The organism is Cohaesibacter sp. ES.047, assembly GCF_900215505.1.
GTDB lineage: Bacteria > Pseudomonadota > Alphaproteobacteria > Rhizobiales > Cohaesibacteraceae > Cohaesibacter.
The window spans coordinates 4309690-4367360 of sequence record NZ_LT907844.1 but is presented as its reverse complement, the minus strand read 5'-3'; the positions used below and the strand labels follow the sequence as shown (position 1 = coordinate 4367360).

Below are 57671 nucleotides of genomic sequence, written 5' to 3'. Positions count from 1 at the left end.
TGATTGCGCGATCTTGCCTCGCAGCAAGCGGGGTTGAAAACCTAAAAAACAAAGGGCGCCGGGGATGACGAACCAGCGCCCTTCGTGTATGCAGGGTCAGCTTTTTTTGACTGGCCGGATGCGGGCCGGACGCTTTAAGACAAGGATCAGACACAGCATGGCAGAGCTCAAATACAAGCGCATTTTGCTGAAAGTTTCGGGCGAAGCCCTGATGGGGGAGCAGTCCTTCGGGATTGATCAGAGCGTTATCGAGCGAGTTGCCACTGATATAGAGAATGCGCGCGCCCTTGGTGCCGAAATCTGTGTCGTGATTGGTGGCGGGAACATTTTTCGCGGTGTGTCCGTCGCAGCTCAGGGTGGGGATCGCGTTGTTGGCGACCATATGGGCATGCTCGCCACGGTTATGAACTGCCTTGCCATGTCGAGCGCGCTCAACGCCAAAGGCATCCCGGCTGTGCCGATGTCCGCTATCGCCATGCCCGAGGTCTGTGAGAGCTTCACCCAGCGCGGTGCCAAGGCTCATCTGGCGGATGGCAAGGTCGTGCTGTTTGCAGCCGGGACAGGTTGCCCCTTCTTTACTACCGATTCTGGTGCAGCGCTGCGCGCCGCGGAAATGCAATGCGATGCACTGCTGAAGGGCACACAGGTCGACGGGATTTATTCTGCCGATCCCAAAATCGTTCCCGATGCGATCCGCTATGATACCATTACGCACGCCGATATGCTCAAACAGGGGCTCAAGGTTATGGATGCGGCTGCAATTGCGCTTGCTCAGGACGGCAATATACCGATAATTGTATTCTCACTCCACGAACCGGACGGCCTTGTCGAAATTCTACAGGGCAGGGGGCGTTGCACCGTGGTGTCTGACTAGGCTGCTTGTTCTGACTTTATGTCAGGATGAAGGGCTTTTGGCCAGTGAGCGGGACATGCGGGATAATGGCTTGCCCTTGTTTCGACGTATCCCGCGCTCAAAAAGGGTTTTGAGGAGCCCTCGGGCTGATGGTCCCACTGAAATGATCAAAGACAACAGCAAAACGAAAAAGGTTTTAAAAAATGTCTGCCGAAGAACTGGATCTTGATGACCTTGAGCGTCGCATGAAGGGTGCCGTTTCCGTTCTCAAAACGGAGTTGTCCGGTCTGCGCACCGGGCGCGCCTCTATCAACCTGCTCGATCCGATCACGGTCGAGGCCTATGGCCAGACCATGCCGATCAATCAGGTTGGTACTGTCTCTGTTCCTGAGCCGCGTATGCTGTCGATCCAGATTTGGGACAAAGGTATGGTTCGCGCTGTTGAAAAAGCGATCCGCGAATCCAACCTCGGTATCAATCCGGTGACAGACGGGCAGTTGTTGCGCCTTCCCATTCCTGAAATGAATGAGGAACGACGCACCGAGATGACCAAGATTGCCCACTCTTATGCTGAAAATGCCAAGGTTGCCGTGCGGCATGTTCGCAAAGATGGTATGGACCAGTGCAAGAAGGCCGAGAAAGACGGCATGAGTGAAGATGACTCCAAAATCTATCAGGATGAAATCCAGAGCCTGACCGATAAGACCGTCAATGCAATCGACGAATTGCTTGAAGCCAAGCAGACCGAAATCATGCAGGTCTAGATCTGGAATTGTGACGACCCAAGAGTGGCGCAGGATGGGGAAAGAGACGTGTTTAGGGCATGGCTCGCCCCCGATTGTCGCTCTGGTTGTGTATTGTGCTGAATTTAGCTCTTCTTTCGCATGGCGGTACAATACTACAATTCCAAATGGATGGGGTTGCCGCGATTCTCTCGCTGTGAGACAAAGTGGCACCATCTTGACGTCAAGCAGAGGGATCTAATTTATGGCCGGGCACCCAGGTTTAGCTGAAGCCCCAATCCTAGATGCAGTTTCCATTCCGCGCCATCTGGCCGTGATCATGGATGGCAATGGGCGTTGGGCGAAGGCGCGCGGCCTGTCTCGCACACAAGGACACAGGCAGGGTGTGGTGGCGGTCCGCAACATTGTGGCGAGCGCTACCAAGATCGGGATCGAGTATCTGACACTCTTCAGTTTCAGTTCCGAGAACTGGTCACGGCCAGCAACCGAGATCGCAGAACTCTTGGGATTGCTCAAGCTTTTCATTCGCAAGGACCTTTCAACGCTCAAGAAGCAGAATGTTCGTGTCCTTGTGATCGGCGGGCGGGCAGATTTGTCGGCCGATCTTGTTGATCTGCTTGAGATGGCGGAGGAACGAACCGCTGGCAACACCGGCATGACTCTCGTGATTGCATTCAACTACGGGTCGCGCAGTGAAATGACGGATATGGTGCGTCGGCTGGCCCGCGAAGTGGAACAAGGCCGTCTTGCTTCTGATCAAATCTCCGAAGAGATGATTTCGTCTTCACTCTATTCTGCGGGCATTCCTGATCCGGATGTGATTATTCGCACGAGCGGGGAGAAGCGTCTGTCGAATTTTCTGCTTTGGCAGGCAGCTTACGCGGAGTTCGTTTTCGTGGATTGCAATTGGCCGGACTTTGACGAGCAGCAACTCATTCTTGCGCTTGAAGAGTACGGACGACGCAATCGCCGATTTGGCGGTTTGGCGGAAGAAGACTGTCAGGGTAGCAAAAAGATCGTCGCATCTGGCGGTTAAGCGAGCGGGCATTCATGCCTGCCAAGTCCGGGCCGCTTGGTGAAGCTGGCCTGTTGGTGGAGGACCAAGCGCTGGGTCAAAAACAAGACAAAACTGCCAAGACGGCAGCAGATCAGGGGAAGGCTAAGGCCCCATGGTCCAATCTGGCCTTGCGTGCCTTGTCCGGTATTTTACTCGCCGTGCTTGCCTTTTTGGCGACGTGGTGGGGTGGTCTTGCGTTCGCTCTTCTCTTCGGGCTTGGTGCTCTGCTCGTTTATCGTGAGTGGGTGGCAATCGTTGGAGAGGCGCCATTCGGCATTCCAGCCTTGATCGGTTATGCCTCGATCGCTGGCGCGCTTGTTTGCTTCTATGTCGGTGCGTGGCAGGCGAGCCTCGTCATTCCACTGTTTGGGGCTGGCTTTCTCTATTTTGCCCGCTGTTCCTATCCTTTTGCGCGCTGGTGTGCCTCGGGTATTCTCTATTCGGCTTGGTTCGGATTGTCCGCCATTGCGCTGAGGCAGGATCCGGCAAACGGCTTTGCTGCCATTTTGCTGTTGTTCGCAATCGTCTGGGGTACGGATGTGGCTGCCTATTTCGTTGGGAAAACTCTGGGTGGTCCGAAACTATGGCCCAAGGTGTCGCCCAAGAAGACCTGGTCCGGTTCGATTGGCGGGCTGCTGGTTGGTGTGGCCTTTGCCTGTGCTGTTGCCTTTGCGCTCAATGTGCCAATCAGCCTTTTGCTGATTCTGATGCTGGCAGCTCTGTCTGTGGTGTCCCAACTGGGGGATCTGGCTGAATCGCACATGAAGCGTTTGTTCGGGGTCAAGGATTCGGGCAACCTCATTCCCGGCCACGGTGGCGTCATGGATCGGGTTGACGGGCTGGCTGTTGCGATGGTGGCCGCCGCGGTCATTGGGCTTTCCTCCGGCTCTGTCACCGGCGTGGCCACAGGCTTTCTGGTGTGGTAACCCATCACGGGTCGCGCTCGGTTCTGCCGCTTGGCCCAGGGGGATAAATGCCGTTACCCGTTGGGATGCCGGTGAAATGCAAGGAATAAATATCAAATGAACGGACTCACAGCCACGACGCAATTTCCCGAGACCCGCATGGCCGGAACGACAAAGAGAATCTCCGTTCTTGGCGCGACCGGTTCGGTTGGCGACTCCGCTCTTGATATCATCGCCGGATCACCGGAGCGCTATCAGGTGGAGGCTCTGACGGCCAATGAAAACGTGACCAAGCTCGCCGAGCTTGCGATCAAGCATCGAGCCCGATATGTCGCGATAGCTGATGAGGGTCGATACGATGACCTCAAGGCCGCTTTGTCGGGGAGCGGCGTTGCTGTCGGAGCCGGGCTTTCCGCGCTTGAGGAAGCGGCAGCCATGCAGGTCGATATTGTTGTGGGTGCCATTGTCGGCGCGGCGGGTATCCGGCCCACCATGGCCTCCCTTAAGGCAGGCAATCAGGTGGCGCTTGCCAACAAGGAAGCGCTGGTCTGTGCCGGTGACCTCGTGATGGCGGAAGCCGCAAAGCTTGGCAAGCCGATCCTGCCAGTGGACTCCGAGCACAGCGCCATTTTTCAAATATTCGATGAAGACAACCGGTGCGAGATCGAAGAGGTGACGATCACCGCGTCGGGTGGTCCTTTCCGGACTTGGGATCAACGCTCAATCGCCAAGGCCACGCCGGATCAGGCCCTCAAGCATCCCAACTGGTCGATGGGCGCCAAGGTGACGATCGATTCTGCTTCGTTGATGAACAAGGGGCTGGAGGTCATCGAAGCCCACCATCTTTACCGCATGCTACGCGAAAAGCTCTCTGTGGTGGTGCATCCCCAATCCATCATTCATGGGCTTGTGACCTACACCGACGGATCCATGCTGGCCCATCTGGGGGCTGCGGACATGCGCATTCCGGTTGCCCATTGTTTGGCTTGGCCGGAGCGTGCGCCGGCAAATACACGCCGGATTTCGCTCGTTGAGCTTGGCCAGTTGACCTTTGAAGCGCCGGACCTTGAGCGCTTCCCCTGTCTGCGGCTGGCGCTTGATGCGCTGGACCATGGTGGCAATCTGCCCAATATCATGAATGCTGCCAATGAGATAGCGGTTGCCGCTTTCCTTGGTGGGCGCATGACCTTTGGCGGCATCCCCGAGCTTGTGGAAAGAACAATGCTGGAGATGCAAAAGCGCGGGGAAAGCAAGCCTGCCGGGAGCATTGAAGACGTTCTGGAGGCTGACAAATCGTCTCGCGTGGTCGCAGAACAATTGCTTGTCCATATCAATTGATCAACAATGCATCCTGTCCTGCTCCATTGTGTCCTTTTGGGGCACTCATTGCCTGTTTGACTGGGCAAGTTCAGGACTTTTTGTTTAAAATTCAAGTTTCGCGGAGTGTTTCATGACCAAAGCGCCTAATGCCGATTTGCTAAAAGTCGCAGCCCGTTACAGCTACAATCCGGACCCTTCCGAAGAGGTGACGCCGCAAGAGGCACGAGAACGGTTGCATGAAATTCGCAAGGATCTGCTGGGCGTTCATGATGCGGTCGTGTCGAAAACCGATCATGAGATCGATGGACATGTCATCCATTTGTTCCGTCGCAAGGATCGTTCGGAAGCAAGCGAAAAGGCGATCATTTATATTCACGGGGGCGGCTGGTGCAAATGTGACCCGCAGACTCACGGCAGCATCATGACTGACCTTGCGGGAGAGAGTGGCCTTGATGTCTATGGCATCACCTATCCCATGTCGCCCGAAAATGTCTACCCAAGCGCGATTGATGCCGTGTGTGATCAGATCAAGGCGATTGGGGCATCCTTGCATAAGGGCGAGCTGATTGTTGCTGGGGATAGTGCGGGGGCCAATCTCGCTCTTGCGGCGGCGTTGCGCCTGCGCGATGAGGACAAGATCCAGTCTATTGTTGCCCTGTTGCTCTGGTATGGTTGCTATCGCTACAGCTTTGATACGCGCAGCCACAAGGCCTATGGTGATGGCAGCTTTGGTCTTGCGACCGATGGGATGCGGGAAATGTGGGATGATTATCTCGGCGGAGCGGAAGACGCGGTTTATGGTGAATTGAGCGGTGCCGACTTTTCAAATCTGCCGCCATGTTACCTGTGTGAGGCAGAATTCGACTGTCTTGCGGATGATACGCGCTGGTTGGCGTCTCGCTTGATGGAAGATGGGGGGCGGTTCTACTATGACTTCTACCCCGAAACGAACCACGGTTTTCTGCACTATTCAGCGCATTTCAAGCCGAGTATGACCACGATTGAACGAGCGATTGCTTTTTTGACAACCGCTGCAGTCAAGGATTGAAGATCGCGGCGCTAGAAGCGAGGGCTGGGTTTTCGCGCCCTGTTAACCGTCGCGCAGGCCCTTGTGTGCTATGGCGTCGTTGCTGCCCTCAGACAGCTTGATTTGGTCCTATTATGACCCTATTTAAGCCTTCTTTAGAGACTGATGAACTAGCGTAGCGAGCGCATGCAGCGCTCACGTGTTTGGAGATTGAGATGGAATTCCTGCAAGGGATCTTTTCTGCCGGGACGGGCTTTTTGGGGTACCTAATCCCAGCCCTTTTTGTCCTAACCATTGTGGTGTTTTTCCATGAGCTTGGCCATTTTATGGTGGGTCGCTGGTGCGGTGTGACCATCAAGGCCTTCTCCATCGGGTTTGGCCCGGAGTTGTTTGGTTTTTATGACAAGTATGGCACCCGCTGGAAATTCAGTGCGATTCCTCTTGGAGGATACGTCAAGTTTCTGGGCGATGAGAATGCGGCGAGCATGCCTGACGAAGAGGCGATGCAGAGCCTTGGCGAGGATGAGCGGGAAGGGTCGCTGCACAGCAAGGCCCTCTGGCAGAGAGCCGCGATCGTCGCGGCTGGTCCGTTTGCCAACTTTCTGTTGTCTATTGTTATTTTCGCGATGCTGCTGTTTTTGTATGGCAAGCCGATCACGCCGGCTCGGGTCGATAGCGTGGTTCCCAACAGTGCCGCTGAGGAAGCCGGGTTCAAGCCTGGAGACATCATGGTGTCTGTTGACGGTGTCGATATCGAGGCCTTCTCCGATGTTCAGCGTCTTGTGGCATTGAGCTCTGAGGTCACCCTTGATGTGATCGTGGATCGTGGCGGTGAACTTGTGACATTGACGACCACGCCGCGCCGCATGGAAGTGACGGACAATTTCGGCAACAAGCAGAAAATTGGCGTTCTGGGCATTCATCACACCCGGGATCCTGAAGACGTCGTTGTGAAGGAATATGGTCCGTTGCAGGCATTACAGGGCGGGGTTGAAGAGACCTACTTCATCATCGAACGGACCCTTGCGTATATCGGACGCATCTTTGTTGGCAAGGAAGATGCCGATCAGCTTGGCGGGCCGTTGAAGGTGGCACAGGTCTCCGGACAGGTCGCAACCTTGGGACTGATGGCGCTGATCAATCTGGCTGGCATGCTGTCGGTGAGCATTGGCCTGATCAACCTGTTCCCGATTCCCATGCTGGATGGCGGGCATCTCGTCTATTTTGCTGCAGAGGCGGTGAGGGGGAAGCCATTGTCCCAGCGCAGTCAGGAGCTTGGCTTCAGAATCGGCATGGCCATGGTGCTGTCGTTGATGGTCTTTGCCACGTTCAACGACATTACCAGTATTTTCCTCAGTGATTGAGAGAATGAGTGCTTGCGTGAGCTTTAACCAAATGACATTGTCTATTTGCTACAAAGATGTGGCTTAAGGGCAACGGATGGCAATGTTTGCTGGGGTAATGTGTCATGGGGGGTTGATCCTGTGACGATTCAGGGTAAAACCCTAATGAACAATAAGATTCCAATTCGTTGATGCTCATATGTGTGAGCGAATTGCTGAAACAGATATTAAGAGTGTTTGGGCTGATGAAAAATTTGAAGACCTTCGCTTGGGGCGCGGCGATAGCAACTGTGATGACAGTGGGCGCACCACTTGCTCCCGTCGATCTTTTCGGTATCAGTCCCGCCTTCGCGCAAACCGTCAGCAGAATTGCGGTCGAAGGAAACGCTCGCGTCTCCGACGATACCATTCGCTCTTATGTTGTGGTGAAACCCGGTCAGAGGGCGTCAGCCTTCGATATCGATGAGTCGCTCAAGGCGCTTTACCAGACCGGTTTGTTCAAGGATGTGGTGATCAATCGCCGTGGTTCCACTCTTGTTGTCAAAGTTCAGGAAAATGCCGTCATCAACCGAATTTCATTTGAAGGAAACGACCGGCTTAAGGACGAGGTTCTCGAGCAGGTGGTCACTTCCAAAGGACGCGGAATACTGAGTCAAAGTCGTGTTAAGACAGACACCCAGCGCATTCTCGAAGCCTATCGTCGGGCCGGACGATTTGGTGCGCAGGTTGAGCCGAAAATCATTGATCTGGGACGCAATCGCGCCGATCTGGTTTTTGAAATCACCGAAGGGGCGAAGACATCCGTTTCTCGCGTTTCCATCATTGGCAACACGCAATTCAGTGATCGCCGCCTGTCTAAAGTTATCACAACCAAGGAATCCGGTTGGCTGAGTTGGTTTACCGCCAACGATACCTATGATGCAGAGCGGCTGGCTGCCGATGAAGAGCGTCTCCGCAAATTTTACCTGAACAATGGCTATGCGGATTTCCGTGTTATCTCCTCCGTCGCCGATCTTGATCGCGAGCGGAACGTCTTCTTCGTTACCATTACGGTTGAAGAGGGTGAACAGTACCGGATCGGAGATGTCGAGGTCGATAGCGCGGTGCCAGACGTGGACGCAGAAGAACTTCGCGGCTACGTCAAGACTGATCAGGGTGATGTTTACAGCGCTGAGGAAGTGTCCGAAAGCCTCGAAGATATGACCATCGCGATTGCCGAATCCGGTTATGCTTTTGCTCGCGTATCGCCTCGTGCAGATCGCGACTATGAAAACAAGACCATCAACCTTGTTTATCAGGTTGATGAGGGTGCGCGGGCTTATGTCGAGCGGATCAATATTCGCGGTAACACCCGGACACGCGATTATGTGATTCGTCGTGAATTTGACATGGCAGAAGGGGATGCCTTCAACCGTGTGCTGTTGGATCGTGCGAAGCGTCGTCTTGAAGCACTTGGCTTCTTCGAGAAAGTTGCGATCACCACCGAACAGGGTTCTTCGCCCGACCGTGTTGTCCTCAATGTGGATGTCACCGAGAAAGGGACCGGGTCTCTGTCTCTTGGTGGTGGCTACTCCACCGAAGATGGCTTTATTGCTGATGTTTCAATCACCGAGACAAACTTCATGGGCCGTGGCCAGTATCTGAAGGCTGCGGTTTCCGGTGGTGCGTCTCAGCAGTCTTATACGCTGTCGTTCACCGAGCCCTATTTCCTCGGTCGTCGCATGGCTGCTGGCTTTGATCTGTACAAACAGACCTATAAAGATACCGACAGTCGCGAATATGACTATGATCGCGTTGGCGGAACTTTGCGTCTTGGTCTTCCCATCACCAATGAGCTGAGCTTCAATCCTTACTATACGCTCGAGCGCAAGAAACTCTCTAACTATGAACTGTATAGTAAGCCTAATGCGTCGCCTGGTGTCACCGAAGCGATCGACGAAGGCGAAACGATCAAGTCGTCTCTTGGCTACTCGCTGGTTTACAACACGGTTGATAGCATGGTCGCGCCGTCCGACGGGATTTACGCCAAGTTCCAGCAGGAGTTTGCCGGTGTTGGTGGCGATGTGCGGTTTATCCGCTCGACCATTGATGCGCGCTACTATCATGAGCTCTATCCGACTTGGGGCCTTGTCGGCATGCTGAAAGTTGGCGGTGGCCACATTCAGGGCATTGGCGGCGATGATGTCCGTATTCTGGATGCCTTCTATCAAGGTGGTGAGACTATTCGTGGCTTCGCGACTGCAGGCTATGGTCCGCGAGACAAAAGATCGGGTGAAGCATTGGGTGGCAAGACCTATTTCAATGCCACAGCCGAGTTGCAGTTCCCGCTGCCTTATCTTGATGGCGTCGGCCTGAGCGGTGCGGTGTTTGCCGATGCGGGCACACTGTTTGGTTCTGATGCCGCCAAGGGCTCATTCCATAGCGATAACTCCATCCGTTCTTCCGTCGGTGCCGGTATTGTCTGGGCAAGCCCGTTCGGTCGTCTGCGTGTCGACTATGGCTACGCTCTGACCAAAGAGTCCTACGACGAGAAACAAGAATTCCGTTTCGGTGCGGCGACAAACTTCTAGGTTGCCGATACCTTCTAAAAAACAAGCCGCTGCTCTTTCGGGCGGCGGCTTTTTTCATGAAAGCGATCATGACAGACCCTGCCTTTTTCAACAAAGTCGAGAGCCTTACCCTTTCAGAAATTGCTGAAATCGTTAAAGCTCCTCTGCCTGAAGGGGCAGACGGCTCCGTTGCCATTGAAAACGTTGCTCCGATTGATGCGGCAAGCAACGGCGAGATCACCTTCCTTGACAATCCTAAATATGTCTCGGAACTGGAGAAAACTTCGGCCGGAGCTGTGCTATGCTCCAAGCGCTATGCGGAAAAGGTGCCCACCGGATCCATCGCCTTGGTTGTTGGCAACCCGTATGAGGCTTTTTCGCTCGTCTCTAGCGCCTTTTATCCCGAAGCGATGGTGCCGCTCGCCTATTTCGAACGGAAAGGTGGCATTTCTCAGGGCGCACATATCCATCCCGACGCAAAGGTTGAAAGCGGTGTCTGCATAGAACCGGGCGCCAGCATCGGTGCCGGAGCAGAGGTTGGGGCTGGCTCGACAATCGGCGTGAATGCTGTCATCGGGCAGGGCGTCCGTGTCGGTCGCAATTGCCATGTGGGGGCAAACGCGGTTCTGCAACACAGTCTGGTCGGTGATGATGTGATCATCCATCCCGGTGTGTGTGTCGGGCAAGACGGATTTGGTTTTGCTATGGGCCCTCAGGGGCACCGCAAAGTGCCGCAGATCGGGCGCGTGATCATTCAGGATCGCGTGGAGATCGGCGCCAACAGCACGATTGATCGCGGCGCCAATCGGGACACGATCATCGGTGAAGGAACCAAGATCGATAACCAGGTACAGATCGGTCACAATGTCGAGGTTGGACGCCATTGCGTTCTGGTGTCTCAAGTCGGTGTGTCCGGTTCGTCAAAACTTGATGATTTTGTTGCCATCGGAGGACAATCTGGTGTAGCTGGTCATATCAGAATTGGCATGGGTGCACAGATTGCCGCGGTGAGCGTTGTAAAGGACGATGTGCCAGTTGGCGCGCGGTACGGCGGTGTTCCCGCCAAACCGGTGAAAACATGGTTCCGTGAAATGGCAGCCCTCAAACGGCTGGCTGAAAAGGGTAGTTGAACGGACACTATCGGGGTGTCGGAGAATTTTAAAAGCCAGCCTCATTGGCCTGCCACCCGTGTGCCATCATTTGAGCGTTGCCGGCAATTGGAGCGGCGGAGCGGAGCTTTGAAGGGAAGGGTAATATGAACGAAAAGACAAGCCTTGACAGTGCTGACATCATGCGCGTCATGGAGCTTTTGCCCCATCGCTACCCGTTTTTGATGATTGACAAGATCATCGAGATGGATGGAGATGACAGCTGCATCGGTGTGAAGAATGTGTCTATCAACGAACCATTCTTTCAGGGGCACTTTCCCCAGCAGCCGGTTATGCCCGGCGTCTTGATTATTGAAGCGATGGCACAGACCGCCGGTGCACTCTGTGTTAATCACCGCGAAGAGTCAGGGCCGCCGAACGTCGTATATTTCATGACCATTGACAAAGCCAAGTTCCGCAAACCGGTTGTGCCCGGTGATGTGGTGCATATCCATGTGAAAAAGGTGCGGAACCGTGGCAACATCTGGCGGTTTGCTTGTGAGGCAACGGTTGAAGGAACGCGGGTTGCCGAAGCTGAAGTCAGTGCAATGCTGCTTATGGGGACAAGTTAAATATGTCTGATATCCACCCCACAGCGATTATCGCTGATGGTGCATCGCTTGCCGATGACGTGGTCGTAGGTCCCTATTGTGTGATTGGCGATGGGGTAACGATCGGGCCGGGCGGTAAACTGCACTCTCATGTCGTTGTCGATGGCAAGACGACAATCGGCTCCAATGTCGAGATTTTCCCGTTTGCTTCTGTTGGCCTGCAGCCACAGGATCTGAAGTTCGAAGGGGAAGATGTCGGCTGCGAGATTGGCGATCATGTCAATATCCGCGAATATGTCACGATCAATCCGGGCACCAAGGGCGGCATCGGTGTCACCAAGGTTGGCAATCATTGTCATATCATGGTCGGAGCCCATATTGCCCATGACTGCATCGTGGGAGACCACGTCATTCTGGTCAATCATGCAACGCTTGCCGGGCACGTTGAAGTGGGCGAACACGCGATCATCGCTGGTTTGTCCGCGGTCATTCAGTTCGCTCGTGTTGGGGCGCATTCCTTTGTTGGTGGGATGTCCGGGCTTGAGAATGACCTCATTCCATTCGGTTCTGCGCTTGGCAACCGGGCGCATCTGGGCGGCCTCAATATTGTCGGACTCAAGCGCCGCGGATTCTCACGCGACCAGATTCACAATCTTCGTCGCGCCTACCGGATGCTGTTTTCCGAAGAAGGCACGCTCGCCGAAAGGGTCGAGGATGTTGCGGAGATGTTTGCCGAAGATGAAAATGTAATGCAGATCGTCTCCTTCATTCGCGCGGATTCCAAAAAGGCGCTCTGCACACCGCGCACGCACGAAGACTAACGCCATGGTGGAGCCCGGACAGGGACCGGTTGGGATCATCGCCGGCGGACAGGATCTTCCTTTTGAAGTGGTTGAAGCTCTACAGGCGGCGGGGCGCGACTATTTCCTGTTTGGTCTCGTCGGAGAAGCCGATGTTCGCATTGAGTTTCACCCTCATGTCTGGCTCAAATGGGGCGAGATAGGCCAGCTTTTCCGGCTGATCGAGCAGCGCGGGATTTCGGAGTTGTTGTGTATTGGGTCCATCACTCATCGTCCGGATTTTCGCTCCATCCGGCTTGATCTGGGGGCAATGAGGGCCTTGCCTGATATTGTCCGGATCATGGCCGGGGGCGGTGATGAAAGCGTGTTGCAAGGTGTAGCCCGCTTTTTTGAAAAGCGCGGCCTGACGCTCGTTTCCGTCAAGGATGTTGCGCCTTCATTGGTCGTCGGTCCCGATCTTTCAGTCGGATCAGATCTTGCTGAACAGAGCAAAAGCGATATCGCGCTTGCTTCCCGGGCGGCGCTTGCGATCGGGGCAATGGATGCAGGACAAGGTGTGGTTGTTGCTGCCGGCCGTATCCTTGCGACGGAAGGTCCTGAAGGCACGGATCAGATGCTTGAGCGGGTCAGCCGCATTCGCCACGAGAAGCGGGCGCGCTGGGACTTCGGCAAGGAGGGGGTGTTGCTCAAACGGGCCCGTCCGGGCCAAGACCTGCGCTTCGACATGCCGACCATCGGCCCCAGAACCATTGAGAATGTGCGTGAAGCCGGCCTTGCCGGTATCGTCTGTGCCGAGGGCGAGGTCCTTTGTGCCAACCGCACGCATACGATTGAGCTGGCGCGGAGCAACGGCTTGTTCCTGCAGGCACATGCCTTGTCGGACAACGCCGTTTGAAAATGCTCTGGAATGAAGCCTGTCTCATCTCCACAAGGAGGCCCTCATGTCCGAGGCTCAGAAGGTGAAGATCTATATTGTCATCGGCGAAGAGTCCGGCGATCAGCTGGGCGCACAGGTGGTCAAGGCTTTGCGCAGACTGGCTGGTGATCAATTCGTCTTTGACGGTTTGGCGGGTGAGCGGATGCAGCGCGAGGGGCTGAGCTCATTGTTTCCGCTGTCGGACATCGCGGTGATGGGGATCATCAATATCATTCGGCAGTATCCGTCCCTGCACAAACGCGGGATGGATGTTGTGCATGATATTCTCGACAAGCGACCGGACTTGCTGTTGATCATCGATAGTCCCGAATTCACCCACGCCGTTGCCAAGCGTGTGCGTAAGAAGCGGCCCGATCTCCCAATTGTCGACTATGTCTCGCCGAGTGTCTGGGCGTGGCGTCCGGGCCGCGCTAAAAAGATGGCGGCTTACGTGGATCACGTGCTTGCCCTCCTGCCGTTCGAGGTTGATGCACACAGTCGATTGTCTGGCCCTCCCTGCACCTATGTGGGGCATCCGCTGATCGAGCGTCTCGACGTCCTGCGTCCGGGTAAGGGAGAGCGCGGAGCGCTCGATACGCCGGTTCTTCTGGTGTTGCCCGGATCGCGCCGCAGCGAAGTCTCGCGGCTGATGGTCGAGTTCGGCAAAGTCGTGACGATGGCCAAGGCGCGTTACCCGGATTTGCGCGTCATTCTGCCCGCCGTGCCTCATCTGAGGGGGCTGATTGACGAAGGACTGGCCAACTGGACGGTGATGCCGGAGGTGGTCGAGGGCGAGGAGGCCAAGTTTGCCGCGTTTCGTCAGGCCCACGCTGCGCTGGCTGCGTCTGGAACCGTGACCCTTGAGCTAGGCCTTTCCGGGGTGCCGATGGTGGTGGCCTACAAGGTCGACTGGTTGACGCGTCAGTTCAAATGGTTGCTCAAGGCACACTCGATTGTTTTGACCAATCTGGTTCTTGGGCACAATGTGATCCCCGAGTTCATCGATGATAATGCCAATGCGGATACTCTGGCTGCTCAACTTATGCCTTTGCTTCAAGAGGGCTTGGAGCGCAATCAGCAGCTTGCAGCGCTTCTCGAACTTGATGAAAAGATGCAGTTGCCGCAAGGAACGCCCAGCGAGGCGGCCGCGCGGGTCATTCTTGATTATCTACCGACGTCCAAATGAAGCGCTGCACTGGTGTGATAGCGTTTGCGTGAGGGACCTGTCTTGGCCACCGCTGCGCTCGTGACGTTCGGTGCATGGTTCGCCGAATGAGCAGAAACAAAAAAAGGCTCCCGGAAGGGAGCCTTTTTTGCGTCTTGTCGTGAACGCTTAGCGCTCGGAAATGTTCACATAGTCGCGCTGGGTTGCTCCGGTGAAGAGCTGGCGCGGGCGACCGATGCGCTGGGATGGGTCCTCGACCATTTCCTTCCACTGTGCGATCCAGCCGACGGAACGGGCCACAGCAAAGAGCACGGTGAACATGTCCGCAGGGAAGCCCAGAGCACGCAGGGTGATACCGGAATAGAAGTCGATGTTCGGATAGAGCTTTTTCTCGACGAAATACTGATCGTTAAGAGCGATCTTTTCCAGTTCCATGGCGACTTCAAGGGTCGGATCGTTTTCGATGCCCAGCTCGTTGAGCACTTCATGACAGGTTTTCTGCATGATGCGCGCGCGCGGGTCATAGTTTTTGTAAACGCGGTGGCCAAAGCCCATCAGACGGAACGGATCGTCCTTGTCCTTTGCCTTGGCGACATATTCTTCGACGCGATCGACGGTGCCGATCTCGTGCAGCATGTTCAAAGCTGCTTCGTTGGCGCCACCATGAGCAGGGCCCCAGAGGCAGGCGATACCGGCGGCAATACAGCCGAACGGGTTGGCCCCCGACGAACCAGCCAAGCGGACGGTCGAAGTGGATGCGTTCTGCTCGTGGTCTGCATGGAGAATGAAGATGCGATCCATCGCACGGGCGAGGATCGGATTCACCTTGTATTCTTCAGCGGGAACCGAGAAGCACATGTGCAGGAAGTTGCCCGCATATCCAAGATCGTTGCGCGGATAGACGAACGGCTGGCCGATGGAATATTTGTAGGCCATGGCTGCCATCGTGGGCATCTTGGCAACGAGACGCAAGGTTGCAACCATGCGCTGATGCGGATCGGAGATGTCGGTGGAGTCATGATAGAAGGCAGACAATGCACCAACGATGCCGACCATGACCGCCATCGGGTGGGAGTCACGGCGATAGCCGGTGTAGAATTTGCTCATCTGCTCATGCACCATGGTGTGACGGGTCACACGGGTGTCGAAGTCCAGCTTCTCTGCCTTGGTCGGGAGGTGACCGTAAAGAAGAAGGTAGCAGGTTTCGAGGAAGTCACCCTTTTCGGCCAATTGATCGATCGGATAGCCGCGATAAAGAAGGGTGCCTTCGTCGCCATCAATATAGGTAATGTCAGACTGACAGGAGGCAGTGGAGGTGAAACCAGGGTCATAGGTGAACATTCCGGTCTCTTTGTAAAGAGCACCGATGTCGATGACGTCTGGGCCGATTGATCCGCTTTGAACCGGAAACTCCCAAGACTTGTCACCAACTGTCAATGTTGCTTTGTTGTCACTCATTCGGCTACTCCCAAATTTTGAAAACAATTTGCTGTTGCTGTCGGAACGGAAGGGTGCGCTCAGGCGCAGCAAACCCTCCTAGGCAACAAAGGAACTGCAATTTCGGTATATGATTTTTATACGCGCCGCAAGCTCTTCTGAGGTTGGATATGCGTATAAAATCATGAAATATCAAGTTATTTCAGCGAGTTATCCTACAAAAGTATGACTAATAAATTCCATTTTACCTCCTTCTTGGTCTAATTAATTAGACCTATAAATTATGTATTTTTACCAGTCCGTTGGCTTTGCGACAGGATGATGACGAGAGGATTCGACATTTGGGAAAAACCGATGGCCTTGAAACAAAAAGGCCGGAACTGTATCCGGCCTTTTTAGCATAAAACTGCGATGATTGCAGGGGTCAGGACGCCTGATCTTTGAGGCGTGCGATTGACTCGTCCTTGCCCAGCACAACCAGGACATCAAAAATGCCCGGTGAGGTGGACCGACCGGTGAGGGCTGCACGCAGGGGCTGGGCGACCTTGCCCAGTTTCAATTCCTTTTTCTCGGCAAAGGCCCGGACCAACTGATCCGTGCTTTCAAGGGTCCAGTCCGACAACGCATCGAACTGCGGCACCAGTTCAGCCAGCATCGCGCGTGCGTCGTCGGTCAGCAACTTGGCTGCCTTTTCTTCCATCGCTAGGGGGCGGGTGTCGAACAGGAATTCAAGTCCCGCTTTCAGATCGAGCAGCGTTTTTGCGCGTTCCTTGACGCCGGGCATGGCCAGAAGGATTTGCCGTTTTTTCTCGTCATCGATTTTCGCCAGCATGTCTTCGCCATCAATGAAGGGCAGGAGCGCCGTCAGGCGTTCGAGAAGATAGTCATCGTCGGCGTTTCGCATATAGACGCCGTTGAGATTCTCCAGCTTCTTGAAGTCGAACCGGGCGGCCGCCTTGTTCATGCCGTCAAAGCCAAACCACTCGATCATCTGATCGGTCAAGATGACCTCGTCATCACCATGGGCCCAGCCCAGACGAACCAGATAGTTGCGCATGGCTTCGGGCAAATAGCCCATGTCGCGATAGCCTTCGACGCCCAGAGCGCCGTGGCGCTTGGACAGCTTTGCACCATCCGGTCCATGAATGAGCGGGATGTGGGCCATGGTTGGGCTTTCCCATCCCATTGCCTGATAGACAAGGGTCTGGCGGGCCGCATTGGTCAGGTGGTCATCGCCGCGAATGATATGGGTGACGCCCATATCGTGGTCATCGACAACGACGGCCAGATTGTAGGTCGGGTTGCCATCCGAACGCATGATGATCATGTCATCAAGGTCCTTGTTGGGGAAGGTCACCGTCCCCTGAACCTTGTCCTCAATAACGGTGCTGCCCTCAAGCGGCGCTTTGATGCGGATCGCTGGCTTGACGCCCTCTGGGGCTTCTGCTGGATCACGATCGCGCCATGTTCCGTCATAACGGGGTGGCCGTTTTTCGGCGCGCGCCTTTTCGCGCATTTCGGTCAGCTCTTCAGCGGTACAATAGCAACGATAGGCCTTGCCCTCTGCCAGAAGCTGTTCAACCACGGAGCGATGACGCTCAACGCGAGAATATTGCGACAGCGGCTCGCCGTCATAGCTCAGCCCCATCCAGTCCATCCCGGCGATGATCGCCTCGATCGCTGCATCAGTCGAGCGTTCGCGGTCGGTGTCCTCGATGCGAAGGAGCATCTTGCCGCCGTTGGCCTTGGCAAAGAGCCAGTTGAACAAAGCGGTGCGAGCGCCGCCGATATGAAGGTAGCCCGTGGGGGACGGGGCAAAGCGAGTTACAACCTCAGATGACATTGTGCTATCGGAAACCTGTATTTCGGGATAGGGTGTACCGGAAATTGAAGTCGGTTGCACAGCCCAGACAATTGGGCTGCAACCGGATTTCGCCGACCGGCAATGAAAGCTGCACTGGATCTAGCACAGCTTGACGACAGGGTAAAAGGCCTGATGGTCGAACGGAGCGAGGAAAAAGGTGAAAAAGACGCTGATCGTCCTCAGATGGCGGGGCAATCAGGTACTTTCGCTGATTTGGTCCGTCCGGATTTGGCGACAGATGCAAATCAGGTGCGTGTTGCAGACCTTGAGGGTTTATTGGAAAAGCCGGGTTTGGCGCGGCGGGTCAGCTTCTTTCTTGAGGCCATCTTCCAGCGACTTGCCGCTGATTGGCGAAGAGACGGGGAGGAGCAGAATGCCCGCTTCCTTTGGCTCGTGGCGTCGTTGGCGCTTGGCGCGGCGAGCTATTTTAATCTCCCCGATGAACCCAGCCTGACGTTTTTGCTGACGGCAACGCTCGGCCTTGCGGTGGTCGCGCTCCAACGCGCCTTGCGGGGCAGGCGGGTGTTTCTCTTGCTTGTTGTCGGTATGGGAATCTTTGGCTGTACGGCGGCGGCTTTTCAGAGCCAGTTTTTTACAACACCCGTGCTGGCCGAGGCGCGATCTGCGTCAATTGTCGGGCGGATCGAACGGGTCGAGCGTCGCTCAAGCGGTGATGAGCGTTGGACGCTTGCGGTTGAGAGCATTGAGCGCCTTGCCGCGCAGCAAACCCCACATAAACTGCTGCTTGTGCGCAAGTCTGTTGGTGGAGCCTATCGGGCGGGCGAGCGGGTACAGATCTATGCGCGTTTGGTGCCACTGCAAAGGCCGGCCTATCCAGGGGGATTTGATTACGGGCGCTATCTGTGGTCCCGTTCCATTGGGGCGCAAGGCTATATGGGCCGACGGGTCGAACGCCAGCCTTCTGTGGAGCGTGAAGGGCTGGTCGGCCTGTGGCAACAGGGGGGAGTTCTGGTTGAGCAGATGCGTTCGGCGGTTGCCGGCTATATCGGCGCTCGGATGGAGGGCGAGGCTGCGGGGCTTGCCATTGCGCTTTCGGTTGGCAAGAGGGATCGGTTGACCGAAGAGGTTGAGACCAATCTCAGGCGGAGCGGTTTGGCTCATATTCTGGCGATTTCCGGGCTGCATATGGGGCTGATTGCCATGGCGGTATTTTGGGGCATGCGCTCGGTGCTGTCTTCACTTCCTCATCTGGCACTGACTTATCCGATCAAGGAGTGGGCGGCCGGTGTCGCTCTGGCGGCGGCGGCTTTCTATCTGGTGTTGTCTGGTGCTTCTGTCGCGACGATCCGGGCCTTCCTGATGACTGCGATTTTCCTGTTGGCGATCATGGCAGGGCGGTCGGCTTTGACGATGCACAATCTTGCTTTGGCGCTTCTGGTTCTGGTGCTGATGCAGCCTTACGGGGTTATCGAGGCGGGCATGCAGATGTCGTTTGCCGCAACGGCGGCGTTGATCGCGACCTACGACCGTGTCACAAGAATGCGCCGCAGCTCTGCTGGCCGGGAGGAGGCGCTCGCTAAACGGGGAGGCTTGGCTGCAACCAGTGCCTTGGGGCCTTTGCTGCACGTCTCGCAGGGTGCTGCCAAGTGGATCATCGGCATTGGTCTTACATCTCTCATTGCCAGCTTTGCGGTTCTGCCATTCTCTGTCGCGCATTTTCAGCAAATGGCGCCGCTTGGTCTGATTGCCAACCTTCTGGTGATGCCAATCATCAGTCTTGTCGTGATGCCATTGGGATTGGTCAGCTTTGTATTGGCGCCGCTCGGTCTGCAGTCTCTTCCTCTTCAAGGCGTGCAGTGGGGGCTCGAACAGGTGATCGCCCTGTCGGGCCTCGTCTCCAGCCACAGTGACCCGAGTATGGTTGTCGTTCGGGCGGGAGGGCAATTCCTGTTGCCCGCAGTCTTGGCATTGATGCTGTTTGCCATTCATCGCCGGACAATGGCTTTGTTGGCGCTCATTCCTGCTGCGGCTGCCTTGATGTTATGGTGGGGGGGAAGCCTTGGAGATATGTGGATCTCGGAAACAGGCCGGCGAATGGCTGTCAGGGGCGTGGATCAACGGTGGCAGTTGATCGGCTCCAACCGGATGGTGCTTGATTTCTCGGCGCTGCTCCGCGCTGACGGGGATGTGCGCGCGGCACTCAACGAAGGCACGGGTGGTGGAGCCAAGGGCTTGCTGCGGACGGAAAGCTCTCACCAACCTTGGGCGTGTGATCAACATGCCTGTGTGATGGCGGGATTGAGAACGGCCTCAGGACCGAAAACAAATCTGTCTGCGGCACTGGTCAAGCATCCTGGAGCTTTTGATGAAGAGTGCGCCAGACGCGATATCATCATTTCAAAATTGCCAATCCCGTCAACCTGCATAGCGCCTAAGCTCACAATGGGACGCCAAGAGCTTGAAGCCAATGGCTCGGTGTTGGTCACCTTTGCGCACAAATCTCAAAGCCCACCGAACAGCGCACAAAGTGGCGATATCGCGAACCGCTCACGAGAGTGGGCACTGTCCATGCAGTCGGCCATGCCCAAGGGACGGCGGCCATGGCATAGAGAGCCATGATCGCGAGTTTTTATCGCCAGGCATGGTTGGGCGAAATAGACGAGTAAACGAAAAAGCAGGCGTTGTGCGTCGTTACCGGTTAGCAAGGCTGCTTTTTCGCGATCTCATACTGACTGCGGTCCAGTTTGGCCGTGATTTAATATTGGCGCAGAAGCCCAATCAACTTGCCTTGAACACGAACCCGGTCGGGCCCGAAAATGCGCGTTTCGTAAGCAGGGTTGGCTGCTTCCAGAGCGACGGAGGCACCTTTCTTGCGCAGGCGCTTGAGCGTTGCTTCCTCATCATCAACCAGCGCAACAACGATATCACCGGACACGGCATCATCGGATTTCTTGATCAAGACCGTGTCGCCATCCAATATGCCTGCTTCGATCATCGAGTCGCCACGCACTTCAAGCGCGAAATGCTCGCCACCACGCAGCATCTCGATCGGTACTGAAATCGTGTGAGACTGGTTCTGGATCGCCGAGATGGGAACGCCGGCAGCAATGCGCCCCATGACGGGCACCGACATGCTGGTGCTTTCTTCTTTTGGTTCTGGACTGATCGGTTGAGGTGGTTTCTTGCCAAGACCGCCTTCGACCACGCTGGGAGAAAACCCGCGTCCCGCCACGTTGAGGGTGGGCAGACTGGCTTCCGGCAGCTTGAGGATCTCCAGCGCGCGGGCGCGGTTGGGGAGGCGACGGATGAAGCCTCGTTCCTCAAGAGCCGTAATCAGGCGGTGAATGCCAGATTTGGAGCGAAGATCGAGCGCCAGTTTCATTTCATCAAAGGAAGGCGGAACACCGGATTCCTTGATGCGTTCATTGATGAACATAAGTAGTTCGTGCTGTTTTCTTGTCAGCATATCCCGCTCCGCCTTGGAAGGTCCAAATCACCACAGAGCCCAACAAAGCGAGTCATCAGTGGCACAAATCACGAACAAAATATACATGTTCTCGCTGTGTTCCGCAAGCTCGAAAAGGGGAACAAAGACTGACATCCGGCGAGGGTCCTTGGATGTTTGTAACAAAATTGCTTAAAGCTGCGTATATTGATCCGTTCTGTGCGATCTGGGAGGAGGGTTGGGTGCTTTTGGGGCGTTTCTGGTTTGATCGTGCGAATCTTATCGGAATACGAAGAAGACATAGAAAAAGGGCAGGGTGCGAGTGCTGCACCATGCCCTTGTAAATGGATTAGGATTGCTGAGTAGGTGTGACGTCTCAGGAACAGCCATTCTGGAAGGTTATGATCGGGTACTTTTTCAGCCGAACAGCCTGCTTCTTGATCCAGAGCTGTTTGTTCTCATGCTTGATCTTGCACCAGAGGCCGTCTGATGCCCGTGAGCATGTCAATGCTTGTGCGCAGGATTGCGGTTTGAGTGTCGCGACAGCCTCTGCGTCGTTCCGTGGCTCCACTCTGGCGTTGAGATTGACCAGGATTTTGATTGGGGTTTCAGCGCCGGGGCTGACCGGTGGCGGTGAAAATTCCTGCGGCTTGGCGCAGATCTGGCTGTAGCCGACGTAGGCGCACGAGATGCTTTCACGCGCAGCGTTGATCTTCTTTGCGATTTTTGCATTTTCGAAGATCACAGGTTTGTTGTTTTGTGTCATGGTGCCGCTCAGGCGCCCCTGATTGCCGCCGACTTTGGCCAGCGGCTTGTTATCCTGATCTACAAAGACAAGCTGGTTTTTGACGATGGACCAGCCGACAATCGAGGTGATCTCACCTGTGCAATTGCTCTGCGAAATGGGGTAAATCTCGCCTTTCCGTGTCGCAGAGAAGGTCAACGTGCAGAGGCCGGTATCGGCGGCAAAGGAGCGATCATAGGTCACCCATTGGCCTTTGAATGCCTGTGCAATCGCATTGGTTGATTGCGCTTGAGCGCTTGAGGCGTGGATCAGTCCCAGAAGCAGGGATAGGATGAAGAACCGGACGCGCGGAATAGAGCGCGAGATCGTGGTGATCAGCCAGGCAGGAGAAAGCATCTTTTGCACCAATTTACGTGTTGTTTCACAATCGAATGGATTTGTCGTTTGTCTCGTAGAGTGAGGGCTTCAGTCCATCGGTCTGGATTTTCAGGGTGCGCTCGGTATGAACGAACTCTGTTCCCTCAAACTGTATGATTAGTTCCACCTCCACCTGATCTCCGGTCTGAACTTTCATGGCGATGCGGTTTCCTTCGCAGATTTCCCCGGCCTTTGCTTGCATTTGCCTATTCTGGCTCGATGAGATTTGACCGGACAGTCCATTTTTGGAAACCTGCAGACTGGTTTTGTAAATGCCAGCGGCTTTGGCGGTGAAAACATCCTTTACGATGAGCTGTTCTCCCTGCCTGACAATGCGGATTTCACCTGTGGCTTCGTCGGCGTTGGCGGTGCCATGGGCAAACAGGCTGATCATCAGGGCATAGAGCATTCGGAGCCGGGAACCAGAATTTTTCATGAAAGCCAACTCCGAATTTGACCCTAGAACTGGGTTTGCGTCACGCTGACCGACGCACCGTTGGTCTGGATGGTGACCGGAACGCTCGTCGTGGTGCCGTTTGCCTGAACGGTGTAGCTGTATTGGCCATTTGAAATGCCGACGACCTGCACATTGGTGGTGTTGTTGTTTCCATCCTGTGTCACGGTTGCCTGAGCGCCATTTGCCGGTAGGCCATCAAGCCCGACCTGAAGCTGGGCGTCGTTGTTGTCTCCGAGCTGCAGGATGCGACCTTCTGTCGTGTTGCCGATCACAGTGAGCCCGGCGTTGTTGTTGCTGCCAGCCTGAAGGATTGCAGCCAAGGAATCGCCGGTTGTGTTGATGTCGATCGTTGCGGTGTTGTTGCCATCGTTGATGTTTGCGCCTTGCTGCAGGAAGACAGCGCCACCAACGCCGTCAACGGTAATGTCGGCAACGTTGTCTGCCCCCAGTTGGAGGATTGGATTTTCCGCAGCTGTGTTGGGCTGAAGATCGAGACTGAGCACATTGAATTCAGTGTCGGAAAACGCGGCTCCCTCAATTATCTCAACGCCGCCAACCTGACTTTGCGACGCGTTCGTCTGATCAACGGTCACACTGTTTCTGGTGCCTTGCTGTTCGAGAATGAGCACGTTTTTTTCCCCCGCGGACGCGGGGAAAGTCATAAAGGCACAAAGAGTGAGTGCGCCAAGGATACCGGCACGGCGGGGAAGAGTTTGGCTGCCGGATCGAATGTGTCGTGTTTCAAACATGGGATCTTCTCCGTCTATATGGCTAGGACACCTGTCAGGATTGGGGGCGTTCCTGCCTCCGTTTCCGAGCGGTGGCTGCAAATCCTCGCAAACCGGCGTCATGTTGTTGTTGCCATTCCGTTGGTACCCCGGTTTCTGCAGCTTAAAGGGGCTCGATCAACCAGAACCGGAATGGCCACCCCGCATGAGCGATCTTTCGCTCATTGCGCTCATGGCTTGTAGGTTTATCAAAACAACTTTAAGATTTAATTCCTCTCATTGCAACCAAAACTACTGGATTATGACAAGGGAATTGAAGTTGCCATTCTGGGTGTAGCTCGCTTCGTTGAGTGAGCCGGTCTGCGTGATCAGAACCTGATTCTGGTGCCCCGTCGTTGCGCCCGTGATGGTGTTGCTCTGACCGACCTGTGCAAAGGCGATCTTGTTCTGGTTGCCTGCGGTGATGGAGATCTTGGCCAGATTGAGGTCGCCAATCTGAACCGCATCGCCAGGCATAAGCGAGCCTGCAAAGGCAGCCACTGTGTCGCCGAACCCACCGACTGCCGGGTCGTTGTTCTGATTGCTGCGGGTGATCGGAGCGATGCCACCGTCAAACGAGATGTCGAGCGTATTCTCGTCACCCTCCTGTTTGGCGTAAATCGCGTTGTTGTCTCCGCGATAGGAAATGGCAATCGTATTCTGGTCGCCATCCTGCGTGAAATCGATGCGGTTGCCATCTCCGATTTCCAGCGCAGCAACTTCGTTCTCGACGCCGTCCACGGTTCCGCTCAGTGCGTTGCCATCGCCATCTTGCACAAAGCCGAACAGGTTCATCGAGGATGTACCGGACGTGACGAAGTTTAGCACATTCTCATCGCCAAACTGATTGAGTTCGCCCTGAGCGACTTGCAAGGCCTGGGTAATGGGGCGCGTGAATTGGCCCAGCCCACCCATGCCGTCGCCGCCATTGTCGTCACCGCTGAGGGTGACTGTCATGAGATTGCCAATGGAACCCACGAGGGCATTGGATTGCAGGATCGAGAAGATCAGGTTGCGGGAGCCATTGAGCGCAGCTCGGGCGCGGTTGTTGTCACCGTCCTGTGTTAAGCTGTTGACCAGATTGTTGACGCCGTCTTGCTGATAGATTGTTGCCTCGTTGCTGGCTCCAAGTTGGCGTAATTCGGTAACTTCGTTGCCTTCTTCTTCCTGATTGATGATCGCGAGGTTGTCACTGCCTTGCTGAATCACGGTCTGGACGCGGTTGCCTTCTCCGCCACTCGTCGTGCCGTCAAATTGAGAGATGGTCAGGCTGTTGGATGCGCCGCCGGTGTTGACCTGAAGAATTTCTCCAATGACATGATTGCCCTGACCATTGCCAGTGCCTGTCGTGCCGTCCGCGGAGATGTCGGTCTGCGTGATGGAAAGCGTGTTGGCGGTTGTGGCACGAAGGGTTGCCGAATTCTGCGAAATCGCGCCGATCAGGTTGGTTCCCAGAGGGTTGTCGTTTTTCTGGGAAATCGTGGCCTCGTTGCGGTCGCCGTTCTGATAGATGCCCAATAGGTTCAAGGCGCCGGCGCTTGGTGCGGCTCCTGCTTCATTGTCATATCCTGTTTGATCAACAGAGAGCGTGTTGTAGCTGCCGACTTGCGAGACAAAGATCGAGTCGTCATTGGATCCGACGAGGTTGCCGCTGCCGAGCTGGTCAATGATGACCGTGTTGGTGTTACCAGTCTGCCCAATATACACTTCATTGTCGTCGGCTCGGGCTGCGCTCGTCGCTATGAGTGACAGAAATGCTGTCGAAAGAAAGGGGGATCTCATATAGGTCATGGTGTCCTCGCGCAAGCAACGTGTGTGAGTGGGCCGGGTACGGATGATGGCCGGGTGACATATGCCACCCGGCCGATTGTTACAACGTCATCAGTGGGTTCTGATGATTACTGGCTGATGCCAACGGAGTTGCCGTTGCCAACCTGAGTGACGCTGCTGTAGTTTCCATTGCCAACCTGTGCGATCGCGAGCTGGTTGTCGCTACCGTCAACAGATGCAACCACGTCGTTGTTGTTACCATCCTGAAGCATGGCGAACTGATTGCTGTTGTCGGAAAGGTCGTTGCCAATGTTCAGCGTTGCTGAGTTGTTGTTGCCGTCCTGAACCAGAGAACCGGACGTCAGGCCCTTAGCGCTGGCAACGGTGAAAGCATCGCTGGCGCTGATGCTCGTGAAGAGGCCTGTGCCGTTGTTATCGCCAACAATGGTAACAAGCATCGTGTTGAAAGAGCCGAACTGCTCGGTGTTGAGGCCGTTATCACTGCCTTCAACTGAAACATCGAGGATGTTTTCGCCTTGCTGGTAGGACGTGATATCGTTGTTGGCGCCAGCCACGATGTCGATCTCTGCCAAGTTGTTGCCGTCCTGTGTGAGGCCGATCCGGTTATTCTGGCTGTCAGAGACTAGGCCGATGCTGGCAATGTTCCCACCATCCTGCTTGACGCCAATGTTGTTGTCATCGCCGTCAATCGCGCTGATGATCAGAGTGTTGGGCGTCGGGAAAGGAATGCCAAACACCGAAGCTGTTCCTGAGGTCTGTTTGATGCCGAGCTGGTTGCGATCACCAGTTATATCCAAGGCAGAGAGGATGTTGGTGCCGTTCTGGGTTACGCCAAAATCATTCTGAGCGCCGTTGATAGACAGGTCGATGGTGTTGCCCGCGCCGTTCTGGATCAGTTCACCATTGGTCACGCCAGTGGCCTCTGCCTTGCCGGTGAGGACTTCTCGAACGCCACCCACATAAGTCGAACCGTTTCTCTGGCCCACGATGTTTGCTGTGATGGTGTTGTCAAGCAGCAAGCCCGTGTTGGTCTGTTCGATTTTGTTGATGTCGTTGGCATATCCATCCTGGGTGATGGTTGCGTTGTTGTCGCCACCCATCTGGACCGTCTGGTCGAGATTGCGAATGGCGTTGGCTGATCCGCCACCCTGTTCGATGATTGCGGTGTTGGTGCCCCAGCCTGCTTCGGAATTCTGATCCAGGCTGAAAACGGCCTGCCAGTAGTTGCTCTGATCGATTTCTACGGTGTTCGAGCTGCTGTCGTTGTCATTCGTCTGAGTGACATATGCACGGTGATTTGAGCCTGAAGCCTGATTAACATAGGCCGAGTTGTTGGCACCCGTCTGATCGACGGTTGCATCGTTGTTTTCAGCAGCGATGGCTGCGGTGGCAAGTGCGATACCAGCGGTGGCTGCAAGAAGGGCCAAGCGGAAATTTTTCATTATACGTCTCCCGAGTTTTTAAAAATCAATTGGTCGAGGGGTCAAGTCTTTACGTCGCCTTCTCCTGCTGCTCCTCTCAGTCCAAATTGCCCATGAGGAATACAACTTTAAAAAGAGATTTACGACAATGCAACCTATTTACCCTTTGTTAACTTCGGAAGTCAATAAGAAAGCTACGTACTTTTATCAAAATTCATATAAATACAATTTAATGGTAAATGTTAGTAATTGTTAAGAAGCGATCTGAAATATAAAAAAGGCTCCCGTACGTTTCGTAGAGAGCCTTTTTATGTAAAATTGTTTTAGTATTACTCCCTATCCGACCGGTTTTTCTGTCTGTGATGGCGGAGGAGGGAGTTTTCTTGTTGTTGATTTTACATTTTTACTTGTAGATTTTGACTTTGCTCTGAAGAGCCGCGGAATGGTTGCCGCCAAGGTGGTCGCCTGCTTGGTATCTGGGGTCGCCTTGACCATGCGCTGCTGCTGTTCGATACCATCGAACTGCTGTTGTCTGTAGTCTTGAATATACTCTCGCCCAGCAGATGGATCCGCAAACGCCCAAACATGGAGTTCGGCACCTTCAATGATCATAGACTCGACGGCCTTTTCGACGGCGGCTTCAACCGCGAGCTGCCTTGGCTCGTTGTTGGTTATGCCTGCTTCCGCTTCGAGCAATTCATCCAGCTTGATAAAACGGAAAGCGCCACTTTGCAATGCGACGGATACGACCGTCTTGCGCGCTGTGACCGAGGCGAGCACCTCACCGGTTTTCGTGGATACGGCACGCAGGGCAACGGTGATTTCATCGCGCGAATATTTGGTATCGGCTCCAATGCCAAGGTAGCGGGCACCGATCCCACCTGTTGTAACATTCTGGTTGTAGCCGACGATGCCGCCTTCGATAATGATCGCTGCGTGCTTGAGCGGCGGAAGAACCCGTGCATTGACAGATCTCTCGCCCCGATAGACGCGCCGCATTTCGGTGACGATCTGGCGTTCCTTAAGAAGGTTCGGAAGCTTGTTCCGCTCCATGACGGCGAACCACTTGCGATTGCCGGCATCCTGAAGAGCCTTGATGAGAATGGACGCACCGCCTTGTGTTACCGCACGCGAAAGCTGCTGATAGGTGGCGGCTTCCCTGTATTGGCCGGTCTGATCGGCAAAATCGTAGACCGCGACCGGGATACGTTTTTTCGGTGGCGGCAATTCACGCAGCTTGAGATTGGCGTTTGTGACACGTGCTACGATCGGTTCTTCTGTGTAAAGCATTTGATCCGAGGTGCAACCGGCCAGGAATGCGGATGAAACGATCACTGAAATCGCCAAGTTTCGCAACGTAAAGCGCCTGCTCGCAGGCTGATCTGATGTGCTGTTATACATGATGTCAACCTGAGCTTAGTTTGTTTGCAACTGCGGAACTTCGATGTTCGTGACGGTGCCGTCGGTGAAGTCGGTAATCGTCAGGATTATTGAACCGGTTCCCTGCTCAAAGGTGATTTCGGTTTCGCCGAACGTGATGGTGCCGCTCTCTTGCGGGTTTTCACCGAAGATGGCTTCGGTCACCTGGCTGGCCAATGCGGACAGCAACCGGCCCTCAAGCTGGCGTACAAACAGTTCCGCCGACGTATCGCCGTCGGTTGATGATGAATAAGCACTTCCAGAATTGCTATTCGCATCCGTTGCCGTCGCCGTCTTTTGCGCGTTTGCAAGATTGAGCAGATGGGTGGAGTTCAATGGATTGCCGCCGAAGGACGGGTTCACGGGCGTGTAGTTCAATTCGGATGATTGGGCTACATGAATGCTCACCAACAAGGTGATAAAGCCAAGCAATATTCTCACGTCAAACTCTCCTTCGTCAGGCTTGTTCCCCAACAGCCTGCAATCAACGCGTCTGCAGCGGTTGCAATTGCCGTTCTATAAGGTTGTATAGCTATTTAGCACAACCAAAAATGGTTAGTATAGTATTGATATTTGCCTGTCAATTGAGTCCGGGGAGAATGGTTAAGCGCTGATATTCTTATCGGTGGCAATCTGGATTTTGCGCTGTAAATTTCTAAGCCATTGAATTATTGATGTAACTTACCTTCTGTCTGGCACCCGCAAGCCAAGTCATCCTGCTGTTTTCTTAACGGAAGCGGGTTTTGATACAATCTGGTCCAGAATTGTCGGATCCGATACCATCAACGTCTTAGAGCCAATCGGGTGAATGTCCGGTTTTGGGTATGGATGTCTAACACTTTGAATCTATGCGGCTTATTCTCCTGTGCTTTGTTGTGGTCTTAGAAATTCATTCACTTTGGTTTAATGAAACCAGGTGGTGTATTGCTTATTTGTCACATCCATTGGTAATTATCCCATACCCACAGAATTTCTTGGGCCGGGCTTGAAAATGCCTTATTTTGACGCCTGCGGGGCTCTTGCGTGTGGTCGCACCTGTCGGTGATGGGGGCCTAGGAAAGGTCATCTTGGCCGGGATTGGCCAATTTTGCGGCTGTTCTTTTGCTCGCAGCCCAATTGTGACAAAATTTGTTCCTACGATGTTTTTCAGCGGGGCTGATTATTGGCCCTGTTCATTCAGTCTCTTCATTGGCAAGGGATCCGGTGGCGCGGTGCGACGTGATCATCAGCGGAGCGAACATGACTTGTCGACTTTATCAGGCTGTATGCCTTTTGCTCGTCTTTATAGGCTTGAGCGCCGGACCGGCTCTTTCGCAAGCGGAGCGACGAGGAGATCCCGGTGCAGTGCTTCATGGGCCAACGATGGTGATGAGCGGGTTTTCCGGCAGCAAGCTCTTCGGCTCTGGGGTCGGCTCTGGGAATGCAACTGATCCAGCCGAGGCGACGCGCCTGTTCATTGATCTCAATGGGCCATCGGTGCGCTTTTTCGCTATTGATGATTTTGAAGCGGGTTTTGATGGCCGGGAAATCAAACGACAGCCCTACCGTTCCTTATTGGCCAAGGATATCGGGCAGGTGTTCGGCATGGCTTTTGACGACGCAGAGCGTCCCAATCTCTATCTTGCTGCGACCTCCGCTTATGGTCTGCCCATCGTCGGACGTGATCAGAACGGAGATGGCGTGCCAGACAAGCTCTATGCAGGACGGTCGGATGCGGCATTCATGGCTGGCCTGTTCGGATCGGTCAATGACAATGGACCGGGCAGCATTTGGAAAGTAGACGGCGCGACCGGCCAGATCAGTCGCTTTGCCTCCATCAAGCTCGACAATATGCCCAACTCCGGCCCGGCGCTGGGGAATATCGTTTTTGACTCCAAGTCGCGCCAGTTGTTTGTCTCCGATCGCGACACGGGCATGATCTTCCGGCTTGATATGGAAGGCCACATTCTTGAAAGTTTCGATCACGGATCGATCGGCCGCACTGTGGCTGGTATGCGCCCGATCCACTTTGATACGCGCAATCGTCTCGACATCACCGTGCCGTCCTTTGACGTAGAGGACCCGTCAAGCTGGCATTTTGCCAAGGAGGGGCGGCGGGTCTGGGCTGTCGCGGTGAATAAGGGACGGCTTTACTATTCCGTGGCTGAAGGGCCGTCTGTCTGGTCGGTCGGTATCGATGCTGATGACGGCAACTTCAAGCTGGATGCCCGTCAGGAACTTGTTTTGCCTGATACCCGCCGCCAGATGGAGATTTCGGACATCGCATTCGGGCCGGATGGATCGATTATCCTTGCGCAGCGCGGTATGATGGTCGGGGCTTATGATTTTTCCCGACTTGCGCGCCCGAGGCAGGCGCAGGTCCTGAGATACAAAAAGACGCGTGACGGCAGCTGGCGCGAAAGTCCCACAGCCTATGCCGTCGGGTTTGCCGCGCGCAAACGCAATGGCACGGGCGGTGTTGCGCTTGGCCCCGGGTATGATGATCACGGCAAGCTGGTCCGCTATCGCTGTTCGGAGACGCTTTGGACGACGGGAGAGAATTTGCGCAATGACCCGCGTCTTGCAGAAAAATTGCGGCAGGGCGGCGCGCTGAGGGTCTCTGGTGCGCAGGCACAGTCCTTGCTTGCGATTTCGGATGAGACACGGCCTCCATGGAAATCCTATTTCATCGATTTTGATGGCCAATATCCCAGCACGGTTGAAACTGGCCATATCGGGGATGTGGAGATCTATGGGTGCGCCGGTATGGCCGATCTGCGCAAAAATCCCGTTGAGCCCGAAGCTGCAGAGCCCGAGCCATCGTCCTATATCCAGTTGCCGGGCAAGCCTCTGCGTTTGTCTCAGACGGGACTGGAATTGAGCAAGGAGCAGGTTGGCGACTGTCGGGCTGATCGCAGTTCGCGCAGTTTTCGATGTGAATTCAGGCTGACGCTGACCAACAAGGGCGATAAACGATATTCGGGACCGATGGTTATCACCGATGAGTTCCAGCGACCTCATGCGACCGAAATGGCGCTGGTTGGCAGTCGCGACTGGCGGTGTTCGCAACCGATGTCCAACTTCCTGATGTGCCTGCATGAGGCTTTTACTCTGGATGTGGGGCAATCAAGATCATTGACGATGCGGCTTCGTGTTCCTGCCCAAATCAGAGCGGACCAGTTTCACAATTGCGCATTGCTTGGATACAAGTCCGTGTTTCGGCAAAAGGTCGCCTTGGCCCAGCTTTCTCTCGAAGCGGCGGGTATCCGCTCAGGCGGCGTTGATGGTCGTGTTGGGCCGAAAACCAAACGGGGCCTTCGCCTGCTTCAGGCTCAACTGGGTATGAAGGCAACCGGCGATATGGGTGACAGGGTGTTGACCCGTCTGAACCTGCCTCAAGCGGATGCGAACTCCGCCTCCTGTTCGACAACGCAGCTTGCCGCAATGCCGTTTTCGCCAAGAGGGCAGGCACCCGGCGCTTCTGACCCGGATGATGAGCCGCTTGTTATCCCGGCACAACCAGACACCAAAGCCGCCTGCGATGGGCAAACTGCTGTACAGCGCGGCAATGGTTGTGCGTGTCGCTATGACGGTATGCGCAAGATATCGCCGGGACGCTGTGACTGTCGTCGCGGTGCCGACTTTGTTGCCGGTCAGGGGTGTGTCTTTACCGATCAGCGAGCGCAATGTGATCCGGCAACTGCCGAACGCAAGGGGCGCTCATGCTTCTGCCGGTATCCGGGCATGGAACGCATTTCCAGCCGCGCCTGTCGCTGCCCAAGGGGGCAAAAGCTCGTCAATGGCAGGGGCTGTATTGACAAGGCACCAATCACGCCCAGTCCATCGCGCTCCCCACGCTGTGATCGTGAGACCGCGCTCGTCTATGGCGGTCGGTGCGAGTGTCGCTATCCCTACATGTACAAGACTTCGGCGCGTGCCTGTGCGTGCAACAATCCCGATGCGGCCCTGATCCCGGGCCGAGGCTGTGTGATCCCCTCAGAACCCCTCTATGGATCGAGCCGTCGGGAACGATCGCGCGAGACGGCTCCGGCATGCGACCGGACCACCACGATACGGCGTGGGAATCGCTGTGTCTGCCTGATGCCAGAAATGGTTCAGGTCTCGCCGACGCGATGTGTTCTGAGGCCAAGGGGCGGGTTTGGTGTGCCGTTCAACTAGGCTTGCCTTTTGTGATCGGCAGCAATCGGCTGATCCTCTTGTCTGATGCGAGATCAAAGGGGGCAGGGCGCATGTCCCGCCCCCTGCCTTTCGCGCTTTCCTTGCATGTCCAGAAGGCCCCGGGGTTGCGTTTTTGCGGTCGGAACGTCATGACATTCTGTCCTTTCCCGAATGTTAGAAAATAATCTTTCCCTGCATCGTCCCGGTGGTCTGGTTTTCGGAGAAACGGTTGCGGGGTAAATCGCTTTTGCGATTGCGGCCTGCCTGAATTGTTGAGGCGGCTCAAAAAATCTATCTATGCGTAAGGCCCTTTTCACATTGACCTGCGTTTCACAATGCCCGTTGTGAATCTGAATGGTGCGATTTTCCGCCTTATAGCGGCGTGTATGGATGGAGAGACTGTGATGTTTGTTGCAACTGGCAATCGCCTGCTCGATGGCATCGTTGTCTATCTGGCGAAAGACGCCTCGTGGGTGGAAGACATTCAAAGTGCCCGAATTTACGAAGTGAAGGACGATGCTCAGGCAGCCATTGATGCTCAAGATGCAGATATTGTCAGTCTTGATGTCATTCCGGTCGAGCATGACGTCACGGACGGTGTGCGTCCGGCGCGCCTGAGAGAACGCATTCGCGCCGCTGGGCCAACCATCAATCCCTTCGAGACAATCGATTTATCCCGCCGCTTTCCGCATCTCGATCATTGATCCTGCGTGTCGTGCACTGAAGGCCACGTCAGACCAAGCCCCAAAAGAGGACCCCTGCCATGTATCGCTATGACGAATTTGACGCCAGTTTTGTGCGCCAGCGCGTGGACCAGTTCCGCAGTCAGGTCGAGCGCCGGGTTTCTGGAGAGTTGACCGAGGATGAATTCAAACCCTTGCGTCTGATGAACGGGCTTTATCTGCAGCTCCATGCCTACATGCTCAGGGTGGCTGTTCCCTATGGGTCTTTGAACAGCACACAGTTACACCGACTTGCCGATATCGCGACCAAGTATGATCGCGGCTACGGCCATTTCACGACGCGTCAGAACATTCAGTATAACTGGCCGCGCCTTGCGGACACACCGGCCATACTCGATGAGTTGGCTGAGGTGGAAATGCACGCCATCCAGACTTCGGGAAACTGCATTCGGAACGTGACGACCGATCAGTTTGCCGGGGCGGCCCACGACGAGGTGGCGGATCCGCGTGTTTATGCCGAAATCATCCGGCAATGGTCGAGCCTGCATCCCGAATTCTCGTTTTTGCCGCGCAAGTTCAAGATTGCCATCAATGGGGCCAAACAGGACCGAGCAGCGATCCGGGTGCATGACATCGGTTTGCAGTTGGTCGCGCTCTCTGACGGGACGGTCGGTTTTGACGTCTATGTCGGTGGCGGGCAGGGGCGTACGCCGATGATTGCCAAGCTGGTTGCGGAAGGTATCTCCGAGACCGACATCCTGAGCTACCTTGAGGCGGTCTTGCGTGTTTACAACCGCTACGGTCGTCGGGATAACAAGTTCAAGGCGCGGATCAAGATACTGGTGCATGAGACCGGACTTGAGCAATTGCAGGCGGATATCGCCGAGGAATATGCTCACGTCAAATCGACGCTTCTGGATGTGCCCAAGAGCGAGATTGACCGGATCAACGCCTATTTTGCGATGCCCGCTCTTGTTGATGACCCTCAAGGCGCAGAGGCTTTGGTGCGCCAGCGCGCGTCTGACGCTGGATTCTCGCGCTGGGTGGGGCAGAACACCCACGGTCACAAGAAGGCGGACCATGTGAGTGTCAGCATTTCGCTCAAGCCCATCGGTGGCGTGCCGGGAGACGCGACAGACGCTCAGATGCATCTGGTTGCCGATCTCGCTGAACGCTATGGCTATGACGAGGTGCGGGTGAGTCATGAACAGAACCTGATCTTGCCGCACATTGCCAAGACCAACCTTTTCGAGATCTATCAAAAGCTCGTGGAAGCGGAGCTTGCCGAAGCCAATGTTGGGCTGGTCACCGATATGATCGTCTGCCCCGGGCTCGACTATTGCGCGCTGGCCAATGCCCGTTCGATTCCGATCGCGCAGGATATTTCCCGTCGGCTCGGTTCGACCGAACGTCAGGCCCAGATCGGTCCACTGACGCTGAACATCTCCGGCTGCATCAACGCTTGCGGGCATCATCATGTCGCCCACATCGGTATTCTCGGCGTGGATAAGAAGGGGCAGGAGCTCTACCAGATCACGCTTGGCGGATCAGCGGATGACCAGAGCGCCATCGGTGAGATCCTCGGGCGCGGCTTTCCTGCCGAAGATCTGACCGATGCCATCGAGCTGGTCATCGACACTTATATCGGTTTGCGGCTTTCCGGAGAGGAGACCTTCATCGAAGCCTATCGCCGGGTTGGGCCGGCTCCTTTCAAGCAAGCCCTTTATCCAGACAGCAAGAAGGTGGCCTGAGATGATGCCTATGCTCAAGAAAAGCGAGCTGGATGCTCTTTCCTTGCAGGATGTGGAGACACTGAACGCAGCGTTTGACGGCCTTGCGCCACAAGAGGTGCTCAAATGGTTGGCGCACAACACCGCCAATGGTGACGTGCCGCTGGTGTCATCATTCGGTGCTGATTCCGTTGTTTTGCTTCACATGATCTCCCAGATTGATCCGGGCTATCCGGTTCTGTTTATCGATACCGGCAAGCATTTTGTTGCCACCTTGTCCTATCGCGATCAGCTCAGGGAGCATTTTGGTTTGACCAATCTCGCCTCAATCGGGCCGGATGCAGCTCAGTTGAAAGAGCAGGATCCGTATGGCTCACTCTGGATCTCTAATCCGGATGCTTGTTGCGATCTGCGCAAGACCCTGCCGCTCGACCGGGCGATGGCCGGTTATGGTGGCTGGATCACCGGACGCAAGCGCTACCAGACCGGCGATCGCTCAAAGCTCGCCACTTTTGAGCTCAAGGATGGCAAGGTGAAAGTCAATCCTTTGGCAAGCTGGGGGCCAAAGGATGTGGCCGACTATGTCAAGGCACAGTCCCTTCCGGGGCATCCGTTGGTGCCCAAAGGGTATCTGTCGATTGGTTGTGCTCCCTGCACCAGTCCGGTCGAAGAGGGGCAGGATGCCCGCTCCGGTCGCTGGAAGGGGTCGGACAAATCGGAATGCGGACTTCATATCTGAGAAAGGGATTGCCGAGCATGAACAAGGAAGCCAAGACCCTTTATCGGGATGGAGCCTTTTGGTCAGACGAATGGACCGTGTTGGCCGAAGATGCCGATTTTTCTGGACGGTCGCACATACTCATACCGTTTGACGCGGCCCTTATGTTCCTCTCTCAATGCAATGAGAAGCCTGAGCACTTCGGTGTGCTGGTGGATGCCGATGATGATGTGGAGGCCCTGGCGCCCCATCTCGACAGCGTCAGTGTTGTTGCGATCAGCTTTCCCGGTTTTGCAGACGGGCGCGGCTTTTCATCTGCGCGCCTGTTGCGCGAGAGGCTCAACTTTACTGGCGAAATCCGGGCTATGGGGCACTATATCCTCGATCAGATGCCGCTTCTTGCGCGGTGCGGCGTTGATGCGTTCATGATTTCCAGTGACAAGGTGCGGGCCGGTCTTGAGCGCGGTGAATGGCCGGAAGTTACCCACTATTATCAACCGGTCGCAGCAGACGGAGCGGACGCGATTGCCAGCCGCCCCTGGCTGCGGCGCAAGTCCACCCACCCGAACCGGACCGGCGAGTCCTCTGATAGGGGTTGATCTTTTCCTGCCGGGCTTTTAACAGACTGTGGAACGAAGCCGCAGACGATCACGCTTCACCGAGTGTTGCGACGTATTGTCTCTGGCGATGATTTGTGATTTGCGAAAATATGCAAGCAGTGTGAACTTTTGTCGCGGTTGAGCGAAGCGTGACAAAAATCAAGGCTTGTTGCTTTGCAAGGGCATAAACAGGCCGAAAATGGTGCCGTTGCGGAATGGCAAGGCGTGTTTCACGCAAATGTCGGACTTGTACCGTTTGTCGGTTGGCAAAAGACGGCGCGGATTAGGATCGTGGACACGAGTCGCTGTGCAAAAGCGCTCTGCGGTCCGGTTTTTGAAGGAGAATGCAATGACGCAGCAAGGTGAGGTGATTAGCGCCACAGCCAGCGCGGCCAGCAAATCAGTGTTTCCGATTCCGGCCAATGTGTTTGCCGAAACAGTGACCCAAGTCGAGCATTATACTGATCGCTTGTTCAAATTCCGGATCACACGCCCGGCGAGCTTTCGCTTCCGGTCCGGCGAGTTCGTGATGATCGGGTTGCCCAACGCAGAGCGCCCGGTGTTTCGCGCCTATTCGGTTGCCAGTCCGTCGTGGGATGAAGAGGTGGAATTCTATTCCATCAAGGTGCCTGGCGGACCGCTCACCGAGCATCTTCAAAAGATCAAGGTTGGTGACACCATCCTGATGCGCAAGAAGCCTACCGGGACACTGGTCAATGACGCCCTGTTGCCGGGCAAGCGGCTTTATATGTTCTCGACCGGCACCGGCATTGCGCCTTTCGCATCCCTGATGCGTGACCCCGAGACCTATGAGAAGTTCGATGAGGTGATTCTGACCCATACCTGCCGCGAGGTTGCCGAGCTCAAGTATGGAGAGGAATTGTTTGAACTGTGCAAGACCGATCCGCTGATCGGCGAGTTCGCAGCCGAAAAACTCGTGCTTTATAACTCGGTTACCCGTGAGGACTATCCGCGCACGGGCCGCATCACCGATCTGATGACCTCGGGCAAGCTGTTTGAAGATCTTGGTGTGCCGCCAATCAATCCCGAAGACGACCGCGGCATGATCTGCGGCTCCATGGCGATGCTCAACGACACCAAGCAGGTGTTGGAAGATTTCGGTCTTGTGGAAGGCTCCAATGCCCGTCCCTCGACCTTCGTTGTCGAGCGTGCTTTCGTGGATTGATTGCAACGCTGATACTAGTGAAAAAGGCCAGTCCGTTCGGGCTGGCCTTTTTTGTTTCTGATCTTTTGGGGGCCTAGAGGCGGATGATCTGGCAGGCGCTGCCTGCCTCACTTTGCGCTGCATGGGGCGGATGGACGATGAGGCACTCCGCGCGGGCAAGGCCGCTGAGCATGGCGCTGTCCTGCGCGGTCATCGGTGTTGCTACCGGACGTCCCTCACTGTCGCGCTCCAGTGTCGCCCTGAGATAGGCCTGACGCGGTCCATTCTCTGCGAGAGTATCGCCGAGCAGTGCCGGTTCCAGCAGGTGGGAGCCTTCCAGCCCCATGCGTTTCTTGATCAGCGGGACAAGGAAGAGCAGGGCTGCCGTCATGGCCGAAACCGGATTGCCCGGAAGACCGAGAACCTGTGTCTCACCCAATGTGCCCGCCATCAGGGGCTTACCCGGCCGCATGGCGATGCGCCAGAAATTCAGTGTCATGCCCGCATCCTTGAGCACATCTTGCACATGATCATGGTCACCGACAGATACGCCGCCACTGGTGACGAGAATGTCGACCCCTTGCGACCGGGCCTCTTCGACCTTGGCCGCAATGGCATCCTTGTCATCGGATGCTATGCCCAGATCGATAATCTCGGCGCCCGCTTCCAGAGCAAGCCCGGCAACGCCGTAACTGTTCGATGCGATAATCTGGTCGGGGGTGGGATCGTCACCGGGATGGACAAGCTCATCACCTGTTGCCAGCACGGCGACCTTGGGGCGTTTGTAGACGCTGAGGACCGACTGGTTCATTGAGGCTGCGAGTGCCAGTGCAGAAGGACTCAGTTCTGTGCCCTTGGTCAACAGCACGTCGCCTGCCTTGAAGTCCGATCCGGCCTTGCGGATATGCTTGCCCACTTCGACACTTTCAAGTGCTGTGACGAATGCGCCGTCGCGTTCGGCATTTTCCTGAATGAGGATCGTGTCAGCGCCTTTAGGCACTGGCGCCCCGGTGAAAATCCGAACCGCTTCCCAGCGGTGCACGATATCGGGAAAGCTTTTACCCGCTGGTGCTTCACCGGTAATCTGAAGACGCATGGGGACTTGTACGAGATTTTCTGCCTTGACCGCATAGCCATCCATGGCGGAGGCATCAAAAGGCGGCTGGTTGCGATTGGCGGCAAGATCCGAGGCCAGAACGCGTCGCAGGCCCTTGTCAATCGGCACGTCTTCACTTGCCATCAGCGGACCATCGGCCAACAGTCGCGCAAGGGCTTCTTCTACACTCATCAGCGCCATGCTGCTCTCCTCAAATCCGTTTTATTGACTTTTCCAGTTGCCAGACTTGCCGCCGGTCTTTTCCATCAGGCGGACATCCGAGATGATCATGCCCTTATCCGCGGCTTTTGCCATGTCATAGATCGTCAGACACGCGATGGAAGCCGCTGTGAGCGCCTCCATCTCGACGCCGGTCTGACCCGTCAGTTTGGCCATCGCCGTTACCTTGAAGCCCGGCTCGGAGCCCGCTTCGGTATCCAGCGGCTCAATGTCGATGGAGACCTTGGACAGTGCAAGGGGATGGCAAAGGGGGATCAGCTCGTGGGTGCGTTTGGCTGCCATGATGCCTGCGATGCGGGCCGTGGCCAGCACATCACCCTTGGCCGCACTGCCTGACAGGATGAGATCAAGCGTCTCGCGCTTCATTGTGATTTTGCCCGTGGCGATTGCCGTGCGCACGGTCGGTGTCTTGCCGGAGACATCGACCATATTGGCCGCACCGCTTTCATCGATATGGGTCAGTTTTGCGTCGCTCATTCTTTTTCTTTGATCCTTTGTTGGCATCTTGCCTCAGTCGTGCTGGCTTATCGACGCGTCAGCAAATCGAGCGTCGCTGCCATCACGTCGTCCTGACGCATCAGGCTCTCGCCAATGAGGAAGGAATGGATGTTTGCTTTGGTTGCCAACAGAGCCAGATCCTCGGGCGTAAACAGACCGCTTTCGCCGACAAGAAGTTTGTCATCGGGGACCATCGGCGCGAGCGACAGGGATGTCTCCAGTGTGGTCTCGAACGTCTTGAGGTTCCGGTTGTTGATGCCGATGAGCGGGGAGGTGAGGTGGCTCAGCGCTCGTTCCAGCTCTGGCGCATTGTGAACCTCAATCAAAACGTCCATGCCCAATTCCATCGCGGTTTCTTCCAGAGCCTTGGCTTCGTCGTCGGTGACGCCAGCCATGATGATCAGGATGCAATCGGCACCCCATGCGCGGGCCTCATAGACCTGATAGGTCTCATAGAGAAAGTCCTTGCGCAGCGCAGGCAGGGAAACTGCCTCGCGGGCAGCGATGAGAAAGTCGGGATGTCCTTGAAAGGATGGGGTGTCTGTGAGCACCGACAGGCAGGCTGCGCCGCCGTCCTCATAGGCCTTGGCCAACTTGGGCGGATCGAAGTCTGCCCGGATGAGGCCTTTGGAGGGGCTTGCCTTCTTGACTTCAGCAATGAGGCCATAGTGGCCATGATCGACCTTTGCCTTGAGGGCCTTGAAAAAGCCGCGTGCGGGGGGCTGATCCTTGATACGAGCCTTGAGGTCGGCAAGGGGGATTGCGGCCTTGGCGGCAGCGATTTCCTGGCGCTTGTAGGCTTCGATTTTTGTCAGGATGTCGGCCATCTGGCGTTTCCTTCCTTGCAAACTGTTGACTTTGACCTCAGGCCTCAGCGTTGGAGACTTCGATCAGTTTCTGAAGGCTCGCCAGAGCCTTGCCCGAGTCGATCAGGTCTGCTGCCATCTCGATGCCTTCTTCATAGGTTTTGACCTTGTCGCCAATCAGAAGGCCAGCCCCGGCATTCATCAGGACAATGTCTCGATAGGGGCCTTTTTCACCTTCAAGAAGAGCGATCATGGATTTGGCGTTTTCATCACCGGTTCCGCCACGCACATCATCAATGGTCACGCGTTTGAGGCCATAGTCTTCGGGTTTGAGGTCAAAGGCTCGGATCTCGCCATTCTTGAGCTCGACCACCTTGGTTTCGCCAAGGGTGGAGATTTCATCAAGGCCACCAGCACCGTAGACGGCCCAGATCATCTCGGAATCGAGTTTCTTGAGCGTCTGAGCGAAGGGTTCGAGCCATTTGGGATCATAGACGCCGAGCAATTGACGCTTTGCATGAGCCGGATTGGACAGCGGGCCGACGAGATTGAACAGGGTGCGGACGCCCATTTCTACGCGGGCGGGGCCGACAAATCGCATGGCAGTGTGATGATTGGGAGCGAACATGAAGCCGATACCGGCTTCATTGATGCAGCGGGTGACGCCGTCTGATGTCTGATCGAGATTGACGCCAAGGCTGGAGAGAACGTCACTGGCCCCCGAGCGGGAGGAGACGGCCCTGTTGCCATGCTTGGCCACCAGCACACCGCCTGCTGCCATGATCATCGCGGCGCAGGTGGAAATGTTGTATTTCTTGGTTCCCGTTCCGCCCGTCCCGACAATGTCTACCACGCCCGCAGGGGCATCGACCGGCGTCATTTTCTCGCGCATCTTGATGACGGCACCGGTGATTTCCTCAATGGTTTCGCCGCGAAGGCGCAAGGCCATGAGGAACCCGCCCATCTGAGCCGGTGTGGCGTTGCCCTCCAGAATGATGTCGAACGCCTCAGCGGCTTCATTCTGGGTCAGGGACTGGCCCTCTGCGACTTTTGCCAGAAATGGCTTCATCTCATCCATCTGGAATTCTCCTGTCAAAAGGTGTGATTGCTGGGGCCGGAGCGGGCGGGCAGGGTTGGTCTGCTTCTCACCTGCGCTTCGGTCGGAGGCAGGGTCTTGTCCTTTTGGTACGCCCACAAGAGGGGGGCTCATTGCGGGCATACCGATTTATCATTGTGGAACGGACACTATAGCCTAACGGAGACTACCGTTGGCTAGTTGGAGCCGTTCACGATCTGCTGCAACAGCGGTTCGTTGATCGTATATTCGAGTTCACGCAGTTTGGCCGAACTGAGCTGGCCCAGAAGATCCGTGCCGAAGTTTCTATTCAGGGTGCTGCGCACGTTTTCTAGCTGTAGCGCGTCCGGGCTGAAGTCCGGCTCTGTGACGTCGACCACCTGCAGGACATATTGCGTGGTGCCGTTGACCGCCGTGGTCTTGGAGTCGCGGGGGCCTTCAAAAGCCTTCTCGACGACAGGGGTCGGCAGGTCAGCACCACCGCGACGGGTGATGTCGGTCGCAGTCTGTTTGGTCAGGTCGCGATCGGACGCCACGGCGTCAAGGCTTTTGCCTGCTTTGATCTCGGCGAGGATCTCTTCAGCCTTTGCTGCGTTGCGGGTGCGGCGCTCCTCGGCCTTCCATGCAGAGACAACATCATCACGGACCTCATCAAGGGTGCGATCACGATCGGGGATAATATCCGTGACGTTGAACCAGGCAAATCCGGTGCTGCCGATGTCGATGGGGTCGGCCTCATAGTCGATTTCGTTATCGAAAACCGAGCTCAAAAGCGTTTCCTGCTCTGGCAGATCGGTGATTTTTTCGCCTGTTTCGAGTTCGCCCGTTTTGGAAATGGCGGACACTTCGCGCAAGGGCAGATTGAATTTGTCGGACACTTCCTTCAGCGTCGCGCCACCCGCCCGTTCGTCTTCGACCTTGTCGAAAATGCCGAGCACTTCGCCACTTGCACGTTCGGCTGCGATTTCAGCCTTCAATTGATCCTTGATCTCATCGAACGGAGAGGCCTGTTGCGGTTCGATCTTGGCGTTGCGCAGGATCAGGAACCCGAAGCGGCCTTCAATAACATCCGAGACTGCGCCCTCATCAAGCGAATAAATGGCTTCTGCAGCTGCGGGGTCGGTGATCTGTTCCTTGGTCAGGAGGCCGAAATTGACATCTTCCATGGACAGGTTGCGCTCGTTGACGATGTCATCGAAGCTGGCGCCATTCTTGATTTTTTCTGATGCTGCTTCGGCTTCTTCGCGCGTGCCGAACAGGATTTGCTGCATCTGGCGCTTTTCGGGCTGGACGAACCGGCTCGATGCGGTCTCATAATAGATCTTTGCATCTTCGTCGGTCACCGCCGAGGCATCCATGATGTCGCCCGGTTCGAGCTTCAACACCACGAAAGAACGATATTCCGGCGCGCGGAATTGGATTTTGTTGGCATCGAAATAGGTCTGCAGCGCCTCGTCCGTTGGCTCTTCGATTTCGCCAAGGTCGTCTTCCTGCAAGGCAATATAGTCAATATCGCGCTGCTCGTAGGTGAAGGTGTTGAAGACCTTGAGGGCGGCATTGGGAACCGTCGTCTTGCCCGTGAGGGACTCGGAGAGCTGTTTGCGGGTCTCAAGCGCTTCGCGGCTGAGGACATAGCGGTCTTCTGTCGTGCCAGCATTGCGCAGCATCAGGTTCATCTGGTTGCGATCAAAACGGCCGGAGAATTGAAAGGCAGGTTCGGTTGCGATCACCTTGGCCAACTCCTCCGAGGACAGGCCCATATTGAAGTCCTTGGCCATGTCGTTGAGAGTTGCTTCGCTGATCATGCGGCCCAGTACCTGAGTTGGCAGACCGAAGGCGGATGTCTGTGCCGGGGTGAGGCGGCGGCCCAACTGATTGGACAGGGCGTTGACTTCGAGCACCAGCTGGCTCTGATAGTCTCGGGCGTCAATCTCCGTATCGCCAACGGTGGCGATGGCACCGCGACCGAAGTTCGAGAAGATATCGGCAATGCCCCAGACCGCAAAGCTCAAGACCAACAGACCCATCAGGATTTTGGCAACAAACCCCGAGGCCAACGAACGCATTGTTTCCATCATTGGATGGTGTGTCCTTTTCTGACGCAATGAGGAGACCTGCCTTTACATCCCGTTCTCGGGGCGCACCTGGTGGTGCGGGCGGTTCCTTCTGCCTTCTTTTCATGTTCGCCGGATCATAGAAAGCTCGATCCATTGCTGCAACCCAAACAGAAGAGAAAGGTGGCACAAATGGGGATGGTATCTTGTTTATTCGCAAAAAGATTCCGCTCAATGGGGGTGCCGTGCCTGCGAGAAGGGGCTTATGGCAAAAATGGCTTGTGTAAATCGAGAGGAATTGACGCAGGCTTGACCCAGATCCTGTGCACAGGAACGACAAGATGGGCTATGCCTGTTGCGGCTTTCGTCGTATATGTGCGGCAAGGCGCGGAGCGGGCTTGCAATGTCTCGTCTGTTTCGCCGTGTGTCGGGCTGGACCAATTTTTATCGATTGCGCTTTTAAAGGAGCAGATTCATGAGCATCAAACCTCTCGTTGCCGGTAACTGGAAAATGAATGGCCTCAAGGCCTCTGTCGCTGAACTCGAAGCGCTGGTCGCTGGCTTCGATCTTGCGGACAAGGTTGAGACGATGATCTGCCCGCCCGCTACACTGGTTGTTCCCTTTGCCGAGAAAACTGCCGGAACTGCTGTCGCCATTGGCGCTCAGGATTGTCACATGAATGTTTCGGGCGCTCACACCGGTGATCTGTCTGCTGAAATGTTCAAGGATGCTGGCGCCAGCGCGATCATCGTCGGGCACTCCGAGCGTCGCGCCGACCATGGCGAGACCAACGGCACGGTTGCTGACAAGGCAAAAGCCATTTGGGCACAGGGTCTTGTTGCGATCATCTGCGTGGGTGAAACCGAAGCCGAACGCAAATCCGGCGAAACACTGGAAGTTGTCGGCACCCAGCTTGAAGGCTCTATTCCTGAAGGTGCGACTGCTGCCAACACCGTGATTGCCTACGAGCCGGTCTGGGCGATTGGCACGGGCCTGACACCAACTGCAGATGATGTGGCAGAAGTGCACGCCTTCATGCGCGCCGAACTGGTCAAGGCCTTTGGTGACGAAGGGGCGAACATGCGTCTTCTTTATGGTGGGTCTGTCAAGCCGGGCAACGCTGTTGAACTGATGGGCGTCGACAATGTCGATGGTGCGCTCGTCGGCGGTGCAAGCCTGAAGGCGTCCGACTTCCTTGGGATCATGGCGGCTTATAAATAAGCCTGACCCCAGACCAGGTCTGGCCCTGAGCGTTCCACACCCTGCATTCAGGCCTCGAACCGGTGGAATATCCACCTTTCGGGGTTGTCTGAGGCGGCTGTGATGACCAAATGAGACCATAGCCCCGGAAAAATGCCCGTTGGCACTGGAATTGCGCATGGTCTTGTTGTAAAGACGGGCCAGAATATGAACCTTTTGCGTCGGGCCGCAGGAACGTGCTGGCCCGATTCATCGTTTGTGAGACGGTTGGATAATGGAATCAGTTGTAATTGTCATTCATCTGCTGATTGTTGCCGCGCTGGTGGTCGTCGTACTGCTGCAGCGTTCTGAAGGCGGCGGTCTCGGTATCGGCGGCGGCGGTGGCGGCGGTGGCGGTTTTTTGACCGGCCGTGGTGCAGCGAACCTGCTCACCCGCACGACTGCAATTCTGGCCGCCGGTTTCTTCATGACATCCCTTGGTCTGACCATTCTGGCCGGCATGAAAAGCAAGCCTTCTGATGTGCTTGACAATGTTCCGGCACAGACGCTGCCGAGCGGTGTGGATGAAAACAGCGGCGGCATTCTTGATGAACTGCAGCAGTTGAGCCCGAGTGCTCCGACACCTTCCGAGGCCCCGGCTACCGAGCCGACCGGTCCGCAGGTGCCGACCTCTCAGTAGGATCCGCAACCGCAGGCATAAAGACTGCTTTGACTAAGACACTTCAAACCGGCCCTTGCGATGTGTGCAAGGGCCGATTTGTTATGGTACGGTCGTGGCTCGGCCCACCCCGAAAGATCTGGGGTGATTGGAGGGGCGAGCGGACCCAATTTCCTTCCTGCTTAAATAAATCCGACAAGAGATGGCAGTGAAGGGACTTTTGCGTTTCGGTGATGGCCTGATCCAGCACCGAGCGGGAGGCGCGCGAAACAGAAATCGTGAGCAATGGGTGCCGTTTTCACAGCGCTCACAGCTTTTGTTGTTGGCTAAGATCGATTTGCTTGGCGAATCGGCGCAAAGGGAAGTAATTTAAAATTCCATGGCGCGATATATTTTTATCACTGGCGGTGTGGTGTCTTCGCTTGGCAAAGGGCTTGCGTCTGCGGCTCTTGGGGCGGCTCTACAGGCGCGCGGCTATTCAGTTAGACTGCGCAAACTCGATCCCTATCTCAATGTCGATCCCGGCACGATGTCTCCCTACCAGCATGGGGAATGCTTCGTAACCGATGATGGTGCGGAAACGGACTTGGATCTGGGGCATTATGAGCGATTTACCGGACGTCCTTCGAACAAGAAGGACAATATAACGACCGGTCAGATCTATCAGAACATTATCACCAAGGAACGACGTGGCGACTATCTGGGCGGGACCGTGCAGGTGATTCCCCATGTCACGGACGAGATCAAGGCCTTCATTCTTGATGGCAATGACGACTATGACTTTGTCTTGTGTGAAATCGGCGGTACCGTCGGTGACATTGAGGCAACGCCTTTCTTCGAGGCCATTCGTCAGCTTGGAAACGAATTGCCTCGCGGACAAGCGATCTATATCCACCTCACTCTTGTTCCCTATATTCCCAGTGCAGGCGAGCTCAAGACCAAGCCGACACAGCACTCCGTCAAGGAACTGCGGTCCATTGGTATTCAGCCCAATATCCTGATGGTGCGCTGCGACCGGCCCATTCCCGAGGCGGAGCGGCGCAAGCTGTCGCTGTTTTGCAATGTGCGGCCAGAGGCCGTCATTCAGGCGCTTGATGTGGGCAATATCTATGAAGTGCCGCTGGCCTATCATGCCGAAGGGCTTGATACCGAGGTTTTGGCGGCGTTTGGCATCGATGGGGCTCCCAAACCCAATTTCGAACGCTGGCACACCATTCTTGATCGCGTGAGCAATCCCGAAGGGGAGGTCACGATCGCAGTGGTTGGGAAATATACCTCGTTGCTGGATGCCTACAAGTCGCTGATCGAGGCTCTGACCCATGGCGGCATCGCCAACAAGGTCAAGGTCAATCTCGACTGGATCGAAAGTGATCTGTTCGAGGGTGGCAATGATCCGACCGCGCGGCTTGAGGGCGTTCATGGCATTCTGGTGCCGGGCGGCTTTGGTGAGCGTGGAGCCGAGGGCAAGGTCGCTGCGGTGAAATATGCGCGTGAGAACAAGATTCCCTATTTCGGGATCTGCTTCGGGATGCAGATGGCGGTTATCGAAGCGGCGCGGAATCTTGCCGGTATCGGTGATGCGAGCTCCTCGGAATTTGGTGCCAGCGGACACAATGTCGTCGGCCTGATGACCGAATGGAGCAAGGGCAATGCCAAGGAAGTGCGCAAGGAAGACGGGGATCTGGGCGGAACCATGCGCCTTGGTGCCTATGAAGCGCACCTGACGCCGGGCTCCAAAATCGCAGAAATCTATGGCGAGACCATTATCCAAGAGCGGCATCGCCATCGCTACGAGGTCAATATCGACTATAAGGAAAAGCTGGAAGATTGCGGCCTATCCTTTGCGGGTCTATCGCCAGATGGCGTCTTGCCCGAAACCGTCGAAATCGCTGATCATCCATGGTTCATCGCCGTGCAGTACCATCCGGAACTGAAGTCACGGCCGTTTGCTCCGCATCCGCTGTTTGCCTCCTTTATCGGGGCAGCGGTTGAGCAGAGCCGACTGGTTTGATCCATCTTTCCTTTTGAGGCTGCGCGGTCTTCTGGCTGCGCAGCCTTGCTTTGATTGCCAATCATATTTGCATGCCTAAAAAAGCGGTCAGGCAACAAGCGACTGCGTTTTGCAGGTCGTGTCTGGGAGTGAGGACCATTATGCGTGGGGTTGATCATATCGTGTTGGCTGTTCAGGATCTGGACGCTGCCCGCGACTTCTATTCATCATTGGGTTTCACTATCACGCCGACGGCCTACCATCCGTTCGGAACGAAGAACGCGCTCATCCAGTTCAATGGCAGTTTTCTTGAATTGCTTGCGGTTGATGATGAAGGCAAAATTCCCGCGCCTGACGCTGGCAAATTCTCGTTTGGCGGCTTCAACCGGGATTTTCTAAAAAAGCGCGAAGGGGCCTCGATGCTGGTCCTTCGGTCGCGCGATGTGGCTGCGGACCTTGATGATTTTGCCGCGCTCGGCCTTCAGACCTATCCGCAGTTTGACTTCGAGCGTGAGGCAACGCTGCCAGACGGAAGCCGGGCCAAGCTGCGTTTTTCCAATGGCTATCTTTCACATCGGCTGATGGCGCATACGGGTTTCTTTGTTTGCGATCATCGCCACGATCCGGCTTTCTTTTGGCACAATGCCTATCAGACACACAAGAATGGTGCGTCCGGACTAGCGTCCGTTCTGTTCGCTGCTGCTAATCCATCAGACCACCACGAGTTTCTGGGTGGCTTTTGTGGGCAAAGGGTCATGCGTTCGACAAGTGCCGGGGTTGAAATGGATACGGTGGATGAGCAACTTGAGATCCTGACCCCTGCTGCTCTGAGCGCGTTCTACGGCATTGACTTGCCCAGCGATATGCCGGATGAAGGCGGTATCGCCGCGTTGTCGATCCGTGTCGATGCCGATAAGGCCAAAGAGTGTCTTGTCAAAGCGGGTATCGCGTATCGTCAATTGAATGGCTATCTTGTTGTCAAAGCGGGCGATGCATTTGGTTGCGCTCTGCTGCTGAAAACTGATTAAACGGAATCCAATCTGAAGAGATCCATCATGACTGCACCCAATCGCGTCGTTTCCGCCGGCTCCGTCCAATTTGGTAACCATCTGCCCCTGTCCATCATGGCTGGCCCTTGCCAGATGCAAAGTCGTGAGCATGCGCTGGAAACCGCGTCGGCACTCAAGGACATTTCGGACAAGCTGGGCATCGGAATTGTCTACAAATCCTCGTTTGACAAGGCCAACCGGACCAGTCTTGGCGCGGCACGCGGGATCGGGCTTGAAAAGGCCTTGCCGATCTTCGCGGAAATCAAGGAAACGTTCGGGCTGCCCATTGTCACCGATATCCACGATGCCGACCAGTGTGCGGAAGTCGCCAAGGTAGTCGATATCCTTCAGATCCCGGCGTTCCTGTGTCGCCAGACCGATTTGTTGATCGCTGCGGCTGAAACCGGCGCGGTCATCAATGTGAAGAAGGGGCAGTTTTTGGCTCCTTGGGACATGCGCAGTGTCGCTGCCAAGATCGTGGGGAGCGGCAACAAGAATGTCATGCTGACCGAACGCGGCGCGTCCTTCGGGTACAACACGCTGGTCTCGGACATGCGCGGCCTGCCGATCATGGCGCAAACCGGAGCGCCGGTGATCTTTGATGCCACTCACTCAGTACAGCAGCCGGGTGGGCAGGGTGAAAGCTCCGGCGGTCAGCGGGAGTTTGTTGCCGTGCTGGCGCGCGCCGCTGTTGCGGTTGGCGTTGCCGGTGTGTTCATCGAGACCCACGAGGATCCGGACAATGCTCCGTGCGATGGTCCCAATATGGTGCCGCTGTCAGAGCTTGAGCAGATGCTGGCGCAGCTTCAGCAATTCGACAGGATTGCAAAGGCCTGATCGTTTCAGGATAGGTTTGACGAGCAAGGGATCACGGCGGAGCGAGACTTTCCATTCCGGCTGCCGTGAAACCTCCTCAATGATATTTTATCTGAGTCTGTTCAAAAAAAGCTTCATATTTCTCATAACGTTGATAGACTGTCTGTGACTTTACAAAACAGATATGTGCAGCGTTTTTTACTCCTCTTTTGGGGCTCTTCCCGTCGCTGCGTTATAAATGACGGGACAACGCAAGTATATTTTTGAAATATAAGCATCCGAAGGCGTGGGGACAGCCTTCTGGATGGATGTGGGACTTTGGGCTCGTTGGGCCTATTGTCCCGCACTCCAACGGTTTTCTTCTTGTTCAGTGATGTTGGTCGTGAAGGGTGTGGCCGTTGCCTGTTGGCGGGGTGCGACACAATGGCTCAGTGTTTGCTTTTGATCTGGTATTCGTCCGTACAAACCCTATGTTTCCGCTAAACATCAGGAAAAGTCCTGATGTGCTAAGGAATGAAGGGTGAAATATGACTGAAGCAACGGCATCCGAAACCAAACTGAGTTGGGCCCTGATTGCAGCCTTGTTGGTGCTGCTTGTTGTGTGGGGCTTTGCGATTGCGACGTGGGGCTACGGCGCCATCATCGTGCCTGCGTTGGCACTTACGGCGACCTCGCTGATCAGCCTGATTTTTGTAACGCGCGGCTGATACTCCGCTGAGTTCGGACGATCATTGAGCCTTTCGGGGCGTCAAGAAAGGGCTTTCCCGATTCGGAAAAGCCCTTTTTAAGCATCTATCGTCTGAGGCGCGCGTTGCCTGACTGATGATCAGGCAGCCCGATGGTGGGACAACAACTCACCATCATCTTCCCAGCGCCAATGGTCTGCGGTGGTCAATTCGGTGCCGCCCCACCAGCGATGCAAACCGTTTTCCGACAGGAAGTCGGCGTGCCCGGAGAGGGCCTTCTTTCCGAAGTCCGTGATGTGGAGTGGCGAGGTGATGAACTCCTTGCGCTGCTCTGAATTGGAGAGGATGCGGGCCTTGAAGTCCTGCGGTAAACCGGTCAGGGCAGGGCGCTGGCAATATTGCAATCCGGACAGGATCTGAAAGAAGGTCAGGTCACCGAGGAAAATGGCTTCTTCCATATTCTGGACCTGCGCAAACAGCATGCCCGGACGTGTTACTCCTCGATCAAGACTATATAGAATCTGCCGCTCTGTGCGAGACAGGCCATCAGACCCCGGCAATTCCTGAAGAGCGCGCAGCAGGGCATGACCCATGAAGGGAAACCCGGGGATCGGTTCCTTGCGCAGGGCGTTGACCGCCTCCGGCCCGCCGGATGTGTAGGCATGCCAGGCTTTTGAGGCGAAGGCGAACATGCGGTCGAGCACCGGTAGTGTCAATTCTTCAAACCGGCTGATTGTGTCTGGCTTCTGCATGCCAAGATAGGTTGGAGCCTGCGTTATAAAGACGTTGTTGGTCCGGCCAAAACGCGACAGCATGTCCAGCACCTGCAGGATCTGCAATTGATCATAGAGGTCGTGCTCGAACCACAGATCAATGCGATCAAAGTCCTGATGGGCCCGGAGAATGTCGAAGCGGTTCTTGAATGTTTCCATCACCGAGGCTTCGGTGTGAACATATCCGTCAGCGAGGGCCTTGGAGCGAATGGCAGCGAACAGGGTGTCGTCGGCATCTGGCACCGGCCCCTCGTGCAGCACATCTTCCCATGGCAGAATCGCATCGCCGATTTGAGCTTCTCGCAGCAAGTCTGCGGCAGATGTGCCGTTGGTGATGATCAGGGTCGCCATGAGGTGTCCTTCTGCCGTTTTTACGAGTTTGATCAAGGCAATCATCCGGTTGTCCGTGACCGGTACTTGTGGCCTTTGCTGATTTGTTTGAAGCAGCTTTTGAAAGGTGGGTCAATGATCATCGCCCGGACCAACTGATTGTTCCTGCTGGCAGGAAGCTTTGTTGATCCGTCGAGTGAACAGGTGCTGTCGCTCATTGGGCGTGACTTGTGATTCGGAAGGCAAAGCAAGCACCCGTCAATCCGGTTTGCCATGCCCGGGGAGCGCTGTGGCATGCGAACACTGCATGGCCGTTGTTGCGCAGTAAGCCTTACGACTAAAGCCCAATTTTACACAGATCAATGTCGGCGTGCGCGAAAGACTGTAATCCGACTGACAAAATGGCTCCTTAGGGTCCATTTGGGCTTTATTTTAGTCTTCTGCCCTATGATTCTGGCGTGGAATTCGTTAGATAGCAGGCATCAGAATTTATTCAACTCATCCAAATTGAGGTACGAACATGACCGCAATTATCGACATCGTTGGCCGCGAGATTCTCGACAGCCGCGGAAACCCAACTGTTGAGGTCGACGTCGTTCTGGAAGACGGCTCCTTTGGCCGTGCTGCCGTTCCGTCCGGCGCTTCTACCGGTGTGCACGAAGCACACGAGCTGCGCGATGGCGAAGATCGCTACGGCGGCAAGGGCGTCTCCAAAGCCGTTGAAGCCGTCAATGACGAAATCTTTGACGCTCTGGTTGGCCTCGATGCAGAAAACCAGATCCAGCTGGATCAGGTCATGATTGAACTGGATGGCACCGAGAACAAAGGCCGCATCGGCGCGAACGCCATTCTCGGCACCTCCATGGCGGTTGCCAAAGCTGCTGCAAATGCTGCTGGCCTGCCGCTCTATCGCTATGTTGGTGGTATGAACGCTTGCACCCTGCCTGTTCCGATGATGAACATCATCAACGGTGGTGAGCATGCGGACAACCCGATCGACGTTCAGGAATTCATGATCATGCCGGTTGGTGCTGACAGCATCGCTGAAGCCGTTCGCATGGGCGCTGAAGTCTTCCACGCTCTGAAGAAGAACCTCTCCAAAGCTGGTCACAATACCGCTGTTGGTGATGAAGGCGGTTTCGCACCGAACCTTGAATCCACCAAAGCAGCTCTGGACTTCATCATGCAGTCCATCAAGGACGCTGGCTTCAAGCCGGGCGAAGATGTCTATCTTGCTCTCGACTGTGCATCTTCCGAATTCTACGAAGATGGCAAATACAACCTCAAAGGCGAAGGCAAGGTTCTTGACTCTGCCGGAATGGCTGACTATCTCGCTGACCTGGTTGCCAACTATCCGATCATCTCCATCGAAGACGGTATGGACGAAGACGATTGGGAAGGCTGGAAAGTGCTCACCGAGAAAATCGGCGACAAATGCCAGCTGGTTGGCGATGACCTGTTTGTGACTAACACCGCTCGCCTCAAAGACGGCATCAAAATGGGCGTTGGCAACTCCATCCTCGTGAAAGTGAACCAGATCGGTTCCCTGACCGAGACCATGGAAGCCGTTGAAATGGCTCACAAGGCATCCTACACCGCTGTGATGTCTCACCGCTCTGGTGAAACCGAGGACGCAACCATTGCTGACCTCGCTGTTGCCACCAACTGTGGCCAGATCAAAACCGGTTCGCTGTCTCGTTCCGACCGTCTGGCAAAATACAACCAGCTGATCCGCATCGAAGAAGAGCTTGGCCCAATGGCGAAATTCGCTGGCCGCTCGATCCTTAAAGGCGAATAAGCTGAGGTAAGCTTGGGCCTTCGGGCCTGATCAAAAGAATTCAACCGGCGTGTGTCTCACACGCCGGTTTTTTTGTGGCGTTTTTCAGGCCATGAACTCCGTTGCCTGATAAAAAGGGGCAATCCGATCTGCCGTTTGGTGGGTTTGGCACTTCCATGAAAGCAGCGATGTTCGGAGTTTTGTTACATTGTTTTTGAAATGAGGTGTTTCATTGCATATGAAATGTAATTTTGAAAGATAAGCGCCGTTGTAGCCCCGCAGCTAAAATGGCTCCGGATGAATGGTAAAGTCGTCTGCTGGGGGAGGGGCTGGTGCAGCGGCCAGTCGCGTCGACCGGCTTGAGCGGGATCGAGGTTAGCGTGCCTTGCGATAAAGGAAGGTGATTAGGGTCTCGAAAAACATCCAGACGAGGCGGGCAAACAGGACGTAGAGCGCAAAGGCCAGTTTGTCGTCGATTTTGAGGAGCTCATACCATTTGGCGTAGTCCATGATGACGGGCTGAAGCTCAAGCCAGTCGAGGGTGACGCGCGTGACCATGTGGACTTGAGTATAGATCTGCTCCTGATAGAGAAAGCAGTAGATATAGAGCATGGTTCCCAGAATGATGCCGATGGTCAGGCGCCAAAAGCCGGCCAACGTGGAACTGAAAGCTCTCATAAGCAGCATGGTCATTCCTCAAATTGTCTCATCGCGTGAGAAGCTTACGCGATTGAAACCCGCATGTCAGGTGTTTTTGGTCTGGCGTGGCCTCTATTTGGTCATTCATCCTTCCCAGCGTTTCATGTGTTCGCCAAGATCAAGCCCGAGGAGCATAAGGAGGCGGGCCGCTGTCTGTTTGGCCATGTCTTCGACGCTTTCGGGTTGCAGGTAGAAGGCGGGAACCGGCGGCGCGATGATACCGCCCATTTGGCTTACGGTGAGCATCGATTGCAGGTGCCCGGCGTGAAGCGGGCTTTCGCGGACTGCGAGAACGAGGCGCCTGCGTTCTTTCAACATCACATCGGCGGCGCGAATGGAAAGCCGGTCAGTCTGACTGTAGGCAATGGCGCTGAGGCTGCGGATTGAGCAGGGGACAAACAACAGAGCATCAAGGGTGTTGGACCCGCTTGCGATGGGAGCGGCCAGATTGGTGTCGTCGTAACTCTTGTCGGGCAATGAATAAAGTGCCCCTCGCTGAACGTCGCTCAATTCAAGGGCGCAGGTGCGCTTGCCGCCTTTGGTGAAGATCGCATGGCTTTCCAGCGCGGGGTTGTCTTCTTTTAGTCGCTGGATGAGATGCAGGGTTTCAAGCGCAAGCAGGCCGCCCGAAGCGCCCGTTACCACTATTCCGATGCTGGTTGGTTTCTCGCGTGTCATCGACGCTTCCTTTTGCCCGTTCAGAGATTGAGATCCTTCATTAGTTTCTCAACGCTGGCAATGGTCTGTGGTTCCATTTTGAGCTCTCTCCCCCAGTCGCGGTCGGTTTCTGATCCTATTTTGTCTGTTGCGTCGATGCCGAGCTTGCCGCACAGCCCTTCCTTGACTGACGCAAAATCGAGGTAGTCCATCGGGGTGTTTTCGATGGTGAGGAGATCGCGGGACGGATCGGTCTTGGTGGCGACGGCCCACATGACATCGGCCCAATTGCGTGCATTTACGTGTTTGTCGACCGTGATGATCAGCTTGGTCATGTTGAATTGCGGCAGCATGGACCACATGCCCATCATCACCCGGCGTGCTTGACCGGCGTAGCGCTTGTCGATCGACAGAACGGCGATGCGATAGGATGCGGCTTCGGGTGGCAGCCAGCAGTCGACAACCTCGGGGAAGCTTTGGCGCACGAGCGGCAGAAAGACATCGTTGAGGGCCTCAGCAATCACAGAGGGCTCGTCCGGTGCACGGCCGGTGAAGGTCGAGATATAAATGGGGTCGCGCCGGTGGGTGATGGCGGTGACGGTCATCACGGGAAAGGGTTCTACGCTGTTATAATAGCCGGTGTGATCGCCATACGGGCCCTCGGGCCGGGTGTCGGAAGCGGAGACGATGCCTTCTATGACGATTTCGGCGTTGGCCGGCACGAGGAGTGGTTGGGTTTTGGCTTGAACAAGCTGGGTCGGCTTGCCGCGAAACAGGCCTGAGAACTGGGCTTCGCTCAGCGTTTCGGGGATGGGGATCACGGCTCCCAGAATCGTTGCCGGATCGCTACCGATGGCGATGGCCACGGGCATGTCTTTGCCGCACGTTTTCCAGGAGCGGAAATGTGCTGCACCGCCGCGGCTTTCGAGCCAACGAACGATCAGTTGGTTGCGTCCTGCCTGCTGCATGCGATAGACGCCCCAGTTGTAGCTGCGGATCTGCTCGTTATTCTCAGGCCGGGTGATGACAATCGGCCATGTGACAAGAGGGGCGGGCTCATCAGGCCAGCAGCCCTGAATTGGCAAGGTGTTCAGATCGATGTCGGTGCCAAGGGTGACGACCTCTTGGCAAGGGGCGGAGGATTGGACTTTGCCCCTGAGGCTTGTAGCTGCTTTGAGGAGCGGGCCGATGGCCGAAAGGATTTCAGATTTCTCCGGTGGTTGAGGTTGGCGCAAATAGGCCAGAAAGGTGCCGAGCTCAAGCAATTGGTCCGGCGCACAGCCAAGGCCCCAGGCGACGCGCTCGATGGTGCCGAAGAGATTGAGCAGAACAGGAATGCTGCTGCGGGTGCCGTCATGGAGAATTGGTTCCTCAAGCAGCAGGGCCGGGCCTTTTTTCAGCATGACCTGTCGTTGCAGCTCCGTGGCTTCGAGCTTCATGTGAACCGGTTGACGGATTCTTTTGAGGCACCCTTGCTTTTCACAGAATTGCAGGAAGCTGCGCAGATCGGCAAAGGGTGGCTGGCTGCGGTGATACATCGGTCTTTGCCTTCTTCTGCTGGGGTGTGCTTTGAGTGTCGCGGGCCGGCTTGAGTACCCATGCTCTGTGTTTGTGCACACATTGGTGCCGGGGACTGTCGCGCCTTCACGCGGCATTTCCCATGACAAGGATCAAACCGTCTATGGAGCTGGTATGGCGGGTGGTTTCCTCGTTGGTAACTTGGTCTGTTCCGCTTTGAGTCAAAATTGTAAACCGTTTGTTAAGTGGCTGAATTAATTAATATTTCATATACCAAAAAATTTGCGAAATTTCTTGAGAAGATGTGTTTTTGAAAGCGTTTGTTAACGCTAGTGGGGCTTAATAAGCATGTGTCGAGCAGAAAAGGTTTTGCGTACTGCTCGAACGCCGGTTTAGTAGGGTGTACGGCATGGCAACTCGCCAGAGAAGAAATTCTGTTCTGCGCCATCTGGCGCTTCCATTTTGTTTTCTCCTCATTCTTGGATATTTTGTGTTCCATGCGCTTCATGGTGGCTATGGCGTCTATGCGCTGGGTGACATGAAGGCACGGGCTGACGCGCTTGAGGCCGATCTTTTGGCCTATCGGATCGAACGGGAAACCGAAGAGCATCGTATTGCCCTGTTTCGCCGCGAGACTCTGGATCCTGATATGATGGACGAGCGGGCGCGGGCCTATATGAATGTTGCGCACCCCGACGAGCTGGTTATTTTGACGAATTAACCTGAAAACGGTTCACGGTTTTCAATTAACTGAAATCAAGTTAATCTAATTTCCCTCTTCTTTTCAATATTTTAGTTCGATGCGCTAAGTGTTATTGCTTGGCGTTTCTTGAATTGCGGTGACTCAGTTTCTAAAGTATTGTGCAGACAAGGGAAACGCTTAAGGGAGCACCAGCATGGCCGCATCCGCGACAGGCACCACCAAGAAGACGGTGGCCAAAGGGTCGAGACGCACCCAGATCAATCGAAAAATTGTAGAATTTGATAAGGAACAGGAGTTTCACTCTTATCGTGAAATGCTGCTTGTTCGCCGCTTTGAAGAGAAGGCCGGCCAGATGTATGGCATGGGCCTCATCGGCGGTTTCTGTCACCTATATATTGGACAGGAAGCTGTTGTTATTGGGATGCAGATGGCAACGAAGGATGGTGATCAGGTTGTCACATCCTATCGTGACCACGGGCATATGCTCGCAACCGGCATGGATCCCAAGGGTGTCATGGCCGAGTTGACCGGTCGCAAGGGCGGCTATTCCAAAGGCAAGGGCGGCTCGATGCACATGTTCAGCCGCGACAAGAACTTCTTTGGCGGCCACGGCATCGTCGGCGCTCAGGTGTCGATCGGCACAGGTCTTGCCTTCTCCAACCACTATAATGAAAATGGCAATGTCTCGCTGATCTATTTCGGCGATGGCGCGTCCAACCAGGGTCAGGTCTACGAGAGCTTCAATATGGCCAAGCTCTGGAACTTGCCTGCAGTCTACATTATCGAGAACAACAAATACGGCATGGGCACCTCGGTCGAGCGGTCCTCGTCCAACAGTGATCTGTCTCAGCGCGGTGCGTCGTTCGGCATTCCCGGCGAGCAGGTCGACGGTATGGATGTTCGCGCCGTTCTTGCCGCCGCCGAGCGCGCCATCGAATGGGCTCGCGAAGGCAAGGGGCCGTACATTCTCGAAATGATTACCTATCGCTATCGCGGTCACTCCATGTCGGACCCTGCGAAGTATCGTTCCAAGGAAGAAGTGCAGAAAATGCGCAATGAACATGACCCGATCGAGCAGGTCCGCCTGCGCATGATCGAGGCGGGCATGGCAACCGAGGACGAACTCAAAAGCATCGACAAGGAAATTCGTGCCGTCGTTTCCGAAGCGGCAGAATTTGCGCAGAACGATCCCGAGCCGGATGAAGCCGAGCTCTGGACCGATGTGACCGTGTGAGGAAAAGGGAAATAAATCATGCCAATTAAAGTTCTGATGCCGGCCCTTTCCCCCACCATGGAAGAGGGCAACCTTGCCAAGTGGGTCAAGAAGGAAGGCGACGAGATCGCCATCGGTGACGTGATCGCAGAGATCGAGACCGACAAGGCCACGATGGAAGTGGAAGCCGTCGAAGAAGGCACGCTGGGCAAGATCGTCGTCGAAGAAGGCGCGCAAGGGGTCAAGGTCAACAGCCTGATCGCGCTCATCCTCGAAGAGGGTGAAGATGCATCTGCTCTGGACAATGTCTCTGACGATGCGCCTGCAGCCTCCGAAAGTGCTCCGAAAGAAGAATCCTCCGATTCATCTTCTGATGCAAAGGGCACTGACGCACCCAAGACCATTCCTGCTGCAGCTGCGCCACAGGCTCCGCTCGTCAAGCCGGTCGAGGAAGAAGCGCCTGAAATTCCTGAAGGCACACCGATGAAAACCCAGTCCGTCCGCGAAGCTTTGCGCGACGGTATGGTCGAGGAAATGCGCAAGGATGATCGCGTCTTCCTGATGGGTGAGGAAGTTGCCGAATATCAGGGTGCCTACAAAATCACGCAGGGCATGCTGGACGAGTTCGGTCCGAAGCGTGTCATCGATACGCCGATCACCGAGCACGGCTTTACCGGC

Annotated in this window: 50 protein-coding genes (2 of these 50 only partly in view); 31 read left to right on the top strand and 19 right to left on the bottom strand. The window is 55.4% G+C overall.

All coding sequences use genetic code 11. From position 1 onward, the window contains the following. The 14 genes from tsf to lpxB all read left to right on the top strand — a co-directional run. Window positions 1–3, top strand: the end of a protein-coding gene (gene tsf / locus CPH65_RS20000) for a translation elongation factor Ts (protein WP_096175485.1). Its footprint begins 921 nt before the window's first position; the window shows 3 of its 924 coding nt (coding positions 922–924); the start codon falls outside the window, past its left edge; it ends in the stop codon at window positions 1–3. 154 nt (window positions 4–157) lie between these two features. Beyond that, window positions 158–874, top strand: coding sequence for a UMP kinase (pyrH, locus tag CPH65_RS19995; RefSeq protein ID WP_096175484.1), 717 nt, complete (start codon window positions 158–160; stop codon window positions 872–874). 182 nt (window positions 875–1056) lie between these two features. After that, window positions 1057–1617, top strand: coding sequence for a ribosome recycling factor (gene frr, locus CPH65_RS19990; RefSeq protein ID WP_096175483.1), 561 nt, complete (start codon window positions 1057–1059; stop codon window positions 1615–1617). Between the two features lie 223 nt (window positions 1618–1840). Further along, a complete protein-coding gene (locus CPH65_RS19985) occupies window positions 1841–2632 on the top strand; it encodes an isoprenyl transferase (protein WP_096175482.1) in 792 nt (263 codons plus the stop codon). A gap of 14 nt (window positions 2633–2646) precedes the next feature. Continuing rightward, a complete protein-coding gene (locus tag CPH65_RS19980; protein ID WP_096175481.1) occupies window positions 2647–3579 on the top strand; it encodes a phosphatidate cytidylyltransferase in 933 nt (310 codons plus the stop codon). 138 nt (window positions 3580–3717) lie between these two features. Then, entirely contained in the window at window positions 3718–4896 is a 1179-nt protein-coding gene (gene dxr / locus CPH65_RS19975) for a 1-deoxy-D-xylulose-5-phosphate reductoisomerase (RefSeq protein ID WP_096176525.1), read from the top strand. 112 nt (window positions 4897–5008) lie between these two features. Beyond that, on the top strand, window positions 5009–5926 hold the full coding sequence (locus CPH65_RS19970) for an alpha/beta hydrolase fold domain-containing protein (RefSeq protein ID WP_096175480.1): 918 nt from the start codon (window positions 5009–5011) through the stop codon (window positions 5924–5926). Window positions 5927–6120: 194 nt separating this feature from the next. Then, window positions 6121–7269 carry an RIP metalloprotease RseP gene (rseP, locus tag CPH65_RS19965; RefSeq protein ID WP_096175479.1) on the top strand — a complete coding sequence of 383 codons (1149 nt, stop codon included), beginning with the start codon at window positions 6121–6123 and terminating at the stop codon, window positions 7267–7269. A gap of 224 nt (window positions 7270–7493) precedes the next feature. Next, window positions 7494–9818 (top strand): outer membrane protein assembly factor BamA, encoded by a 2325-nt coding sequence (bamA, locus tag CPH65_RS19960; protein ID WP_157747827.1) that lies wholly within the window; start codon window positions 7494–7496, stop codon window positions 9816–9818. A 68-nt stretch (window positions 9819–9886) separates the two neighbouring features. After that, complete coding sequence (gene lpxD, locus CPH65_RS19955) at window positions 9887–10927, top strand: UDP-3-O-(3-hydroxymyristoyl)glucosamine N-acyltransferase (RefSeq protein WP_096175477.1); 1041 nt, start codon at window positions 9887–9889, stop codon at window positions 10925–10927. 125 nt (window positions 10928–11052) lie between these two features. Next, entirely contained in the window at window positions 11053–11517 is a 465-nt protein-coding gene (gene fabZ, locus CPH65_RS19950; protein WP_096175476.1) for a 3-hydroxyacyl-ACP dehydratase FabZ, read from the top strand. A 2-nt stretch (window positions 11518–11519) separates the two neighbouring features. Continuing rightward, the gene (gene lpxA / locus CPH65_RS19945; protein WP_096175475.1) at window positions 11520–12317 is read left to right on the top strand and encodes an acyl-ACP--UDP-N-acetylglucosamine O-acyltransferase; all 798 of its coding nucleotides are present in this window, start codon (window positions 11520–11522) and stop codon (window positions 12315–12317) included. A 4-nt stretch (window positions 12318–12321) separates the two neighbouring features. Continuing rightward, window positions 12322–13191 carry an LpxI family protein gene (locus tag CPH65_RS19940; protein ID WP_096175474.1) on the top strand — a complete coding sequence of 290 codons (870 nt, stop codon included), beginning with the start codon at window positions 12322–12324 and terminating at the stop codon, window positions 13189–13191. A 46-nt stretch (window positions 13192–13237) separates the two neighbouring features. Further along, window positions 13238–14398, top strand: a complete 1161-nt coding sequence (gene lpxB, locus CPH65_RS19935) for a lipid-A-disaccharide synthase (protein ID WP_096175473.1) — start codon at window positions 13238–13240, stop codon at window positions 14396–14398. Window positions 14399–14545: 147 nt separating this feature from the next. On the opposite strand, the gene gltA is transcribed toward lpxB, so the two are convergent. Then, window positions 14546–15835, bottom strand: coding sequence for a citrate synthase (gltA, locus tag CPH65_RS19930; protein WP_096175472.1), 1290 nt, complete (start codon window positions 15833–15835; stop codon window positions 14546–14548). Between the two features lie 403 nt (window positions 15836–16238). Continuing rightward, window positions 16239–17657: a glutamate--tRNA ligase gene (gene gltX / locus CPH65_RS19925; protein WP_096175471.1), complete on the bottom strand. Its 1419-nt coding sequence runs from the start codon at window positions 17655–17657 to the stop codon at window positions 16239–16241. A gap of 102 nt (window positions 17658–17759) precedes the next feature. Here gltX and CPH65_RS19920 point away from each other — a divergent pair, with 102 nt between their 5' ends. Then, window positions 17760–20258 (top strand): ComEC/Rec2 family competence protein, encoded by a 2499-nt coding sequence (locus tag CPH65_RS19920; protein ID WP_096175470.1) that lies wholly within the window; start codon window positions 17760–17762, stop codon window positions 20256–20258. Between the two features lie 136 nt (window positions 20259–20394). Here the strand turns inward: CPH65_RS19920 and lexA are convergent, their stop codons facing one another. The 8 genes from lexA to CPH65_RS19880 all read right to left on the bottom strand — a co-directional run bounded on the left by lexA (window position 20395) and on the right by CPH65_RS19880 (window position 28542). Continuing rightward, window positions 20395–21105 (bottom strand): transcriptional repressor LexA, encoded by a 711-nt coding sequence (lexA, locus tag CPH65_RS19915; RefSeq protein WP_096175469.1) that lies wholly within the window; start codon window positions 21103–21105, stop codon window positions 20395–20397. A 355-nt stretch (window positions 21106–21460) separates the two neighbouring features. After that, window positions 21461–22225 (bottom strand): AprI/Inh family metalloprotease inhibitor, encoded by a 765-nt coding sequence (locus CPH65_RS19910; RefSeq protein ID WP_096175468.1) that lies wholly within the window; start codon window positions 22223–22225, stop codon window positions 21461–21463. A 25-nt stretch (window positions 22226–22250) separates the two neighbouring features. Further along, window positions 22251–22655, bottom strand: a complete 405-nt coding sequence (locus tag CPH65_RS19905) for a hypothetical protein (RefSeq protein WP_096175467.1) — start codon at window positions 22653–22655, stop codon at window positions 22251–22253. A gap of 50 nt (window positions 22656–22705) precedes the next feature. Beyond that, on the bottom strand, window positions 22706–23452 hold the full coding sequence (locus CPH65_RS19900) for a hypothetical protein (RefSeq protein ID WP_096175466.1): 747 nt from the start codon (window positions 23450–23452) through the stop codon (window positions 22706–22708). A gap of 270 nt (window positions 23453–23722) precedes the next feature. After that, entirely contained in the window at window positions 23723–25261 is a 1539-nt protein-coding gene (locus CPH65_RS19895) for a hypothetical protein (protein ID WP_096175465.1), read from the bottom strand. A gap of 107 nt (window positions 25262–25368) precedes the next feature. Beyond that, window positions 25369–26703, bottom strand: a complete 1335-nt coding sequence (locus tag CPH65_RS19890; protein WP_096175464.1) for a curlin repeat-containing protein — start codon at window positions 26701–26703, stop codon at window positions 25369–25371. Window positions 26704–27018: 315 nt separating this feature from the next. Continuing rightward, window positions 27019–27972 carry a CsgG/HfaB family protein gene (locus CPH65_RS19885; protein ID WP_157747825.1) on the bottom strand — a complete coding sequence of 318 codons (954 nt, stop codon included), beginning with the start codon at window positions 27970–27972 and terminating at the stop codon, window positions 27019–27021. Window positions 27973–28098: 126 nt separating this feature from the next. Further along, window positions 28099–28542: a curli assembly protein CsgF gene (locus CPH65_RS19880; RefSeq protein ID WP_256385198.1), complete on the bottom strand. Its 444-nt coding sequence runs from the start codon at window positions 28540–28542 to the stop codon at window positions 28099–28101. A 903-nt stretch (window positions 28543–29445) separates the two neighbouring features. Between CPH65_RS19880 and CPH65_RS24350 the strand changes: the two genes are divergently transcribed. The 6 genes from CPH65_RS24350 to CPH65_RS19850 all read left to right on the top strand — a co-directional run bounded on the left by CPH65_RS24350 (window position 29446) and on the right by CPH65_RS19850 (window position 37175). Next, window positions 29446–32259, top strand: coding sequence for a peptidoglycan-binding domain-containing protein (locus CPH65_RS24350; RefSeq protein WP_157747824.1), 2814 nt, complete (start codon window positions 29446–29448; stop codon window positions 32257–32259). A gap of 404 nt (window positions 32260–32663) precedes the next feature. Further along, window positions 32664–32963: a DUF2849 domain-containing protein gene (locus CPH65_RS19870; protein ID WP_096175461.1), complete on the top strand. Its 300-nt coding sequence runs from the start codon at window positions 32664–32666 to the stop codon at window positions 32961–32963. Window positions 32964–33022: 59 nt separating this feature from the next. Further along, on the top strand, window positions 33023–34693 hold the full coding sequence (locus CPH65_RS19865) for a nitrite/sulfite reductase (protein ID WP_096175460.1): 1671 nt from the start codon (window positions 33023–33025) through the stop codon (window positions 34691–34693). Window position 34694: 1 nt separating this feature from the next. Further along, entirely contained in the window at window positions 34695–35411 is a 717-nt protein-coding gene (locus CPH65_RS19860; RefSeq protein WP_197703893.1) for a phosphoadenylyl-sulfate reductase, read from the top strand. Between the two features lie 17 nt (window positions 35412–35428). Then, the gene (locus tag CPH65_RS19855; protein WP_157747823.1) at window positions 35429–35989 is read left to right on the top strand and encodes a DUF934 domain-containing protein; all 561 of its coding nucleotides are present in this window, start codon (window positions 35429–35431) and stop codon (window positions 35987–35989) included. 349 nt (window positions 35990–36338) lie between these two features. Then, window positions 36339–37175, top strand: a complete 837-nt coding sequence (locus CPH65_RS19850) for a ferredoxin--NADP reductase (RefSeq protein WP_096175458.1) — start codon at window positions 36339–36341, stop codon at window positions 37173–37175. 73 nt (window positions 37176–37248) lie between these two features. Here the strand turns inward: CPH65_RS19850 and glp are convergent, their stop codons facing one another. From glp to CPH65_RS19825, 5 genes are all read right to left on the bottom strand, one after another. Next, complete coding sequence (glp, locus tag CPH65_RS19845) at window positions 37249–38451, bottom strand: gephyrin-like molybdotransferase Glp (protein WP_096175457.1); 1203 nt, start codon at window positions 38449–38451, stop codon at window positions 37249–37251. Between the two features lie 21 nt (window positions 38452–38472). Next, window positions 38473–38967: a cyclic pyranopterin monophosphate synthase MoaC gene (gene moaC / locus CPH65_RS19840; RefSeq protein WP_096175456.1), complete on the bottom strand. Its 495-nt coding sequence runs from the start codon at window positions 38965–38967 to the stop codon at window positions 38473–38475. 47 nt (window positions 38968–39014) lie between these two features. Next, window positions 39015–39815 (bottom strand): indole-3-glycerol phosphate synthase TrpC, encoded by an 801-nt coding sequence (gene trpC / locus CPH65_RS19835; RefSeq protein ID WP_096175455.1) that lies wholly within the window; start codon window positions 39813–39815, stop codon window positions 39015–39017. Window positions 39816–39852: 37 nt separating this feature from the next. Then, the gene (trpD, locus tag CPH65_RS19830; RefSeq protein ID WP_096175454.1) at window positions 39853–40872 is read right to left on the bottom strand and encodes an anthranilate phosphoribosyltransferase; all 1020 of its coding nucleotides are present in this window, start codon (window positions 40870–40872) and stop codon (window positions 39853–39855) included. A gap of 194 nt (window positions 40873–41066) precedes the next feature. After that, entirely contained in the window at window positions 41067–42935 is a 1869-nt protein-coding gene (locus CPH65_RS19825; protein WP_172891554.1) for a SurA N-terminal domain-containing protein, read from the bottom strand. Window positions 42936–43398: 463 nt separating this feature from the next. Here CPH65_RS19825 and tpiA point away from each other — a divergent pair, with 463 nt between their 5' ends. From tpiA to CPH65_RS19795, 6 genes are all read left to right on the top strand, one after another. Continuing rightward, on the top strand, window positions 43399–44145 hold the full coding sequence (tpiA, locus tag CPH65_RS19820) for a triose-phosphate isomerase (RefSeq protein ID WP_096175452.1): 747 nt from the start codon (window positions 43399–43401) through the stop codon (window positions 44143–44145). 253 nt (window positions 44146–44398) lie between these two features. Then, window positions 44399–44803, top strand: coding sequence for a preprotein translocase subunit SecG (secG, locus tag CPH65_RS19815; RefSeq protein WP_096175451.1), 405 nt, complete (start codon window positions 44399–44401; stop codon window positions 44801–44803). Between the two features lie 358 nt (window positions 44804–45161). Then, complete coding sequence (locus CPH65_RS19810) at window positions 45162–46793, top strand: CTP synthase (RefSeq protein WP_096175450.1); 1632 nt, start codon at window positions 45162–45164, stop codon at window positions 46791–46793. 140 nt (window positions 46794–46933) lie between these two features. Next, a complete protein-coding gene (locus tag CPH65_RS19805; RefSeq protein ID WP_157747822.1) occupies window positions 46934–47800 on the top strand; it encodes a VOC family protein in 867 nt (288 codons plus the stop codon). A 27-nt stretch (window positions 47801–47827) separates the two neighbouring features. Next, entirely contained in the window at window positions 47828–48658 is an 831-nt protein-coding gene (kdsA, locus tag CPH65_RS19800; protein WP_096175448.1) for a 3-deoxy-8-phosphooctulonate synthase, read from the top strand. 506 nt (window positions 48659–49164) lie between these two features. Further along, the gene (locus CPH65_RS19795; protein ID WP_096175447.1) at window positions 49165–49344 is read left to right on the top strand and encodes a hypothetical protein; all 180 of its coding nucleotides are present in this window, start codon (window positions 49165–49167) and stop codon (window positions 49342–49344) included. 119 nt (window positions 49345–49463) lie between these two features. On the opposite strand, the gene CPH65_RS19790 is transcribed toward CPH65_RS19795, so the two are convergent. Next, window positions 49464–50483 (bottom strand): DUF1835 domain-containing protein, encoded by a 1020-nt coding sequence (locus tag CPH65_RS19790; protein ID WP_157747821.1) that lies wholly within the window; start codon window positions 50481–50483, stop codon window positions 49464–49466. A 463-nt stretch (window positions 50484–50946) separates the two neighbouring features. On the opposite strand from CPH65_RS19790, the gene eno reads away from it, so the two are divergent. Continuing rightward, window positions 50947–52224: a phosphopyruvate hydratase gene (eno, locus tag CPH65_RS19785; protein ID WP_096175445.1), complete on the top strand. Its 1278-nt coding sequence runs from the start codon at window positions 50947–50949 to the stop codon at window positions 52222–52224. 354 nt (window positions 52225–52578) lie between these two features. Here the strand turns inward: eno and CPH65_RS19780 are convergent, their stop codons facing one another. From CPH65_RS19780 to CPH65_RS19770, 3 genes are all read right to left on the bottom strand, one after another. Next, window positions 52579–52890 (bottom strand): hypothetical protein, encoded by a 312-nt coding sequence (locus CPH65_RS19780; protein WP_157747820.1) that lies wholly within the window; start codon window positions 52888–52890, stop codon window positions 52579–52581. Window positions 52891–52986: 96 nt separating this feature from the next. Next, window positions 52987–53580, bottom strand: a complete 594-nt coding sequence (locus CPH65_RS19775) for a UbiX family flavin prenyltransferase (RefSeq protein WP_096175443.1) — start codon at window positions 53578–53580, stop codon at window positions 52987–52989. Window positions 53581–53600: 20 nt separating this feature from the next. Beyond that, on the bottom strand, window positions 53601–55097 hold the full coding sequence (locus tag CPH65_RS19770) for a UbiD family decarboxylase (RefSeq protein ID WP_096175442.1): 1497 nt from the start codon (window positions 55095–55097) through the stop codon (window positions 53601–53603). A 389-nt stretch (window positions 55098–55486) separates the two neighbouring features. Between CPH65_RS19770 and CPH65_RS19765 the strand changes: the two genes are divergently transcribed. From CPH65_RS19765 to CPH65_RS19755, 3 genes are all read left to right on the top strand, one after another. Continuing rightward, window positions 55487–55798: a septum formation initiator family protein gene (locus CPH65_RS19765; protein ID WP_096175441.1), complete on the top strand. Its 312-nt coding sequence runs from the start codon at window positions 55487–55489 to the stop codon at window positions 55796–55798. 175 nt (window positions 55799–55973) lie between these two features. Next, window positions 55974–57014: a pyruvate dehydrogenase (acetyl-transferring) E1 component subunit alpha gene (gene pdhA / locus CPH65_RS19760; RefSeq protein WP_096175440.1), complete on the top strand. Its 1041-nt coding sequence runs from the start codon at window positions 55974–55976 to the stop codon at window positions 57012–57014. 18 nt (window positions 57015–57032) lie between these two features. Next, window positions 57033–57671: the 5' end (the start) of a pyruvate dehydrogenase complex E1 component subunit beta gene (locus CPH65_RS19755; RefSeq protein WP_096175439.1), read on the top strand. 786 nt of this gene lie beyond the right edge of the window; the window shows 639 of its 1425 coding nt (coding positions 1–639); it begins with the start codon at window positions 57033–57035; its stop codon lies beyond the right edge, outside the window.

What these genes read in the sequence shown, in the direction of transcription:
- pyrH (WP_096175484.1), top strand. Translation starts at nt 158, where the DNA reads ATGGCAGAGCTCAAATACAAGCGCATTTTGCTGAAAGTTTCGGGCGAA.
- frr (WP_096175483.1), top strand. Translation starts at nt 1,057, where the DNA reads ATGTCTGCCGAAGAACTGGATCTTGATGACCTTGAGCGTCGCATGAAG.
- CPH65_RS19985 (WP_096175482.1), top strand. Translation starts at nt 1,841, where the DNA reads ATGGCCGGGCACCCAGGTTTAGCTGAAGCCCCAATCCTAGATGCAGTT.
- CPH65_RS19980 (WP_096175481.1), top strand. Translation starts at nt 2,647, where the DNA reads ATGCCTGCCAAGTCCGGGCCGCTTGGTGAAGCTGGCCTGTTGGTGGAG.
- dxr (WP_096176525.1), top strand. Translation starts at nt 3,718, where the DNA reads ATGGCCGGAACGACAAAGAGAATCTCCGTTCTTGGCGCGACCGGTTCG.
- CPH65_RS19970 (WP_096175480.1), top strand. Translation starts at nt 5,009, where the DNA reads ATGACCAAAGCGCCTAATGCCGATTTGCTAAAAGTCGCAGCCCGTTAC.
- rseP (WP_096175479.1), top strand. Translation starts at nt 6,121, where the DNA reads ATGGAATTCCTGCAAGGGATCTTTTCTGCCGGGACGGGCTTTTTGGGG.
- bamA (WP_157747827.1), top strand. Translation starts at nt 7,494, where the DNA reads ATGAAAAATTTGAAGACCTTCGCTTGGGGCGCGGCGATAGCAACTGTG.
- lpxD (WP_096175477.1), top strand. Translation starts at nt 9,887, where the DNA reads ATGACAGACCCTGCCTTTTTCAACAAAGTCGAGAGCCTTACCCTTTCA.
- fabZ (WP_096175476.1), top strand. Translation starts at nt 11,053, where the DNA reads ATGAACGAAAAGACAAGCCTTGACAGTGCTGACATCATGCGCGTCATG.
- lpxA (WP_096175475.1), top strand. Translation starts at nt 11,520, where the DNA reads ATGTCTGATATCCACCCCACAGCGATTATCGCTGATGGTGCATCGCTT.
- CPH65_RS19940 (WP_096175474.1), top strand. Translation starts at nt 12,322, where the DNA reads ATGGTGGAGCCCGGACAGGGACCGGTTGGGATCATCGCCGGCGGACAG.
- lpxB (WP_096175473.1), top strand. Translation starts at nt 13,238, where the DNA reads ATGTCCGAGGCTCAGAAGGTGAAGATCTATATTGTCATCGGCGAAGAG.
- gltA (WP_096175472.1), bottom strand. Translation starts at nt 15,835, where the DNA reads ATGAGTGACAACAAAGCAACATTGACAGTTGGTGACAAGTCTTGGGAG.
- gltX (WP_096175471.1), bottom strand. Translation starts at nt 17,657, where the DNA reads ATGTCATCTGAGGTTGTAACTCGCTTTGCCCCGTCCCCCACGGGCTAC.
- CPH65_RS19920 (WP_096175470.1), top strand. Translation starts at nt 17,760, where the DNA reads ATGAAAGCTGCACTGGATCTAGCACAGCTTGACGACAGGGTAAAAGGC.
- lexA (WP_096175469.1), bottom strand. Translation starts at nt 21,105, where the DNA reads ATGCTGACAAGAAAACAGCACGAACTACTTATGTTCATCAATGAACGC.
- CPH65_RS19910 (WP_096175468.1), bottom strand. Translation starts at nt 22,225, where the DNA reads ATGCTTTCTCCTGCCTGGCTGATCACCACGATCTCGCGCTCTATTCCG.
- CPH65_RS19905 (WP_096175467.1), bottom strand. Translation starts at nt 22,655, where the DNA reads ATGCTCTATGCCCTGATGATCAGCCTGTTTGCCCATGGCACCGCCAAC.
- CPH65_RS19900 (WP_096175466.1), bottom strand. Translation starts at nt 23,452, where the DNA reads ATGTTTGAAACACGACACATTCGATCCGGCAGCCAAACTCTTCCCCGC.
- CPH65_RS19895 (WP_096175465.1), bottom strand. Translation starts at nt 25,261, where the DNA reads ATGACCTATATGAGATCCCCCTTTCTTTCGACAGCATTTCTGTCACTC.
- CPH65_RS19890 (WP_096175464.1), bottom strand. Translation starts at nt 26,703, where the DNA reads ATGAAAAATTTCCGCTTGGCCCTTCTTGCAGCCACCGCTGGTATCGCA.
- CPH65_RS19885 (WP_157747825.1), bottom strand. Translation starts at nt 27,972, where the DNA reads ATGCTTTACACAGAAGAACCGATCGTAGCACGTGTCACAAACGCCAAT.
- CPH65_RS19870 (WP_096175461.1), top strand. Translation starts at nt 32,664, where the DNA reads ATGTTTGTTGCAACTGGCAATCGCCTGCTCGATGGCATCGTTGTCTAT.
- CPH65_RS19865 (WP_096175460.1), top strand. Translation starts at nt 33,023, where the DNA reads ATGTATCGCTATGACGAATTTGACGCCAGTTTTGTGCGCCAGCGCGTG.
- CPH65_RS19860 (WP_197703893.1), top strand. Translation starts at nt 34,695, where the DNA reads ATGATGCCTATGCTCAAGAAAAGCGAGCTGGATGCTCTTTCCTTGCAG.
- CPH65_RS19855 (WP_157747823.1), top strand. Translation starts at nt 35,429, where the DNA reads ATGAACAAGGAAGCCAAGACCCTTTATCGGGATGGAGCCTTTTGGTCA.
- CPH65_RS19850 (WP_096175458.1), top strand. Translation starts at nt 36,339, where the DNA reads ATGACGCAGCAAGGTGAGGTGATTAGCGCCACAGCCAGCGCGGCCAGC.
- glp (WP_096175457.1), bottom strand. Translation starts at nt 38,451, where the DNA reads ATGGCGCTGATGAGTGTAGAAGAAGCCCTTGCGCGACTGTTGGCCGAT.
- moaC (WP_096175456.1), bottom strand. Translation starts at nt 38,967, where the DNA reads ATGAGCGACGCAAAACTGACCCATATCGATGAAAGCGGTGCGGCCAAT.
- trpC (WP_096175455.1), bottom strand. Translation starts at nt 39,815, where the DNA reads ATGGCCGACATCCTGACAAAAATCGAAGCCTACAAGCGCCAGGAAATC.
- trpD (WP_096175454.1), bottom strand. Translation starts at nt 40,872, where the DNA reads ATGGATGAGATGAAGCCATTTCTGGCAAAAGTCGCAGAGGGCCAGTCC.
- CPH65_RS19825 (WP_172891554.1), bottom strand. Translation starts at nt 42,935, where the DNA reads ATGCGTTCGTTGGCCTCGGGGTTTGTTGCCAAAATCCTGATGGGTCTG.
- tpiA (WP_096175452.1), top strand. Translation starts at nt 43,399, where the DNA reads ATGAGCATCAAACCTCTCGTTGCCGGTAACTGGAAAATGAATGGCCTC.
- secG (WP_096175451.1), top strand. Translation starts at nt 44,399, where the DNA reads ATGGAATCAGTTGTAATTGTCATTCATCTGCTGATTGTTGCCGCGCTG.
- CPH65_RS19810 (WP_096175450.1), top strand. Translation starts at nt 45,162, where the DNA reads ATGGCGCGATATATTTTTATCACTGGCGGTGTGGTGTCTTCGCTTGGC.
- CPH65_RS19805 (WP_157747822.1), top strand. Translation starts at nt 46,934, where the DNA reads ATGCGTGGGGTTGATCATATCGTGTTGGCTGTTCAGGATCTGGACGCT.
- kdsA (WP_096175448.1), top strand. Translation starts at nt 47,828, where the DNA reads ATGACTGCACCCAATCGCGTCGTTTCCGCCGGCTCCGTCCAATTTGGT.
- CPH65_RS19795 (WP_096175447.1), top strand. Translation starts at nt 49,165, where the DNA reads ATGACTGAAGCAACGGCATCCGAAACCAAACTGAGTTGGGCCCTGATT.
- eno (WP_096175445.1), top strand. Translation starts at nt 50,947, where the DNA reads ATGACCGCAATTATCGACATCGTTGGCCGCGAGATTCTCGACAGCCGC.
- CPH65_RS19780 (WP_157747820.1), bottom strand. Translation starts at nt 52,890, where the DNA reads ATGCTGCTTATGAGAGCTTTCAGTTCCACGTTGGCCGGCTTTTGGCGC.
- CPH65_RS19775 (WP_096175443.1), bottom strand. Translation starts at nt 53,580, where the DNA reads ATGACACGCGAGAAACCAACCAGCATCGGAATAGTGGTAACGGGCGCT.
- CPH65_RS19770 (WP_096175442.1), bottom strand. Translation starts at nt 55,097, where the DNA reads ATGTATCACCGCAGCCAGCCACCCTTTGCCGATCTGCGCAGCTTCCTG.
- CPH65_RS19765 (WP_096175441.1), top strand. Translation starts at nt 55,487, where the DNA reads ATGGCAACTCGCCAGAGAAGAAATTCTGTTCTGCGCCATCTGGCGCTT.
- pdhA (WP_096175440.1), top strand. Translation starts at nt 55,974, where the DNA reads ATGGCCGCATCCGCGACAGGCACCACCAAGAAGACGGTGGCCAAAGGG.